At 42.3% G+C, this 57,671-nt stretch carries 50 protein-coding genes (1 of these 50 running past the window's edge); 37 read left to right on the forward strand and 13 right to left on the reverse strand.

Features of this window, described 5'->3' with window-relative positions:
- Positions 1-228: 228 nt before the first annotated feature.
- Entirely contained in the window at positions 229-2,058 is a 1,830-nt protein-coding gene (locus AB4160_RS08795) for an ABC transporter ATP-binding protein (protein ID WP_102439673.1), read from the reverse strand.
- 234 nt (positions 2,059-2,292) lie between these two features.
- On the opposite strand from AB4160_RS08795, the gene AB4160_RS08800 reads away from it, so the two are divergent.
- The 7 genes from AB4160_RS08800 (at position 2,293) to sstT (ending at position 10,641) form a co-directional block, all read left to right on the forward strand.
- Positions 2,293-3,852 (forward strand): Ada metal-binding domain-containing protein, encoded by a 1,560-nt coding sequence (locus AB4160_RS08800; RefSeq protein ID WP_102439672.1) that lies wholly within the window; start codon positions 2,293-2,295, stop codon positions 3,850-3,852.
- The gene (locus AB4160_RS08805) at positions 3,842-4,357 is read left to right on the forward strand and encodes a methylated-DNA--[protein]-cysteine S-methyltransferase (RefSeq protein ID WP_102439671.1); all 516 of its coding nucleotides are present in this window, start codon (positions 3,842-3,844) and stop codon (positions 4,355-4,357) included. Before AB4160_RS08800 ends, AB4160_RS08805 begins: the two co-directional genes overlap by 11 nt.
- 227 nt (positions 4,358-4,584) lie before the next feature.
- Entirely contained in the window at positions 4,585-5,847 is a 1,263-nt protein-coding gene (locus AB4160_RS08810; protein ID WP_372004299.1) for a DEAD/DEAH box helicase, read from the forward strand.
- A 60-nt stretch (positions 5,848-5,907) separates the two neighbouring features.
- Complete coding sequence (locus AB4160_RS08815) at positions 5,908-6,378, forward strand: dual specificity protein phosphatase family protein (RefSeq protein WP_372004248.1); 471 nt, start codon at positions 5,908-5,910, stop codon at positions 6,376-6,378.
- 136 nt (positions 6,379-6,514) lie between these two features.
- Positions 6,515-8,176: a phospholipase D family protein gene (locus AB4160_RS08820; protein WP_372004250.1), complete on the forward strand. Its 1,662-nt coding sequence runs from the start codon at positions 6,515-6,517 to the stop codon at positions 8,174-8,176.
- A 113-nt stretch (positions 8,177-8,289) separates the two neighbouring features.
- Positions 8,290-9,168, forward strand: coding sequence for a chemotaxis protein CheV (locus AB4160_RS08825; RefSeq protein ID WP_372004252.1), 879 nt, complete (start codon positions 8,290-8,292; stop codon positions 9,166-9,168).
- 249 nt (positions 9,169-9,417) lie between these two features.
- A complete protein-coding gene (sstT, locus tag AB4160_RS08830) occupies positions 9,418-10,641 on the forward strand; it encodes a serine/threonine transporter SstT (RefSeq protein ID WP_372004254.1) in 1,224 nt (407 codons plus the stop codon).
- Positions 10,642-10,748: 107 nt separating this feature from the next.
- On the opposite strand, the gene AB4160_RS08835 is transcribed toward sstT, so the two are convergent.
- Positions 10,749-11,405 (reverse strand): RluA family pseudouridine synthase, encoded by a 657-nt coding sequence (locus tag AB4160_RS08835; protein WP_102439665.1) that lies wholly within the window; start codon positions 11,403-11,405, stop codon positions 10,749-10,751.
- 124 nt (positions 11,406-11,529) lie between these two features.
- The gene (locus tag AB4160_RS08840) at positions 11,530-12,126 is read right to left on the reverse strand and encodes an ACP phosphodiesterase (protein WP_102439664.1); all 597 of its coding nucleotides are present in this window, start codon (positions 12,124-12,126) and stop codon (positions 11,530-11,532) included.
- Positions 12,127-12,310: 184 nt separating this feature from the next.
- Between AB4160_RS08840 and AB4160_RS08845 the strand changes: the two genes are divergently transcribed.
- From AB4160_RS08845 to secF, 6 genes are all read left to right on the forward strand, one after another.
- Positions 12,311-12,508, forward strand: coding sequence for a hypothetical protein (locus AB4160_RS08845; protein WP_102476182.1), 198 nt, complete (start codon positions 12,311-12,313; stop codon positions 12,506-12,508).
- Positions 12,509-12,691: 183 nt separating this feature from the next.
- On the forward strand, positions 12,692-13,732 hold the full coding sequence (gene queA / locus AB4160_RS08850; protein ID WP_102476181.1) for a tRNA preQ1(34) S-adenosylmethionine ribosyltransferase-isomerase QueA: 1,041 nt from the start codon (positions 12,692-12,694) through the stop codon (positions 13,730-13,732).
- Between the two features lie 145 nt (positions 13,733-13,877).
- Entirely contained in the window at positions 13,878-14,996 is a 1,119-nt protein-coding gene (gene tgt, locus AB4160_RS08855) for a tRNA guanosine(34) transglycosylase Tgt (RefSeq protein WP_102439661.1), read from the forward strand.
- 37 nt (positions 14,997-15,033) lie between these two features.
- On the forward strand, positions 15,034-15,366 hold the full coding sequence (gene yajC / locus AB4160_RS08860; protein ID WP_076542918.1) for a preprotein translocase subunit YajC: 333 nt from the start codon (positions 15,034-15,036) through the stop codon (positions 15,364-15,366).
- 17 nt (positions 15,367-15,383) lie between these two features.
- Positions 15,384-17,237: a protein translocase subunit SecD gene (gene secD, locus AB4160_RS08865; protein ID WP_102439660.1), complete on the forward strand. Its 1,854-nt coding sequence runs from the start codon at positions 15,384-15,386 to the stop codon at positions 17,235-17,237.
- Between the two features lie 10 nt (positions 17,238-17,247).
- Positions 17,248-18,195 carry a protein translocase subunit SecF gene (secF, locus tag AB4160_RS08870; protein ID WP_076542916.1) on the forward strand — a complete coding sequence of 316 codons (948 nt, stop codon included), beginning with the start codon at positions 17,248-17,250 and terminating at the stop codon, positions 18,193-18,195.
- A gap of 67 nt (positions 18,196-18,262) precedes the next feature.
- On the opposite strand, the gene AB4160_RS08875 is transcribed toward secF, so the two are convergent.
- Positions 18,263-18,514, reverse strand: a complete 252-nt coding sequence (locus AB4160_RS08875) for a hypothetical protein (protein WP_102476179.1) — start codon at positions 18,512-18,514, stop codon at positions 18,263-18,265.
- Positions 18,511-18,909 (reverse strand): DUF3224 domain-containing protein, encoded by a 399-nt coding sequence (locus tag AB4160_RS08880; RefSeq protein ID WP_102439658.1) that lies wholly within the window; start codon positions 18,907-18,909, stop codon positions 18,511-18,513. The genes AB4160_RS08875 and AB4160_RS08880 overlap by 4 nt, the downstream gene beginning before the upstream one ends.
- A 129-nt stretch (positions 18,910-19,038) precedes the next feature.
- Here AB4160_RS08880 and AB4160_RS08885 point away from each other — a divergent pair, with 129 nt between their 5' ends.
- The 5 genes from AB4160_RS08885 to AB4160_RS08905 all read left to right on the forward strand — a co-directional run bounded on the left by AB4160_RS08885 (position 19,039) and on the right by AB4160_RS08905 (position 22,542).
- Complete coding sequence (locus AB4160_RS08885; RefSeq protein WP_102439657.1) at positions 19,039-19,356, forward strand: DUF2007 domain-containing protein; 318 nt, start codon at positions 19,039-19,041, stop codon at positions 19,354-19,356.
- Positions 19,357-19,481: 125 nt separating this feature from the next.
- A complete protein-coding gene (locus AB4160_RS08890) occupies positions 19,482-20,408 on the forward strand; it encodes a bifunctional precorrin-2 dehydrogenase/sirohydrochlorin ferrochelatase (RefSeq protein WP_372004256.1) in 927 nt (308 codons plus the stop codon).
- Positions 20,409-20,537: 129 nt separating this feature from the next.
- Positions 20,538-21,074, forward strand: a complete 537-nt coding sequence (locus tag AB4160_RS08895; protein ID WP_102439655.1) for a YaeQ family protein — start codon at positions 20,538-20,540, stop codon at positions 21,072-21,074.
- A 268-nt stretch (positions 21,075-21,342) separates the two neighbouring features.
- Positions 21,343-21,918 (forward strand): CBS domain-containing protein, encoded by a 576-nt coding sequence (locus AB4160_RS08900; protein ID WP_102439654.1) that lies wholly within the window; start codon positions 21,343-21,345, stop codon positions 21,916-21,918.
- Positions 21,919-22,044: 126 nt separating this feature from the next.
- The gene (locus tag AB4160_RS08905) at positions 22,045-22,542 is read left to right on the forward strand and encodes a GNAT family N-acetyltransferase (RefSeq protein ID WP_372004259.1); all 498 of its coding nucleotides are present in this window, start codon (positions 22,045-22,047) and stop codon (positions 22,540-22,542) included.
- 79 nt (positions 22,543-22,621) lie between these two features.
- Here the strand turns inward: AB4160_RS08905 and dapD are convergent, their stop codons facing one another.
- Genes dapD through map form a run of 3 tightly spaced genes read right to left on the reverse strand, consistent with a single transcriptional unit; the run spans position 22,622 to position 26,858 of the window.
- On the reverse strand, positions 22,622-23,446 hold the full coding sequence (dapD, locus tag AB4160_RS08910) for a 2,3,4,5-tetrahydropyridine-2,6-dicarboxylate N-succinyltransferase (RefSeq protein ID WP_076542908.1): 825 nt from the start codon (positions 23,444-23,446) through the stop codon (positions 22,622-22,624).
- Between the two features lie 18 nt (positions 23,447-23,464).
- Positions 23,465-26,044, reverse strand: a complete 2,580-nt coding sequence (gene glnD, locus AB4160_RS08915) for a bifunctional uridylyltransferase/uridylyl-removing protein GlnD (RefSeq protein WP_372004261.1) — start codon at positions 26,042-26,044, stop codon at positions 23,465-23,467.
- A 22-nt stretch (positions 26,045-26,066) separates the two neighbouring features.
- The gene (gene map / locus AB4160_RS08920; protein WP_076542906.1) at positions 26,067-26,858 is read right to left on the reverse strand and encodes a type I methionyl aminopeptidase; all 792 of its coding nucleotides are present in this window, start codon (positions 26,856-26,858) and stop codon (positions 26,067-26,069) included.
- 330 nt (positions 26,859-27,188) lie between these two features.
- Between map and rpsB the strand changes: the two genes are divergently transcribed.
- The 17 genes from rpsB to tilS all read left to right on the forward strand — a co-directional run bounded on the left by rpsB (position 27,189) and on the right by tilS (position 47,040).
- Positions 27,189-27,917: a 30S ribosomal protein S2 gene (gene rpsB, locus AB4160_RS08925; RefSeq protein WP_076542905.1), complete on the forward strand. Its 729-nt coding sequence runs from the start codon at positions 27,189-27,191 to the stop codon at positions 27,915-27,917.
- 115 nt (positions 27,918-28,032) lie between these two features.
- A complete protein-coding gene (tsf, locus tag AB4160_RS08930) occupies positions 28,033-28,884 on the forward strand; it encodes a translation elongation factor Ts (RefSeq protein WP_372004263.1) in 852 nt (283 codons plus the stop codon).
- A gap of 67 nt (positions 28,885-28,951) precedes the next feature.
- On the forward strand, positions 28,952-29,689 hold the full coding sequence (pyrH, locus tag AB4160_RS08935; RefSeq protein ID WP_076542903.1) for a UMP kinase: 738 nt from the start codon (positions 28,952-28,954) through the stop codon (positions 29,687-29,689).
- Positions 29,690-29,798: 109 nt separating this feature from the next.
- Positions 29,799-30,356 (forward strand): ribosome recycling factor, encoded by a 558-nt coding sequence (gene frr, locus AB4160_RS08940; RefSeq protein WP_076542902.1) that lies wholly within the window; start codon positions 29,799-29,801, stop codon positions 30,354-30,356.
- A gap of 83 nt (positions 30,357-30,439) precedes the next feature.
- Positions 30,440-31,264 (forward strand): isoprenyl transferase, encoded by an 825-nt coding sequence (locus tag AB4160_RS08945; protein WP_102439651.1) that lies wholly within the window; start codon positions 30,440-30,442, stop codon positions 31,262-31,264.
- Between the two features lie 20 nt (positions 31,265-31,284).
- Positions 31,285-32,142 carry a phosphatidate cytidylyltransferase gene (locus tag AB4160_RS08950; protein WP_102439650.1) on the forward strand — a complete coding sequence of 286 codons (858 nt, stop codon included), beginning with the start codon at positions 31,285-31,287 and terminating at the stop codon, positions 32,140-32,142.
- 4 nt (positions 32,143-32,146) lie between these two features.
- Positions 32,147-33,337: a 1-deoxy-D-xylulose-5-phosphate reductoisomerase gene (gene ispC, locus AB4160_RS08955; protein ID WP_102439649.1), complete on the forward strand. Its 1,191-nt coding sequence runs from the start codon at positions 32,147-32,149 to the stop codon at positions 33,335-33,337.
- Positions 33,338-33,351: 14 nt separating this feature from the next.
- Entirely contained in the window at positions 33,352-34,722 is a 1,371-nt protein-coding gene (rseP, locus tag AB4160_RS08960; protein WP_372004265.1) for a sigma E protease regulator RseP, read from the forward strand.
- 30 nt (positions 34,723-34,752) lie between these two features.
- Complete coding sequence (bamA, locus tag AB4160_RS08965) at positions 34,753-37,236, forward strand: outer membrane protein assembly factor BamA (RefSeq protein WP_102439647.1); 2,484 nt, start codon at positions 34,753-34,755, stop codon at positions 37,234-37,236.
- Positions 37,237-37,292: 56 nt separating this feature from the next.
- The gene (locus tag AB4160_RS08970) at positions 37,293-37,790 is read left to right on the forward strand and encodes an OmpH family outer membrane protein (RefSeq protein WP_102439646.1); all 498 of its coding nucleotides are present in this window, start codon (positions 37,293-37,295) and stop codon (positions 37,788-37,790) included.
- Positions 37,790-38,809 (forward strand): UDP-3-O-(3-hydroxymyristoyl)glucosamine N-acyltransferase, encoded by a 1,020-nt coding sequence (gene lpxD, locus AB4160_RS08975; RefSeq protein WP_372004267.1) that lies wholly within the window; start codon positions 37,790-37,792, stop codon positions 38,807-38,809. Before AB4160_RS08970 ends, lpxD begins: the two co-directional genes overlap by 1 nt.
- A 35-nt stretch (positions 38,810-38,844) precedes the next feature.
- On the forward strand, positions 38,845-39,306 hold the full coding sequence (gene fabZ, locus AB4160_RS08980) for a 3-hydroxyacyl-ACP dehydratase FabZ (protein WP_076542894.1): 462 nt from the start codon (positions 38,845-38,847) through the stop codon (positions 39,304-39,306).
- Positions 39,303-40,073 (forward strand): acyl-ACP--UDP-N-acetylglucosamine O-acyltransferase, encoded by a 771-nt coding sequence (lpxA, locus tag AB4160_RS08985; protein WP_102439644.1) that lies wholly within the window; start codon positions 39,303-39,305, stop codon positions 40,071-40,073. Before fabZ ends, lpxA begins: the two co-directional genes overlap by 4 nt.
- A gap of 8 nt (positions 40,074-40,081) precedes the next feature.
- Positions 40,082-41,224, forward strand: a complete 1,143-nt coding sequence (gene lpxB / locus AB4160_RS08990) for a lipid-A-disaccharide synthase (protein WP_102476172.1) — start codon at positions 40,082-40,084, stop codon at positions 41,222-41,224.
- 88 nt (positions 41,225-41,312) lie between these two features.
- A complete protein-coding gene (rnhB, locus tag AB4160_RS08995) occupies positions 41,313-41,939 on the forward strand; it encodes a ribonuclease HII (protein ID WP_241900949.1) in 627 nt (208 codons plus the stop codon).
- A 186-nt stretch (positions 41,940-42,125) separates the two neighbouring features.
- On the forward strand, positions 42,126-45,602 hold the full coding sequence (dnaE, locus tag AB4160_RS09000; RefSeq protein ID WP_372004269.1) for a DNA polymerase III subunit alpha: 3,477 nt from the start codon (positions 42,126-42,128) through the stop codon (positions 45,600-45,602).
- Positions 45,603-45,666: 64 nt separating this feature from the next.
- Positions 45,667-47,040 (forward strand): tRNA lysidine(34) synthetase TilS, encoded by a 1,374-nt coding sequence (gene tilS, locus AB4160_RS09005; RefSeq protein WP_102476169.1) that lies wholly within the window; start codon positions 45,667-45,669, stop codon positions 47,038-47,040.
- Here the strand turns inward: tilS and AB4160_RS09010 are convergent.
- A complete protein-coding gene (locus AB4160_RS09010) occupies positions 47,017-47,913 on the reverse strand; it encodes a GGDEF domain-containing protein (RefSeq protein ID WP_102476168.1) in 897 nt (298 codons plus the stop codon). The two genes, tilS and AB4160_RS09010, sit on opposite strands and share 24 nt — an antisense overlap.
- A gap of 180 nt (positions 47,914-48,093) precedes the next feature.
- On the opposite strand from AB4160_RS09010, the gene AB4160_RS09015 reads away from it, so the two are divergent.
- Positions 48,094-50,046, forward strand: a complete 1,953-nt coding sequence (locus tag AB4160_RS09015) for a monovalent cation:proton antiporter-2 (CPA2) family protein (RefSeq protein WP_102439639.1) — start codon at positions 48,094-48,096, stop codon at positions 50,044-50,046.
- Between the two features lie 165 nt (positions 50,047-50,211).
- Positions 50,212-53,442, forward strand: a complete 3,231-nt coding sequence (locus AB4160_RS09020) for an SNF2-related protein (RefSeq protein WP_372004272.1) — start codon at positions 50,212-50,214, stop codon at positions 53,440-53,442.
- Positions 53,443-53,492: 50 nt separating this feature from the next.
- On the opposite strand, the gene AB4160_RS09025 is transcribed toward AB4160_RS09020, so the two are convergent.
- From AB4160_RS09025 to AB4160_RS09040, 4 genes are all read right to left on the reverse strand, one after another.
- A complete protein-coding gene (locus AB4160_RS09025; RefSeq protein ID WP_372004274.1) occupies positions 53,493-54,710 on the reverse strand; it encodes a CDP-glycerol glycerophosphotransferase family protein in 1,218 nt (405 codons plus the stop codon).
- A gap of 63 nt (positions 54,711-54,773) precedes the next feature.
- Positions 54,774-55,178: a glycerol-3-phosphate cytidylyltransferase gene (gene tagD / locus AB4160_RS09030; protein WP_102439637.1), complete on the reverse strand. Its 405-nt coding sequence runs from the start codon at positions 55,176-55,178 to the stop codon at positions 54,774-54,776.
- Between the two features lie 54 nt (positions 55,179-55,232).
- Complete coding sequence (locus tag AB4160_RS09035; protein ID WP_102439636.1) at positions 55,233-56,627, reverse strand: sugar phosphate nucleotidyltransferase; 1,395 nt, start codon at positions 56,625-56,627, stop codon at positions 55,233-55,235.
- Positions 56,628-56,635: 8 nt separating this feature from the next.
- A protein-coding gene (locus AB4160_RS09040; RefSeq protein ID WP_372004276.1) for a WecB/TagA/CpsF family glycosyltransferase crosses the window boundary here: on the reverse strand, positions 56,636-57,671 show its 3' portion. The gene runs 893 nt beyond the window's last position; the window shows 1,036 of its 1,929 coding nt (coding positions 894-1,929); the start codon falls outside the window, past its right edge; its stop codon occupies positions 56,636-56,638.

Raw genomic sequence — 57,671 nt, forward strand, 5'->3', positions numbered from 1 at the left:
GCCCAGTATCGACCACCATTTTCTTCGATTTATCCTCTTCAAGTCATAATATTTTACTCTCAATGAACACTCATTCATCAGTTATAAATTTATTTAATATTTCTTGTGTTTTCTTAGCTTAACCGCTGCAGATAAAGTAACTCTTGCCGCTTAATGACATAAAAAACGCCCAGTTTCGATAGAAGTCAAAAGTGAGCGTCATAAAAGTGTGTTATTTATTGTGGAATGTTAATCAACGCCTAAAAAGCCGCCAGTTTGATGGGACCAAAGTTGGGCATAAATACCCTCAGACTTGATCAACTCTTGGTGAGTTCCTTGCTCAACGATCTGGCCTTTATCAATGACAATTAGTCTGTCCATAGCCGCGATGGTTGATAGTCGGTGAGCAATGGCAATCACGGTTTTACCTTCCATTAATTCATATAAACTTTCCTGAATTGCCGCCTCAACTTCGGAATCTAATGCTGAAGTGGCTTCATCTAGTAGTAAAATCGGGGCATTTTTCAATAATACTCGGGCAATTGCAATACGTTGGCGTTGACCGCCAGAGAGTTTTACCCCACGTTCACCCACTTGTGCATCTAAGCCTGTATTACCAAAGGGATCTGATAAATCATCAATAAACTCGGCTGCTTGAGCCTGCGCAATGGCTGCTTGAAGCTGTTGCTCCGAAGCATTAGGATCGCCATAGAGGATGTTTTCTCGAATTGAGCGATGCAGTAGTGAGGTATCTTGAGTTACCATGCCGATTTTAGCCCGCAGCGAATCTTGAGTAACATCGGTAATCGGTTGATCGTCAATACTCACTTGACCTTTTTCAACATCGTGAAAGCGCATTAGCAAGTTAACGAGCGTTGATTTACCAGCGCCAGAACGACCTACTAAACCGACCTTTTCACCGGCTTTAATGTTTAAATTCAGATTGCTAATCACCCCTGATTTTTCGCCGTAATGAAAACTAACATCGTTAAAGTCAATTTTACCTTTGCTAACAACAATATCTTTAGCGCCAGGTTTATCTTCAATTTCAATGGGTTTTGATAAGGTATTCATCCCATCAGTGACAGTACCGATATTTTCAAACAGTGAGCTTATTTCCCACATGATCCATTGAGACATGCCGTTTAAACGCAGTGCTAAGCTAACAGCAATAGCAATCGCACCCACAGTAATCGCATTATCTGCCCAAAGCCAAATTGAAACCGCCGCAATGGTAAATGCTAAAAGGTAATTTATGATCTGCACTAAAACGTTAATGATGGTCACAAGGCGCATTTGGCCGTAGACGGTTTTAAGAAAGCCCATCATGCTGTCTTGGGCGTATTCAGCCTCTTGCTTGGTATGAGAAAACAGCTTCACGGTGGAAATATTGGTATAACTATCAACGATCCTGCCAGTCATGGTCGAGCGGGCATCTGCTTGCTTGGCTGAAATGGCTTTTAGCTTTGGCACTAACTTCCACTGAATAGCAATATACGCAAATAGCCACACCAGCATTGGCAGCATTAAGCGCACGTCAGCACTGGCGATCATCACCAGCATTGAAGTGAAATAGATGATGATATACATCAATACATCTAACAGTTTCATGACGGTTTCACGCACTGCTAATGAGGTTTGCATTACTTTAGTGGCAATGCGGCCGGCAAAGTCATCCTGATAAAATGAAACGCTTTGTTTTAGTAAGTATCGATGTGCTTGCCACCTGATGGCCATAGGGTAATTACCCAGCAAGGTTTGATGCACGATAGCCGCATGCAAAGCCACTAATAACGGAATAATCACCAGTACTACCACAGACATCAATATTAAGGTGCTACCTTCATCTTGCATTAAGGTCTGTGGGTTTTTAGTGACTAACCAGTCAACTAATTTGCCCATAAAGCCAAATAATGACACTTCTAAAATCGCCAAAGTCGCTGTCAAAATTGACATGATGATTAAGTGTTTTTCAAAACCGCGGGTGTAATGACGGCAAAAGGCATAAACGCCTTTTGGGGCTTGGCTGGGTTCTTCTGAAGGTAATGGGTTGGTAAGGGATTCAAAGAATTTAAACATCTATTTCTCAATATTTGAAACGGGAACAGCAATATATACAGAGGATACCTTAACTTGGTGCTGACTTGTTAGCTAAGTGTTAGTTAGATTGTTTCGATACTTGTAGGCTAGCATTAAATGGGGTCAGTGGTTGAGTTCCGTTTTCCGCTAGTGACTAGCGTCATTATTCGCTAAAGTGACGCTAATAATCTTCAAGCTGCTATTAACCAGCTTACATAAACGGGTAACGATAACATGTCTCCTAAAGCAGTGCTAAACAGCGAGAAGTCTTTAGCACCTATAGCCAGCAGTCAGGCGTGCAGTTTAGCTGCTAATGTTTGCCGTCAAGCAAGGCTAAGCCGTGATGCGCGTTTTGATGGGCATTTTTTTACTGGGGTTTTAACCACAGGGATTTATTGCCGCTCAATTTGCCCTGCGACGGCACCTAAAGAGCAAAACGTGCGTTACTTTGACTCTGCGATTAAAGCTGCTCAGGCGGGGCTTAGGCCTTGTTTACGTTGCCGCCCTGATAGTGCGCCACAATCCAATGCATGGAAGGGCACTCAAACCAGTTTGCAGCGAGCGATAGCCCTGATTGATGGCGGTTGTTTAAGTGGCGAACAGGGTCAAACACTTGCATCATTATCACAACGGCTGGGTATTAGTAGCCGCTATTTAAGCCAACTCTTTAATAAGCAGCTAGGCACCTCGCCAAAAAAATATGCTATTTATCGACAACTGATGTTTGCTAAACAGCTGTTACATCAAACCAGCTTGCCAATAACGGACGTGGCATTAGCTGCAGGTTTTAATAGTATCAGACGCTTTAATGAAGTTTTTAAGGAGCAGTTGCAATTGACCCCATCCCAATTAAGGCGTGATAGCGCCAAGGCAAATGTTGCTACCAAAGCTGACGGTATTAGCCTGTTATTAGATTACCGCCCGCCGTTTAATTGGTCGAAACAGTGGTCGTTTTACCAGTTAAGAAGCGTTGAAAACATGGAGTGGCTTGATGAGGCATCAAAGGCTTATGGCCGCAGTTTTTGTTTAAATGTTAATCATCGGCAGGTTAGCGGCACCATTGATGTATTACCGCTAAAAGATAAACACCAATTGTCACTTACGGTGAAATTTGAACGTGCTGACGACTTAGACTATTTACATCATGTGGTGCTGTTTGTGCGTAAGTTATTGGATTTAGATGCGGATATGGCGGTTATCCATCAATCATTTAAGTCACTTGTCGACATGGGGTTAACCCCTACAGAGGGTTTACGGATCCCTGCCACAGCCTCGGTGTTTGAAGCCGGATGCCGGGCAGTATTAGGTCAGCAAGTGAGTGTGGTACAGGCAAGTAAGCTACTGAATATCTTGGTGAGGAGTTATGGTAAAAAGCTCGTAATTTCAGATCGTGAGCTTATCTTATTTCCAACCCCGCAAGCGATAGCAGCGGCAAGTTTAACTGAATTTAACATGCCAGCATCACGCAAAGCCGCGCTTAATTTGTTAGGTCAGTTTGTCGCTGAGCACCCAGACGCAAGCCCTGATGATTGGCTCAGCGTTAAAGGTATTGGCCCATGGACTATTGCCTATGCCAAAATGCGCGGTCAAGGCGATCCGGATATCTTTTTAAGTGGCGATTTAGTGATAAAAAACCGCTTGAAAGTTCTGCGCTGCCAGCATGGGAAGGTTGATGGGCAGACAGAAGCGCTTACCGGTAAAGCCTATCGACAATTTTGCGACAAGATTGCCAAGGATGTCAGCCCATGGGGCAGCTATGTCACTTTTCAATTATGGAATAGTAATGAAAGTTAATAATCAACCGCCGATTTACCTGCAAATTGAGCTAAGCCCTGTGGGTTACTTGAAGCTGCGAGCCTCAGAATTAGGCCTTACCCATTTGCAAGTGGTCAGTGAGGCTGACGCTGTCGATAGTGGCGATATTATCGATGCAAGTGCTGACTCAATTGAGCAAGCTCAAAAACATGTGCAGCAAGCCATCACAGAACTTAATGAATATTTTGCCGGTAAGCGCAGTGAATTTGACGTCACGCTTGCAGCCACTGGTACTGTGTTTCAGCATGAGGTTTGGCAAGCGCTGCGAGAGCTGCCGTTTGGGCAGGTATGCAGTTATGGCGATATCGCCAATAAAATTAATCGACCTAAAGCAGTTAGGGCGGTGGGCGCTGCCAATGGTGCTAATCCCATAGCGATAATCGTGCCGTGTCATCGAGTGATTGGTAAAAATGGTACCTTAACCGGTTATGCCTATGGCCTTAAAATGAAACAAGCTTTGTTGTCATTAGAATCAGCTGATTAATCGAATGCGGCTTGTTTCATCATCTATGAGCAGTAATTCATCATTGCTTGATCTATTTCGCTAACTTAAGCGGCATAAATACGCTAAAATAGCTGGCTATACCTTATTTTGAGCACTTGAAATTAATGACCTCTGCTACTGATCGCAAAGATGATACCCAAACGAGCCTAAATGCTGACACCCTTTTAGCGACGCAATCTGAAACTAATACCGTTAGTTTCACCGAAATGGGCTTAATCTCGCCATTATTAGCGCGGTTAACTGAACTTGAGTACCTCACTCCAACGCCGATCCAAGCGCAGGCCATTCCTCACGTATTAGCGGGTAAAGATTTACTGGCTGGTGCTAATACTGGCTCTGGTAAAACCGCAGCATTCGCTTTACCGATTTTGCAGCTGTTAAGTCAGTCTGCTGGGGCGTCAAAAAATAAAGGTAACTTTGTTTCAGCGTTGATTTTAGTGCCGACTCGCGAGCTTGCAAAGCAAGTCGCCGATAGCGTTAAATCCTATGCGGTGCATTTTAATGGCGCCATTAAAACCGTTGCCGTGTTTGGCGGCGTGTCAGTGAATACTCAAATGCTGGCCCTTCGCGGCGGCGCAGATGTACTTGTGGCAACTCCTGGGCGATTATTAGATTTAATCTCAAGTAACGCCATTAAGCTTGATAAGGTAAAAACCTTAGTGCTTGATGAAGCCGATCGTATGTTAAGCCTTGGTTTTACTGACGAGCTGGCTTCAATATTAAAATTAATGCCTGAGAAAAAGCAAAAACTGTTGTTTTCAGCAACTTTCCCAGAGGAAGTTCGCACCCTTACGGCGAGTTTACTGGTTGAGCCAGTAGACATTCAGTTGCAAAGCGCCGAAGAAAGCACCTTAGTGCAACGGGCATTTACCGTAAACCGTGAAAGTAAAACCGCATTATTAGCCCATTTGATCAAAGAGCATAAATGGCGCCAAGCATTGATTTTCGTTAATGCTAAAAATAGCTGTAAGCACTTGGCTGAAAAACTATCAAAACGGGGTATTAGCGCTGAAGTTTTCCATGGCGACAAAGCCCAAGGCGCCCGTAATCGTGTGCTAGATGGATTTAAGTCAGGTGAGATTGAGGTGTTAATTGCCACCGATATCGCCGCACGTGGTTTAGACATTGATAAGCTCCCAGTGGTTATCAATTTCGATTTACCAAGAAGTCCTGCTGATTACATGCATCGTATTGGCAGAAGTGGTCGTGCCGGTGAAGTTGGTTTAGCGATATCATTATTAGCCCATGCGGATTACCATCATTTTAAAGTGATTGAGAAAAAAAATGCCCTGCGTTTAGAGCGTGAGCAAGTTGCTGGCTTTGAAGCCGATGAGCAAATGCCTGATGACTTGTTAGAGCTTGATAAGCCAATGGCAAAACCTGAAGGCACAGGTAAGAAAAAGCGTAAAAAGAAAGCCGAAGTCAATGTCGATTTTTGGGCTCATATTAAAAAACCTGAACAAGACTAATTCAGCCTTAGTCCCGAGAGAACGCCCCATTTCATAGTTAACAAGAGTATTAACGTTTTTATGAAGCAGTTATTTTGGTTAGTAGAGGGGGTCATTGCAGGTCGCAGTGGCCCTAATAAACACCCTTGGGATTTAGCGGAATTAAAAGCGGCAGGTATTGGCGCTATTTTATCGGTCAATGATGGTGACGAGGTCGCAGCTGCCGCCATAGAAGCGTTAGGGCTAAAATATTGCTGCACTCCTTTTTCAAATAATATTCCGCCGCAAGAGGGGGATGAGGCTATTTGCGTTGCGCAAATGCCAACAGCGTTGGCCTTTATCAGAGAGTGTGAAGCGCAAAATATTGCGGTACTTATCCATTGCCGCTCCGGTAAAGACCGCACGGGCATCATGATGGCGTATTACTTAATGGATAATGGCGCAGCGCCGGTTCACGCCGTGAGCCAAGTAAGGTGCGTAAGGGATATTGCTTTTAGTTCAGAAGGTTGGGATCAATTCGTGTTTGATGTCTTGTATGCGCTGCAAGATTAAATCATAGTTATACTGTTCACAATGTGATGGGCTATGACAGCGGCCGTATTTGCAATACGGCTTGAACTATTGCGTAAACGACTGCGTGACAATAGAGCTCCAGTAAAGTGTTAGCTAAATCGAAAGGAAGCAATCAATGCCCAAAAACAATTATGTCATATTCGTTTGTTGTTTATTGTGCTTAACGCTTATTGGATGTGCTAATCGCGTTGAGTTCGCGCCGCTTCCTCTGCAATATAAATTGGCTCCTGCCACTGAGTCATCTTTAGCGCAATATATTAACGCTAAAATTCAGCATTCTCGAAGTCACCACTTACAAATTGACCAAGTCCAGCATCTGCATCCTGAAAACTCATTAATAGCCAAGGCTAATAAACCGCAAACGACAGCCACCAATGAGGCAAGTTTAACGGGAGTTAACCCCCTTAGTGATGGCATTGATGCTTTTATTGCTCGTTTAGCCATGATTGAAGCAGCCACTGAAAGCATCGACTTGCAATACTACATTTATCGCAATGATGAAACCGGGAAAATCCTCAGTTTATTTCTCTATAAAGCCGCTCAGCGCGGGGTGCGAGTTAGGGTGTTGCTGGATGATTTAACCACAGCAAATGGCGACGATGGCTTAATGGCCATTGCAACTCACCCTAATATTTCAGTGCGTTTGTTTAATCCATCCTATGAACGTCAGTATCGTGGACTGGCATTTTTATGGAACTTTAGCCGCCTCAATCATCGTATGCATAACAAATCACTGACCATTGATAATTTAGTGACAGTGGTTGGGGGGAGAAATATTGGCGCTGAATACTTTTCAGCAGATGAGAATGTCGATTTTGGTGATTTTGATTTACTGGCCATTGGCGACGCTGTTGATAAGGTATCAACCCAATTTGATACTTATTGGAACTCGGCCCAAGTTAATAGCATTGAGCAATTGGTAAAGGCCGCTGAGCCATATCAAGGCAATAATACAAATCCTGAGCAAGATAACGCGCTAGCGAAACTGGATGCCAGAGCAAGCATTCTTGAGAAGAGCTTAATGACCGATGAATATGTTACTCGTTTAGAAAAAAATACCTTATTAGATCGCCTGCAAAATCAAGGGTTACAGTGGTATTGGGGCGAAGCCCAAGTGGTGTATGATCCGCCAAATAAACTTGAAAGAAACCCTAATGACAGCATTTTATTAGATGACTTAAGTTATTTTTTTGAGCAAGCGCAGCATCAATTACTGATTGTCTCGCCTTACTTTGTCCCAGGCGATGCGGCAACCCATGCATTAATCAATGAAGTAAAACGGGGTAAAGAGGTCACCATAGTGACTAACAGTTTAGCTGCAACGGATGTATTAGCGGTTCATGCAGGGTATCAGCAGTACCGCCAAAAACTCATTGAAGGCGGGGTTAAGATTTATGAAGTAAAAGGCAATGCCAAGGGCCAAGAATCTAAAAAAACCAGTTGGAAAGGTAGCAGTCGCACGAGTTTACATGCCAAAACCTTTATTATTGATGAGCAAACACTCTTTGTTGGTTCGTTTAATTTTGATCCCCGCTCAGCACTGATCAACACCGAAATGGGCTTAATTATTGATAATGAGATGCTGGCTAAAGAGATCCTTGCAGGGCTTGCGCTGTCAGCAAATGATAAAGCTTATGAAGTGGTGTTAAAAAATGGCGAGCTGGTGTGGCTTGACCATCAGCATCATAAAATTATTTATGCAGAGCCCGGTGCTGGCTTTTGGCGTAAGTTTTTAGCTGATTTTTTAGCATTGTTGCCAATAGAGTCCCAGCTGTAGTTTTCTAATTGATAAAGCAAATTAGCGACTTAACCCCCGAAATTCAGATTTGAATTTGATATGACGAAAAGGCTGTGGTTAACTTTAAATAATCAGTTTTAATCGGCAATATTATGAAAAGTAAAGCAAGCCAGTCACAAGGATTGTTGCTGTTTCACCTTTCCCATACTCAGCAGTTTGCTTTGGGCACCTTAAAAGTTCGCGAAATTGTCCCGTACACGCGTTTGTCGGTTATTCCGAAATCCCATCCGTCAATATTAGGTGCAGCAACCATACGCAGTAAAACCATTGCGGTGATTGATATGGCTGCATCGATTGGTTTTAAGCCGATAGATCCAAGCGACTATGATAAATGCAATATTATCATCACTGATTGCCAGCGAATGGTGATAGGCTTTTTGGTTAGAGGAATTGACAAAATAATTGAGTGTAACTGGCGAGATATTGAGGCGCCGGCAGCGAACTTAGGTCATCAGGTTTTTCTTACTGGGGTTGCTCGCCTTGATGGCAAATTAGTGCAATTGTTGGATGTCGAGTTATTAATGGCAAAATTATTCCCCTATGATCCCGCCGCTAATAGAGCTATTTTGACAGATATTCAACGAGAGAAATTAAAGCCACTGAATATCTTATTAGTGGATGATTCTAAAGTCGCCCGAAAGCAACTTTCAGATGCACTCGATTCTATCAATATCCCTTATTCTGTCACCGCAGATGGCCATGATGCATTACAGATCATGCAGCGGGCTGCAGATAACCAAAAACCTATAGATTTGTTAGTGAGTGATATTGAAATGCCAGGGCTTGATGGTTATGAGCTTGCATTTGAAGTCAAAAATAACCCGCAACTTGCCAATGCCTATATTATTTTACATACCTCTTTATCCAGTGAAATTAGTGTCAGCCAGGCTACACAAGTTGGCGCCGATGAAGCGTTAACAAAATTTGATGCCCATGAATTAATTGATGCTATTCTCCGAGGGGCAAAATAACAATTTTCATCTAATACAATAATTTGCCAATAATGAAACGCGCTAAATTTCATCACATGTTGGCTAAATGTGGTTTGTTTGGGAATGTACGGTAATATTAGTGCATCATTTTGCAGCGACACTAGACTTTAGCCATCCCATCCGATATATACCTATCAGAGCTTATTAAAATCCCGTTATTCGATTTTTAAAAAGTCACAAATATTAGAGCTTAATAAAAGCCATAAATATAAAAATATAGGTCAAGCAATGAATCAAAATCCATCACTGTTAGCGCGATTAGCTAATGGCAGTTTAGTGTTACAAATTCTCGCCGGTATTGTACTGGGTGTTCTTCTCGCCACATTTTCAACTTCAGCAGCAGGGCAGGTTTCCTTCCTTGGTGATTTATTTGTTGGAGCATTAAAAGCAGTCGCACCGATCTTAGTGTTTGTACTGGTGGCATCATCAATTGCAAATCAAAAGAAAAATGCCCATACCAATATGCGTCCTATTATTGGTTTGTATTTAGCGGGCACATTTGCTGCCGCGTTAACTGCAGTACTGTTTAGTTTTGCCTTTCCGACAACATTAGTACTTGTTGGCGGCGTTGAGGGGACTAATCCTCCTCAAGGTATCGCAGAAGTGTTAAATACCTTGTTATTTAAAATTGTTGATAATCCAGTGAATGCACTGCTTACCGGTAACTATATTGGTATTTTAGCCTGGAGTATTGGTTTAGGTATTGCTTTACACCACGCCAATGAGTCGACAAAAAAAGTTATTTCAGACTTAAGCGATGGCGTAACCACAATCGTACGCTTTGTGATCCGCTTTGCGCCTATTGGTATCTTTGGCTTAGTGTCGGGCACCATTGCGGCAACAGGCTTTGATGCATTAGCAGGCTATGCGCAATTACTTGCAGTATTGGTAGGCGCTATGGCCTTTATTGCTTTAGTGGTTAACCCGATTATGGTTTACGTAAAAATCAAACGTAACCCTTATCCATTAGTGTTTAAGTGTTTACGTGAAAGTGGCGTAACGGCGTTTTTCACCCGTTCAAGTGCTGCCAACATTCCAGTGAATATGGCTTTATGTGAAGAGTTAAAGCTGCATAAAGATACTTACTCAGTGTCAATCCCATTAGGCGCAACCATTAATATGGGCGGCGCGGCAATTACTATTACCGTACTGACTCTTGCAGCTGCTCATACCTTAGGTATTCAAGTTGACTTCTTAACAGCAGTGTTATTAAGTGTGGTTGCTGCAGTATCGGCATGTGGCGCTTCAGGCGTTGCTGGTGGCTCATTACTGCTTATTCCGCTTGCGTGTAGCTTGTTTGGGATCTCTAATGATGTGGCGATGCAAGTTGTTGCTGTAGGCTTTATTATTGGCGTTATTCAAGATTCTGCGGAAACTGCGCTAAATAGCTCAACGGATGTGGTATTCACCGCTGCAGCTTGTGAAGCGGCTGAGAATAAAGCAAACGGTTAAGGGTTAAGCTTAAAAAGCTTCAACCTCTAATGTGAGATAATAAAAAACCGACAACTTGTCGGTTTTTTTGTATCTGCATACTTATTTTAGCGCCAGTTAAATTGTTTTTAGCAAAAAGGGTGTTTGCTAAAAAAAGTGCGTTGCTTTTGAGTGTACGGGTGAATAATTGTCAGCATTTGCGCATGCAAGCTAAGGCGCTTTTTGGCTTTAGCTGTAATGTCATCACCGTAAAAGTTATCACCAAGTATCACATGGTTAAGTGCTAGCATATGAACACGTAACTGATGAGTACGGCCTGTTTCTGGCATCAACTTAACCAAGGTATGATTTGCAAAACGCTCGATGACTTCATAGTGAGTAATCGCTGATTTACCTTGATCTGATACCACTTGAAATGGTGGGTTTTCTTTGTCGCCAGCTAACGATAAATCAATCGTGCCACTGTCAGCGCCCATAACACCATCTACTTCAGCGATATAAACTTTCTTGGTTTTTCTATCTTGAAACTGAGTTTTAAGATGAGACTCGGCTTTTTTATTGCGGGCAAATACCATGATGCCAGAGGTGTCGCAGTCTAAGCGATGTACCAAAATGGCTTCAGGGTAGAGTTTTTGTAAACGAGTAATAGCACAATCATGGGTATTGGCAGCTTTGCCAGGATTTGCTAATAAGCCGGCAGGTTTATTAATAACAATGATATCTCGGTCTTTATAACGGATATCAAGCCATGGAATACTAGGTGGTTGGTAGTCAAAAATTTGCATTTAGTCGCATCGGTTTACAAAAATAGGTGACTATTTTAGCAAATAAACGGCGCTGCAGTAATGGATATCAACCGCTAAAGTAAAATAGCCTCAATTAATCGGCTATTTGATTGCGGCAAATCAGTTATGGCAGGTATTGTTCAGGTGTCTTACGGCTATAGATACGGCTATAGGCCATTAACTGTGGATAGAAAGTACGAAAAGCAATCTCAATTTCAACATATAACTTGTCAACGTCGCTGATGGCCGTCTTAAAAAGCTCAGGTTTTGAAATACGTTGACTCACACCTTCAATTGCTTTGTTTAGCCCAGCTCTTGTTTGGTAGCTCATTAACCAATCTTGTTCGATGACTTTTGGGATGATCAATTGCAGCTTTTCCGGCAGTTCGGCGGTATGTTGCAGGCTATGGTATGCCTTTTGAGTAAACTCAGATAACGATTGCTGATGATACTCATCCCAGTAGAAAGCAAGGTAATGATCAAACACTAAATCAATTAAAATTGGCGCCACACGGCGTGAACTTTTTGGAAATAATTTGATTAAATCGGTGATTAATTCATGGCTGTCAGTAATTTGATCGATTTGTCGATGTAGCCATAAACCTTGTTGCAAATGCTTTGGGAAGTGTTTTATATCGCCCTTGGCAAAGTCTCCAGCAAGATTGGCTGCTAAGTGGCTGTCGCTAATATCAGCTAAATGTAGGTGCGCTAGAAAGTTCATATTTTGTACTTTTATTTTTGAAAATTTACAGTATGATACTAAACAACAAAATTGGAAATATAGTAACAACTGACTGTAAGATTCATCATATAGATTTCTCTTTAAAAGTCATGGCTATTATTTACAATTTGTACTTATGGAAGATATTTTATGCCTGTTGAAATTTGGGCTGTAGGGATCATGGATGATGAAAAACTGGATAAAATCAGTATTAAGGCAGCAGTCTGCTAAAAAACGTAAAAAAGTTGACATAGACCTCAAGATTGAAAGCCATTCTTTTAAACCTGACAGTTTATGTAATTCTGCCGATAAAAATTTGTTTTCATCAGTATCTGAAGTTGATGATAACTTAGCAAATGTACAATCAGCGAATTCAAAATAACCCTATTTCGTGGTTTTTTAAACGCCGCGCTTAAGCCAGATCCCCAACTGATTTTAATGTTGGCGTTAGCCATTAGCCGCTGGCGTGCATTAATCGATCACTATTTCATACCCTTTGCTTGATATTAGCAGTTACTAGTCCTAGACTAGCGCGGTTTTTATTGTCTATAAAAGAGTATCGAAAATGCGCGTAGCAGACTTTTCTTTTGAATTACCAGATGAGCTTATTGCTCGATATCCAATGGCTGAGCGAAATGCTTCGCGTTTATTGACCTTAGATGGCAATTCAGGTGAGTTGGCCGATAAGCAATTTACCGATGTCCTGTCGAAAGTGAATAGCGGTGACTTGATGGTATTTAATAATACCCGTGTTATTCCAGCACGTTTGTTTGGTCAAAAAGCAAGCGGTGGTAAATTGGAAATGTTGGTGGAGAGAATGCTTGATGATAAGCGTATTCTTGCCCATGTTCGTTGCTCTAAGTCTCCTAAAGTTGACTCTATGATTATTGTTGACGGTGGCTACAAAATGAAAATGCTAGCCCGTCATGACGCTTTATTTGAGTTAGCCCTTGAAGATGATAAAACCATTTTAGAAGTACTTGAAGAAGTTGGTCATATGCCTTTGCCGCCGTATATCGATCGTCCCGATGAGGATGCTGATAAAGAGCGCTATCAAACGGTTTATAACCAAACCCCCGGCGCTGTGGCAGCACCTACAGCAGGTTTGCACTTTGATGATGCCATGCTTGAGGCGCTAAAAAACAAAGGCGTTAATATCGCTTTTGTAACCTTGCATGTAGGCGCGGGTACTTTTCAGCCAGTGCGAGTGGATACCATCGATGAACATGTGATGCATTCTGAGTGGGCTGAAGTTAGCCAAGAGGTTGTCGACTTAATTGCTCAAACTAAAGCGGCGGGCAAACGCGTTGTTGCTGTAGGCACTACATCAGTGCGTTCATTAGAAAGCGCTGCGAAAGCCTGTGGTGATGACCCGTTGACGGAATTTAAAGGCGATACCGATATTTTTATTTATCCAGGATATCAGTTCAAAGTTATTGATGCCATGGTGACTAATTTTCATTTACCAGAGTCAACCTTGATTATGTTAATCAGCGCATTTTCGGGTTATGAAAATGTGATGAAGGCTTATCAGCATGCGATTGAGCACAAATACCGCTTTTTTAGCTATGGCGATGCCATGTTTTTAACGAAAAAAGCCCCGTAACGATTGATTTTGATCTAAAATACCCGCCCACAGAGGTGGGTATTTTTTTGGGTTTATTTTGTAGCCTCACTTGAAGTTGCAACATTTGCCCTCATGTCTTAATGAAACAACAGCGAGTCAGACTGTTTATCTGGCAAGGTGATTTATGAAATTTGAATTAGATACAACTGATGGTCGCGCACGTCGTGGTCGTCTGATTTTTGAGCGCGGCACCGTTGAAACTCCAGCATTTATGCCAGTAGGTACTTACGGTACTGTGAAAGGGATGACGCCTGAAGAAGTTAGAGCCACAGGCGCTGATATTCTGTTAGGTAACACCTTCCATTTATGGCTTCGCCCAGGTGAAGAAATCATGCGTAAGCATGGCGATCTTCATGATTTTATGAATTGGCAGCGTCCAATTTTGACTGACTCTGGCGGGTTCCAGGTATTTAGCTTGGGTGATATTCGTAAAATCACTGAAGAAGGGGTGCATTTCCGTTCGCCTATCAATGGTGAGAAGATTTTCTTAGACCCTGAAAAGTCGATGCAAATTCAAGACTCATTAGGCAGCGATGTGGTGATGATTTTTGACGAATGTACGCCATATCCTGCAACACATGATGAAGCGCGTAAGTCGATGCAAATGTCATTACGTTGGGCACAGCGTTCACGTGACGAATTTAACCGTTTAGAAAATCCGAACTCGTTATTCGGTATTATCCAAGGCGGTGTGTACGAAGATTTGCGTGATGAAAGTATTAAGGGCTTAACTGAAATCGGATTTGATGGCTACGCCGTAGGTGGTTTAGCTGTTGGAGAGCCCAAAGAAGATATGCACCGTATTTTAGAGCATGTTTGTCCTCAGATCCCTGAAGATAAGCCTCGCTACTTAATGGGCGTTGGTAAGCCAGAAGATTTAGTTGAAGGCGTCCGTCGTGGTGTGGATATGTTTGATTGTGTTATGCCAACCCGTAACGCACGTAATGGTCACTTATTTACTTCTGAAGGCGTGATTAAAATTCGTAATGCTCGTCATCGCGATGATACTTCTACCCTTGATGAAAATTGTGATTGTTATACCTGTAAAAACTACACCCGCGCGTATTTATATCACTTAGATCGCTGCAATGAGATCTTAGGTGCGCGTTTAAACACCATTCACAACCTACGTTACTATCAAATGTTGATGGAAGGTTTGCGTGGCGCAATTCAGACAGGTACATTAGACGCCTTCGTGACAGAGTTTTACACCAAACTGGGTCGTGAAGTACCAGAACTATAGTTGACTGATTTTTTTTAGAAAATAAGAAGAGAGTAATATGTTAATTTCAAATGCATACGCAAACGCAGCAGGCGCTCCTCAAGGTGGCGGCACCATGGAACTGATTTTCATGCTAGTTATTTTTGGCTTGATCTTCTACTTCATGATCTTCCGTCCGCAGTCTAAGCGTGTAAAAGAGCACAAAAACTTAATGTCTGCATTAAGTAAAGGTGATGAAGTGCTTACAAGCGGTGGCATTTTAGGCAAGATTGCTAAAATCAGCGATGATAGTGATTATGTTTTATTAAGCATTAATGAAACCAGTCAGATCACCATTAAAAAGGACTATATTGCAGCGGTATTGCCAAAAGGCTCTATCCAGTCGTTGTAAGCCAAGAGGGCTCAGGTGTGTTAAATAAATACCCAATGTGGAAGAACATCATGGTGATGCTAGTCATCGCCATTGGTGCTTTTTACGCAACTCCAAACCTATTTGGTGAGGATCATGCAGTACAAGTCGTAGCGACTCGTGGTGCAGAAGTGACAACTTCAACTCTATCGACAGTAAACGGATTACTTGAAAGTAAAGGCATTGCGGTAAAGCGCTCTGAGCTCGAAGATGGGCAATTACTTGTCCGTGTTCAAAATTCTGAGCAGCAATTGCTTGCTAAAGAAGCCATTGCTGATTCATTAGGTGATAAATATACCGTTGCATTAAACCTAGCGCCGGCGACACCTGAGTGGCTTGAAGCCCTTGGTGGATCACCAATGAAGTTTGGTTTGGATTTACGCGGCGGTGTTCACTTCTTAATGGAAGTGGATATGGGCGAAGCCATTCGTAAGATGGAAGAAGCCAAAATTGCTGATTTTAGAAGCCAATTGCGTGAAGAGAAAATTCGTTACGCAGGTGTTCGTAAAACTGCAAAAGGCCTTGAGATTAAATTCCGTGATGCTGAAAACTTAGCCAAAGCAGAACGCTTCTTAAAGTCTCGCAATAATAATGAAATGGTATTTAATGATGGTAGCAGCGGTGAAAACTTTGCCCTGTATGCCACCATGAGTGATAGCTACCTTAGTCAAATTAAGGAAGAAGCACTACAGCAAAACATGACGACTATTCGTAATCGTGTTAACGAACTGGGTGTTGCTGAGCCGGTAGTACAGCGTCAAGGCGCTGAACGTATTATTGTTGAACTGCCAGGTGTACAAGACACTGCGCGTGCAAAAGAAATTTTAGGTGCTACAGCATCAATTGAATTTCGCATGGTTGATCAAAACACTGATCAAAGCGCAGCAGCAAATGGCCGCGTACCTGCGACCTCAGAGGTATTTCCTCGTCGTTCAGGTGGCATTGCGGTGCTGAAAAAAGAAGTGATGTTAACTGGTGATCATATTACCGGTGCCCAACCTTCTTTTGATGAATATAGTCGCCCACAAGTATCGATTAACTTAGATGCTAAAGGTGGCAACATCTTCTCTAACGTCACTAAAGACAACATTGGTAACCCAATGGCGACTTTATTTATTGAGTATAAGGATAGCGGTATTCGCAATCCTGATGGCTCAGTGAAAATGACTAAAATTGAAGAAGTTATTTCAGTTGCTACCATTCAAGCTCGTCTAGGCCGAAATTTCGTTATTAACGGTCTTGATCATTCTGAAGCACAAAGCTTAGCGTTATTACTTCGTGCAGGTGCGCTTATTGCGCCAGTGACGATTGTAGAAGAACGTACTATTGGTCCAAGCCTTGGTGCACAAAATGTTGAAAATGGTATCCAAGCAATGATTTGGGGCTTGGCAGTTGTTTTAGTCTTTATGCTTATCTATTACCGTGCATTTGGTGTTATCGCAAACTTAGCACTTACCGCTAACTTAGTGATGGTTGTTGGCGTGATGTCAATGATCCCAGGTGCCGTATTAACCCTGCCTGGTATTGCCGGTATGGTATTGACCGTTGGTATGGCAGTAGATGGTAACGTGCTGATTTACGAACGTATCCGTGAAGAGTTACTTGCTGGACGCAGTGTTCAACAAGCGATTCATGAAGGTTACGCCAATGCATTTTCAACCATTGCTGATGCAAACATTACCACCTTTATGACGGCATTAATTTTATTTGCTGTGGGTACGGGCGCGGTTAAAGGTTTCGCAATTACTCTGATGATTGGTATTGCAACGTCAATGTTTACTTCTATCGTGGGAACGCGCGTTATCGTGAATCTCATGTGGGGTGGTAAACGCGTTAAGAAACTATCAATTTAAGGAGTTGACCATGTTACAAATATTTTCAGTAAAGAAAACGATCAACTTTCTAAAACATGCAATGCCAATCAGTGTTTTATCAATGATTTTGGTGGTGGCTTCTTTTGTGTCATTAGGCACAAAAGGCATCAACTGGGGTCTTGATTTTACTGGTGGTACGGTTGTTGAGTTAGAGTTTTCAAAACCAGTAGACTTATTAGAGCTACGTGCTGAATACAGTACTGATGGCGCTGACGGAGCAGTAGTGCAAAATTTCGGTTCAAGCCGAGATATCTTAGTACGTTTACCTGTTCGTGATGATCTAAAAAGTGATGATCAAGTCGCTGCGATTGTGCACGGTGCTCAAGTTATTGATGCCAACGTTATTCAAAAGCGTGTTGAATTTGTTGGCCCTCAAGTGGGGAAAGAGTTAGCAGAGCAAGGCGGCTTAGCCGTGATTGTGGCGTTAATTTGTATTCTCATTTACGTATCATTCCGCTTCGAATGGCGTTTAGCAATGGGCTCTGTTGCCGCACTTGCTCACGATGTCATCGTCACCTTAGGCATTTTCTCTATTTTACAATTAGAGTTTGATTTAACGGTATTAGCAGGTTTGCTTACGGTAGTGGGTTACTCGTTGAACGATACCATCGTAGTCTATGACCGTATCCGCGAGAACTTCTTGAAGATGCGTAAAGGCGGTCCTGATGAAGTGGTTAATACGTCTATCACGCAGACAATGAGCCGTACTATTATTACTACAGGTACTACCTTAGTGGTGGTGATTGCGCTATTCCTTAAGGGCGGTAGCATGATCCATGGTTTCGCAACGGCGCTACTGTGTGGTATTTTTGTTGGTACTTACTCATCTATTTACGTGGCAAGTTACTTAGCCATTAAATTGGGTATTTGTCGCGAGCATATGATGCCAGTTGAGATTGAGAAAGAAGGTGCTGATCAACCTTCAATGATGCCTTAATCTTAAGCCGCAACACAAAAAAGCCACTCAATCGAGTGGCTTTATTATTGGAATGTATTTCTTAAATTTAATTACTGATGTTTAAGCTGCTTGCAGGGATAACTTGCTGGGATAACAAGTGCCTATAAACTTCAGCTTTAATGGATGCAATGAACTGGCTGTTAGTCGGGTGATGAATATCCAATGCAACCCAGCCATCAGTGGACATTTGTTCTAACTGAGTAAATTTAGTGCCTGAAATAGTGTCAGCATCCCACTGCCCAGTAGCTTTAATTATGCCAACCGAAGAGTGTAAGCGGCTAATAGAAAACCCCATCATATTTGGCTTAATTCCATTTGGTACTCAGCTTGGCCTTTTTCACCAGAAGTAAATGCGCCTTTACCAGCAATGTTAATCAACTCGCCTTGGCCAGAATTTGGCACGATAATGAAGTCACTGCTGGCGACACCACTTTCAAACTTACCATTGTGTTGCAATACAAAGCTGCCGGACTTGCCATTAATGCTGACTTCCACGTTTTCAAAACCACAAAACACTGCTTTGCCATCTGCGGTATAACACATGATATATTTGGGCTGGCTGACACCTTCAAGATCGCCTGAGTACATTTGGCTAATACTTGCTGAGGTTTGCTTAGCACCATCAGGGTGTTCTATATCTGTGGCTTCATCCCAATTTGTAATTTGAAATACACCGGATATTTGCAGATTCATATGATTCTCCTTTAAAGGCTATCAAGAGCATATAATGAGTATAAAGTTTAATCAATGCTCGACAGCAAGAACCATTTACAAGTACGATGATTAAAAATTTGCCATCAGAGCAATGCAGTAGGAATAATAATGGACAATAGAAAAGTACTCTTAACGGGCGGTAATTTACTCCAAGCGCATACTTGGAAAGGGCTGCTTGAAACAAATGGCATATTGGTAGAATTGACCGGTGAAGCTTTACTCGGTGGTGTTGGTGAGTTACCCACTGAAATGCAAACTGTGGATATATGGGTTTGTCAGAATCAACTCGAGCAAGCTAAAACGCTGTTAGAGTCTCATAATATGGACTGTCCGCAATGGCAATGCCTTCAATGTCATGAGATGAATGAAGGCAGTTTTGAACTGTGCTGGCAATGCAGCTCGCCACAAAGTACCACCCACAACTAACATTGACCTTTTACCGCTGTAAAAGTCTTAAGATTGAATCATTATTATTGATACTAAATAAGACGATGACAATGGCACTATTAACTGGTTATAGTTGATTATCTTAATTATTTTGCGAGTGATCGATGCAGTATTTTCCATTATTTGTGGATACCAAAAATTTACAGGTACTAGTTGTTGGTGCCGGAGAAGTGGCCACTAGAAAGCTTGATTTGCTGTCACGCACCGAAGCTGACATTACTGTTATTGCCCCGGATATCGCTCAAGAAATTCAAAGCTATCATCAAAAAGGGCGAATTCGATTACATAGGCGCGTTATTGAAGCAGCTGATATTGCTGATTATGATGTGATCTACATGGCCACAGCCAATGAACAACTCAATAAAGACTATGCCGTTTTAGCCACCCAAAAAGGCATTTGGGTCAATGTGGTTGATAATCCCAGTTTTTGCCGCTTTATAACACCTTCCATCGTCGACAGAGGTCGCTTAGTCGTTGCCATCAGTACCGCTGGCGCCGCGCCAGTGTTTGCTCGCACTATTCGTTCCCGACTTGAAACGCTATTGCCCCAGTCATTGAGCCCTCTATTTGATTTTGTTGCGTCAAAGCGCACTGAAGTGCAGCAAAAAATCAGTTCTGGTAAAGATAGACGTTTATTTTGGGAGCGATTCTTTAAACTAAACAGTGATCGTTTTGATAGTGTGACAGAAGCTCATTATCAAGATGCATTTAGCAGTTTAGCTGCCGATGGCGAAATATTATTGTTAGATGAAAACGATAACGCGGCCTTATTGCCTATTGCCGCTATGCCATTATTGCAGAAAATTGAAGTAATTTATCGGGACAGTCCGCTGACTGAAAATGGCGTTAGTACCGATATTAATGAACTTATAAGACGTGATGCTAGCCGCGAAGCTGTCCTTAATCTCAGTGAAATTGCAGCAAAATATCACCATGGCGAGCGCATGCTATTGTTGCTAGACACTGAAAAGTTAAAAAAATTTAAAGCACATTTCCCCATGGCGAAGCATCTTCAACCTGGGGCTTTATAGTCATTTTTGTGGGGATATTTACTGCCTAGCTTAATGGTAAATTGACTGAGCTAAAAACATATTCTAAACCGAGTTTCATACTTGTGCTAAACAGGTTAGACTCGGTTTTTTTATTTGTATGGAACTCCCATGGCGCCTAAAGCTACCGTCTATAAAGCAACAATTCAAATCGCTGATATGGATAGACATTACTATGCCGATCATCAACTTACCATTGCCCAGCATCCTTCAGAAACGGATAGCCGCATGATGGTGAGAATTTTAGCGTTTATTATGAATGCGTCGGACTCGCTGCAATTTAGCAAAGGGCTTTGTGTTGAAGATGAACCTGAGCTATGGGAAAAAAGCTTATCTGATGAAATCAATTTATGGATTGAATTTGGCCAAGCTGATGAGAAGTGGCTGCGTAAAGCTTGTGGTCGGTCAAAGCAGGTTCAGTTAATCACCTACAGTGGTCGCAGTGTGCCTATTTGGTGGAAGCAAAATGAACAAGCACTGCAACGCTATAAAAACTTAAGTGTATTTAATATAGCTGAAGAAAGTGTTGCAGCAATGGAAGTGTTTGTTAACCGCAACATGAAATTGCAGGTGAGTATTACTGATGGCGAAATTTGGTTGTCTGATGAAGCCAATAGCCTGATGGTTCAACCTGAGCGTTTAAAGTAAGGTCAACCAAAGAGCTTATAATTGTTTTAAACCTTTAAATTATACATTTTGCACTATAATTTACAGGTTAACCTGTCTAAATTAAGCCGTCGTATACCACTATCAAGTTTGCCTATGCCAAAACCTGATAGTGGCAAATTAAACTATGAAGTCATTGCAAGTGATTATAATTTAGAAGCTTTAATTGTAATAAGCTTGATAACTTCCCTCAATTAGACTCGATAACACCCAGAAATATCGGTTGTTTTGTCAAAAAAGGAAGTTTTTAATGAAAACACTAAATTTATATTCAGTTGACAAAGTCGATGAGCTTGCCCGCCCTGAAGTGTCTGAGCATATCAATATTTATTCAGCCGCCGCTGCGGTGTTTACTGATTTTAGCCAGCTAAAACCTTTTGTAATTGAAATGAATACCGCTGCGGTAGACGTTGAACATTTAATGAAACAATCCCATGTCAGGTTAAAAATTGTCATTGATCAACAAGGGCATTTTATGGGGCTGGTGAGTTTACAAATGCTTCATAGCCAAGAAATGCTTAAGCAGGTCGCCGCAGGTTTTTCGCGAGATCAACTTTTATTGAGTGACTTTATGTTGCCAAAAAATAAGCTAAAAGCCATTGATTATGTGGAACTGGTTAAAGCGCGAATTATTGATGTCATTGAAACGCTGAAGCATTCCCAGCATCAGCACTGCTTAGTGGTTGACGAGCGAGCCCACGTTATTCGTGGCTTAATTTCGGCTAATGATATTGTGCGAACCTTAAAACTCCCCATTGATGTGAATTTAAATCCCAGCTTTATGGAGATTGCCGATAATGTCGAAAAACTGAAAGCCGCGAGTTAACCGCACTCAACGTCGATTAATCAAGGTCAATTAATCAAGGTCAATTTATCAAGCTTGATGTGTTGTTTTTATATCAGTAAAACAATAATGTGTAATGATTAAGCATGATATTTACACGGAGCAAGGATGCAGATCAGAAAAGCACAGCGCCATGATGCCACAGTGGCATTTGATATTCGAAACCAAGCAATACTAAGCCAATGCAAAGGGCATTATGATGACGCAATGCTGGTAGCTTGGACGGATGGTGAGCTGCCAATAACATTTGTCGATGCATTTTCGGAGCATGGCTATGTTGCTGTGGTCAATGATGCAGTGGTAGGTGTTAGCATGATTGACGTTAACCATGATGCCGGCAAAAGTCTCGCTGTTGCTACTGGCATGGTCGATGGGATGTTTGTGCACCCCAGTACTTTTGGTCTAGGTGTCGGCAGGGCGATGTTACAACAACTCGAAACCGTCGCAATTGAAGCAGGCTGTAAAAAATTAATATTGGATGCTTCTTTAAATGCAGCTGATTTTTATCGCGCTTGTGGTTTTAAAGGTGACAAGCATTCAATTTACCATTCCCCAAGAGGCCTTGAACTTGCTTGTATACCAATGGAAAAGTTAATCATTAAATGAGCTAATTAATCATCAGTTGGCAGATTTTACCCATTAAAAAGGGCTTCAATAGAAGCCCTTTTAATTGGGTGACTAACGATTAATCTACGATACGCAGTAATTCGTTAATACCCACTTTTCCGCGCGTTTTCGCATCAACCTTTTTAACGATAATAGCAGCATATAAGCTGTAAGTGCCGCACTTAGAAGGTAAGTTACCAGAAACAACAACAGAGCCTGCAGGTACACGCCCGTAATGTACTTCACCTGTTTCACGGTCAAAAATACGTGTGCTTTGGCCTATGTATACGCCCATTGAAATAACACTGCCTTCTTCAACAACTACGCCTTCAACGATTTCGCTGCGCGCGCCAATGAAACAGTTATCTTCAATGATAGTAGGACCTGCTTGTAGTGGCTCTAGAACGCCACCAATGCCCACACCGCCAGATAAATGTACGTTCTTACCAATTTGTGCACAAGAACCCACAGTCGCCCATGTATCGACCATAGTACCTTCGTCAACGAATGCCCCTAGGTTGACATAAGAAGGCATTAATACGGTATTTTTACCTATAAATGAGCCTTTACGAACCGTTGCAGGTGGTACAACACGAATTGCTTCTTCTTTGAAACGTTCAGCTGTGTAGTCAGCAAACTTCTGCGGCACTTTATCAAAGTACTTGGTATCACCACCGTCGATAACTTGATTATCAAAGATACGGAAAGAAAGCAGTACCGCTTTCTTTAACCACTGGTGTACATGCCATTCGCCATCAATCTTTTCTGCTACGCGAGCCTGACCTTTGTCTAGCATGCTAATAACAGTTTCGATATCTGCACGAACACTTGGCTCTACCGTGCTAGGTGTGATGTCCTGACGAGCCTCAAATGCAGCTTCTATGCGTTGGCGTAATGCCTCCATTACTTTCTCCCGATTAGTTTATTGTGGTAAAGGTGTTGAAAGCTCTCCTAAGAGGGCTTCAGATAGTTGCGCTTGTTGCGTTTCATTGAGCTCGCTGCCGGCATTATTTTGTAAGATAAAGAAATCTTCGGCGCGCTCTCCAATGGTGGTTATTTTAGCTGATAATAAGGTGATATCGCAGCGATGCAGCACTTCTCCGACGCTGGCTAATAAGCCCGGGAAGTCTAATGCGATTAATTCCATCATACTTGTATCATGGTTAGTCCCAGGTAGGAAACTTACTTGGGTACGAACATTAAAAGGTTTCATGATCCGTGACAGCTTTCTAAATTTTGACGGTTTAGCTTTTTGTGCTGCTAACGCCTTCTCAAGTGACTTTTTAATCGACTGAATGCGGGAAAGCTGGCTGATTGGTTTGCCATCTTGCTCTAGGATAACGAATGTATCTAAGGCGTAATCATCATTTGATGTCATAACGTTAGCATCATGAACATTAATGTTTTTATTGTCTAACACCGCCATAACAGTGGCAAATAACTTGGGTTTATCTTTGGCGTAAACAAACAGCTCGCTGCCACCACGGGTTGTATGCTTTGAAATAAGCACCAATGGTTTTTGCTTGTCGTGTTTCAACAAGGCTTCTGTATGCCATGAAACCTGATTAGGTTGATGACGTAAAAAGTAATCGTCTTTAAACCTTAGCCATAACGCATCAATATTTTTTTGTTTTACGCCACGTCGTAGCAGCTCTTTTTGCGCTTTTTGTTTGGTTTCTTGGACTCGCTCAGCCACATCAATGGGCTTTTCTTTGCCTCTGGCTAACACGCGCTGAGTTGAAAAATATAAATCCCGCAGTAACGAGCCTTTCCAATTATTCCATGCTTTGTGGTTTGTCGCGCAAATATCGGCCACAGTTAAGCAATATAAATAACTTAAATGCACCGCATCTTGGACTCTATCTGCAAAAACGGCCACCACATCAGGATCTGAAATATCACGGCGCTGTGCGGTGACTGACATCACTAAATGGTTTTCAACCAACCAAGCCACTAAACGGCCGTCATGATCGTTTAATCCATGAAGCTTACAAAAATCCAGCGCGTCTTTAGAGCCTAACTTACTATGATCGCCGCCTCGTCCTTTAGCAATGTCATGGAATATAGCGCCTAAAACTAATAAGCCTTTTTTAGGCAACTGATTAATTAAAATCGCGCCTAAGGGGAATTCATCTATCTGCTCAGTTTGCGAAAAGCGGTCAATGTTGAGCAGTAAGCGGTGAGTGTGCTCATCAACCGTGTACGCATGAAATAAATCAAACTGCATTTGACCTTCGATGTTACGCCATGCGGGTAAGTATGAAGATAATATGCCGTGTTTATGCATCAAGGATAAAGCTGTTATGCCACGAGGGTGCTTTAAAATACTCATTAAGCATTTTCTGCACTCTGGGTTATCTTGTAGTGGCCCCTTAAGGCCACGTCGTGCTTTACGTAAAAGCCGCAGCGTTGGGGCATAAATGCGTTGGATATTAGAATTTTTGGCCACTAACAAAAATAAATTAATAATTTGTTCAGGTTGTTGCTCAAACAGTTGATTATCGAGCACTTCAATGAAGTGACCACGGCGCTGATAGTTTTCATTGATTGGCTGAATGGTTAACGGCGCAGTTTGATGCAAGGTTGCACGCTTAAATAACTGCAGCAACATCTCATTTAATTCCATTACCCGTCTTACTGTGCGGTAATAGCGTTTCATCATTTGCTCGACCGCGAGCTGAGTCCCATCCTCATAACCCATTGCTGCGGCAACTTGTCTTTGTAAGTCAAACAGCAGCCTATTTTCATCTCTGCCAGCAATCATGTGCAGTGAAAAACGCAGTTGCCAGAGAAAATCCTGACATTCCAGTAACTCGGTTAATTCAATGGGCTCAAGAAAGTCGTAGCCGACTAATTCTTGTAATGACGCGGCGTCAAAGTGGCGCATAGCCACCCATGCTATAGTTTGAATATCGCGTAAGCCACCGGGACATGACTTGATATTGGGTTCTAAATCAAAGGCATTGGCTTTAGCATGTCGATATTGCTGTTCTTGTTTTTTTGCAAGAAAGAATGTGTCAGAAGGCCAAAAATCATGTTCACGAATCGCGTCATATAATTGATCAAATAAGCTTTCGTCACCTGATAACAATCTAGCTTCAAGCAGGTTAGTAGCAGTGCTGATATCGCTAAGGCCAAGCTCAAGGGTTTGCTCAATGGTGCGCACACTGTGACCGATCTCTAAGCCAGAATCCCAAAGGTAAGTGATAAATTGGCTGATAAGCTCTTGGGCTTGCAGGTTCTTGGCTTCGGTTTGGGTCAGGATCAGTAAATCAATATCAGAGTGGGGGTGTAATTCACCGCGGCCGTATCCACCCACCGCAATGAGCGCAATCGTCTGATCATTAGTATAAAACGATTGCCAAGCTTGTTTTAATAGCTCATCAACAAATACACATCGCTCTTTGACGAGTTCAGTTATTGGCTGCTTTTGAGCAAATTGCGCCAATAAGCGCTGGTTTAGATCGACTAGGGTGTTTTTAGCTACCAGCGCAGTGTTCATTGACGTCCTTTTTACCTAAAAATTAAAGCGTTCTTGGGAATTCTTCTTCATTACGTAGTGTGAGTACTTCGACTCCGGTTTTAGTCACTAGCAATGTGTGTTCCCATTGTGCTGATTTTTTACCATCTGAAGTGGTCACTGTCCAGTTATCTTCTTTATCTAAAACCGTTGTGTAGCGTCCAGCATTAATCATTGGCTCGATTGTGAAACACATGCCTTCTTTTAAAACCGTTTTGTCGTTGTTTTTATAATGGACCACTTGTGGCTCTTCGTGAAAGCCTTCACCGATGCCGTGACCACAATAATCTTGCACGATTGAGTATTTGTCTAAACCAGATTTACTGGCTTTAATGAACTTTTCGATAGCAGTGCCAATTTCACCTAACTTAGCACCCGGCTTGACTTTCTTAATGGCTAAATAAAGGCTTTCTTGAGCAATACGAACTAGACGTTTGTCTTTAGGGCTAACATCACCAATTAAAAACATTTTAGAGGTGTCGCCATGAAAGCCATCTTTGATCACTGTGATATCGATATTGAGCACGTCACCGTCTTTTAATATGTAAGGGCCAGGAATACCATGACACACGACTTCATTTACCGAAGTACAGATTGATTTTGGAAAGCCGTGATAGTTCAGCGGTGCAGAGATAGCTCCATGTTCTTCAGTGTATTTAGCACAGATTTCATTCAACTCATCTGTCGTTACTCCCACTTTTACATGTGGGGCTATCATTTCTAACACGTCAGCGGCTAATTTACCTGCTACACGCATTTTTTCGATTTGTTCTGCTGTCTTGATAACTATGCTCATGAATTTTCTCTTACCGTTGTCGCTGTCAAAAAAGCGCATTTAAAATGTGGCAAAATTTGTACTTTTTACCCAGTTATGATATAAAGCGCGCCGTTATGTATAAGTCTTAACGAAACATAAAAGTGAACTAAGCATCAAAGCTTTCTTCACTTATTGCTTCACTAAGAGTAAAATATGGCGGCCATTATACATGTTATAGATGGCAATTTAACTAAATACTAAATCACACACGTATCGACACATTCTTCGGGGTGCTCTTAGTCTATTTTAGGCAAGGGTCGAAGGTATGGGATCCGTGGAGGTCTAACCCCCCAAATTAAGGTATATAAAATGACTACTGTTTCAATGCGCGACATGCTTCAAGCTGGTGTTCACTTCGGTCACCAAACTCGTTACTGGAATCCTAAGATGAAACCTTTCATCTTCGGTGCACGTAATGGTGTTCATATCATCAACCTTGAGCACACTGTACCAATGTTCAACGAAGCTTTAGCTTTCATTAGCAATGTTGCTTCTAAGAAAGGTAAAGTTCTTTTTGTTGGTACTAAGCGCGCTGCTGGCGAAGCTATCAAAGAAGCTGCAATCTCTTGTGACCAGTACTACGTTGATCACCGCTGGTTAGGCGGTATGTTGACTAACTGGAAAACTGTTCGTCAGTCAATCAAACGTCTTAAAGAGCTAGAAAGCCAGTCTGTTGACGGTACTTTCGACAAGCTTACTAAGAAAGAAGCGTTAATGCGTACTCGCGAGCTAGAGAAGTTAGAAAAATCTCTTGGTGGTATCAAAAACATGGGCGGCTTACCTGACGTATTATTCGTTATCGGTGCTGACCACGAGCATATCGCTATTAAAGAAGCTAACAACTTAGGTATCCCAGTTGTTGCTGTTGTTGATACTAACTCTGCTCCAGATGGCGTTAACTACATCGTTCCTGGTAACGATGATGCTATGCGTTCTATCCGTTTGTACACTTCTTCTGTTGCTGCAGCTGCTAACTCAGGCCGTGGTCAAGATTTAGCTGTTCAAGCTGAGCAAGACGGTTTCGTAGAAACTGTTTAATAAGGTTGATGGTTACCATCTCCCTTATTTGCCAATAATTAATTGGTGAACAGGGGCCTTTAGGCCCCTGTTTTATAGATGAAATATTAAACGAATCAAATTTGAGGACTTAACAATGGCAATTACTGCTGCCCAAGTTAAAGAACTTCGTGACCGCACTGGCGCTGGCATGATGGACTGTAAAAAAGCATTGACTGAAACTAACGGTGATATCGAGCTAGCGATTGATAACATGCGTAAGAGCGGTGCTGCAAAAGCTGCTAAAAAAGCAGGTAACATTGCTGCTGAAGGTACAATTCTAATCAAGCAAGCTGAAGGCTACACAGCATTATTAGAAGTTAACTGCCAAACAGATTTCGTTGCTAAAGACGGTAACTTCTTAGCATTTGCTAACGAAGTACTTGAAGTTGCTGCTGCATCTAAAGTAACAATCGAAGACCTAAAAGCACAGTTTGAAGAAACTCGTGTTGCTTTAGTAGCTAAAATCGGTGAAAACATCAACGTTCGTCGTATCGAGTACATCGATGGCGCTACTCAAGCGACTTACCGTCACGGCGACCGTATCGGTGTTGTTGTAACGGGTGAAGCTGACGCTGAAACACTTAAGCACATCGCAATGCATGTTGCTGCTTCTAAGCCTGAATTCGTTAATCCAACTGACGTACCTGCTGATGTTGTTGCTCGTGAGCAAGCGCTTCAAGTAGAAATCGCGATGAACGAAGGTAAGCCTCAAGAAATCGCTGAGAAGATGGTTATTGGCCGTATGAAGAAGTTTACTGGTGAGATCTCTCTTACTGGTCAAGCTTACATCATGGAGCCTAAGAAAACTGTTGGCGATATTCTTAAAGAGAAAGGCGCAACAGTATCTAACTTCATTCGTTTAGAAGTGGGTGAAGGTATCGAGAAGAAAGAAGAAGATTTCGCTGCAGAAGTTGCTGCACAAATCGCCGCTACTAAAAAAGCGTAATTCAACATCTCTTCATACCCTAAAGCCGCAGCAACCGCTGCGGTTTTGTTATAATTAGGAAAAAGTTATGAGCACCAATCCAAAACCTGCATTTAGACGCGTTCTTTTAAAATTAAGTGGTGAAGCCTTGATGGGCGAAGAAGGCTTCGGTATTGACCCTAAAGTACTTGATCGTATGGCTCAAGAAGTCAAAGAACTGGTTGAGTTAGGTATTCAAGTTGGGGTTGTAATTGGTGGTGGTAATCTATTCCGTGGTGAAGGCTTAGCGCAAGCTGGTATGAATCGTGTTGTTGGCGATCATATGGGCATGTTAGCAACCGTAATGAACGGCCTTGCAATGCGTGATGCACTGCACCGTGCCTATGTAAATGCACGTTTGATGTCAGCCATTCCTTTAAAAGGTGTGTGTGATGACTACAACTGGGCTGAAGCAATCAGTTTATTAAAATCGGGTCGTGTTGTGATTTTTGCAGCGGGTACCGGTAATCCATTCTGTACAACCGATTCAGCAGCCTGCTTACGCGGCATTGAAATTGAAGCTGAAGTTGTACTTAAAGGCACTAAAGTTGATGGTGTTTATTCAGCTGATCCAATGAAGGATCCAGAAGCGGTTAAATACGACACCCTGTGCTTCAACGAAGTGTTAGAAAACGAATTTAAGGTAATGGACTTAGCAGCATTTACGCTAGCCCGTGACCACAACATGCCAATATTAGTATTCAACATGAATAAGCCAGGTGCATTGCGCCGTGTTATCATGGGTGAAGAAGAAGGCACGTATATTAGCGCTAAAAAATCAAGCTAAATCAGGCTTAGAAATTTAACTTGAACGGGTATCGACATAGGGCAACCCGTGTACCATTATCAAGGTGCCGTTCAGGTATTAAGTGTTTGTGACCAAAAGGATATTTAACGTGATTAATACAATTAAAGAAGATGCTCAAGAACGTATGAGCAAATGTGTTGAAGCAACTAAAAACCAAATGGCCAAAGTGCGTACCGGCCGTGCTCACCCAAGTTTACTTGATTCAATTCAGGTTTCTTACTACGGTTCTATGACACCACTTAAGCAAGTTGCTAATATTGGTATCGAAGACTCACGTACGCTAAATGTAACTGTATTTGATGCTACTATGGTGCAAGCTGTAGAAAAAGCGATTATGAGCTCTGATTTAGGCTTAAATCCAATGACTGCCGGCAACTCAATGCGTATTCCATTACCAGCATTGACTGAAGAGCGTCGTAAAGATTTCATCAAAGTGGTTCGTGGTGAAGCTGAAAATGGCCGTGTTGCAGTCCGTAACGTTCGCCGTGATGCTATCAGCGAAATTAAAAAGCTTGAGAAAGCAAAAGAGTGTACTGAAGATGATGTTCGCCGTAGCGAAGATGAAATTCAGAAGTTCACCGATGCTAGCATCAAGAATATTGATGGAATTTTAGCTGTTAAAGAAAAAGAATTGATGGAAGTCTAATTCTCCTCATAGCAAAGCTAGAGTTGAAGCGCCGTGTAAGGTTATACTACACGGCGTTTGTCTATTTGAAAGGGTTGTAATAGATGTCATCCACTGTTGGATTTGAGCCAGAAACACAATTAGATACCGATATTGATTCATCAGAGCAATTGCCTGGGCAATTATCTGATGTGGTTAAACAGTCGTTGCCTAAACATGTTGCCATCATTATGGATGGCAATGGCCGCTGGGCTCAGCAACAAGGTAAACCAAGAGTGTTCGGCCACAAGGCCGGTGTAAAGGCCGTGCGTCGGGCTGTCAGTGTGGCGAGCCAGTTACAAATCGAGTCGTTAACCTTGTTTGCTTTTTCCAGTGAAAATTGGCGTCGTCCTGATAAAGAAGTCAGTTTGCTGATGGAATTGTTTTTCACTGTATTACAGCGCGAAATCAAACTACTGCATAATAATCAAGTGCGTTTAAATATTATCGGTGATATCAGCCGCTTTTCTGCACGTTTACAAAAACAGATCCATGAAGCACAACAAAAAACGGCAGGCAATACTGGTTTAGTGCTTAATGTTGCTGCTAACTATGGTGGCCGCTGGGATATTTTACAAGCGACACAAAAGTTAGCGGATAAAGTCGCCCAAGGTGATTTAGCATCCGATGAGTTAACTGAAGATTTATTAAATCAACAACTGTGCATGCACGGACAAAATGAAGTTGATTTGATGATCCGGACAGGCGGTGATTACCGCATCAGTAATTTTATTTTATGGCAGGCTGCATATGCGGAGTTAGTCTTTACTGACACCTTATGGCCAGATTTCAATGAGCAAGCGTTTAAAGATGCCCTTGCTGTATTTGCCAGTAGACAGCGCCGCTTTGGTTTGACAGGCAGTCAAATCGAAGAAATTCGCGCTATATAAAGAATTAAGAGGCTAAACTTTTGTTAAAACAAAGAATTATAACAGTATTATGGTTACTTCCTCTCGTTATAGGGGCCATTTTCTTTCTGCCTGCAGAGTATTTTGCTTGGGTTTTGGTGCCGGTATTCATGATCGGCGCAAAAGAGTGGGGCAGCTTTATTGACCCTGAGTGTAAAGTGACCCAGTGGACATTTACCGTCACAGTCACCGTTATTTTATTAGCGTTAAACTTTATCGTACCTGTGGATGCAATGTGGCTTAAAGGCCAATTACACCCTATTTTTGTCTCTATTATTGCTATTGGTGCTTTTTGGTGGTTTTTAAGCGCACTTTTAGTTATTTCATTTCCTAAAACTGACAGCATATGGAAAAACAGCCCAATGCTGAAGTCGATGTTTGGTCAGCTAACACTTATTCCCTGTTTTGTTGCCCTCATTACGCTCAAATCAATCAGCAGTAATGTTGACCCTTATTTTGGCGGCACCTTAGTCTTTTTAGTCATGTTAGTTGTTTGGGCCGCTGATACAGGTGCTTATTTTGCTGGTCGCGCATTTGGTAAGCATAAATTGATGCCCAATGTTAGCCCTAATAAAACCCTTGAAGGTTTGATTGGTGGCTTATTAGCAACCTTGGTCGTCGCATGTGGGGTGATGTATTACTCACCAGAACAAGAATTAGCTTTAGTGATTACCGTTACGCTGATAACCGCTTTAGCTTCAGCCTTTGGTGATTTATCTGAAAGCATGTTTAAACGTGCTGCTGATATAAAAGATTCAGGTACTATTTTACCAGGCCATGGTGGAGTACTCGATAGAATGGACAGTTTAACGGCTGCACTACCGATCTTCACTCTTATCTACATCGCATTCTGGATTTAATACAATGCAAAATATGGTCATTTTAGGCGCTACTGGCTCCATTGGGTCAAGTACGTTAAGTGTTATTAGCCAAAACCCACAGCAATATGCGGTTTATGGTCTCGTTGCCAATGCCAGCGTCGATAAAATGTTGTCATTATGTATCGAGCATAAACCAGTATATGCACATATGGTCGATGAATCTGCAGCTAAGGCGCTGCAGCAGCGTATACCTGCTAATATTGCCACTAAGGTGACAACAGGTGAGGATGCGTTATTAGGTCTTGTCACGGCTTCTGAAGTTGATACGGTTATGGCCGCGATTGTCGGCGCAGCAGGTCTTGTTTCAACCTTTGCCGCAGTTAAAGCGGGCAAACGGGTATTGCTGGCAAATAAAGAAGCCTTAGTCATGTCTGGCGAATTGTTTATGCAGGCTACAGTGCAAAGTGGCGCGACCCTACTGCCGGTCGATAGTGAGCATAATGCTATTTTTCAGTGCTTACCTGCCGATATTCAAGCCAACCTTGGGCACTGTGATTTAACCGCATCTGGTATTTCGCATATTTTACTGACAGGCTCTGGTGGCCCATTTTTAACCGCCGATTTAGCCGCGCTTCAATCCATGACGCCAGCACAAGCGTGTAATCACCCTAATTGGTCAATGGGACCTAAAATTTCAGTCGATTCAGCCACCATGATGAACAAGGGTCTTGAGTTTATTGAAGCGCGCTGGTTATTCAATACTAAGGCTGAGCAATTGAAAGTGGTTATTCACCCGCAAAGTGTGATTCACTCTATGGTGCAATATCGAGATGGTTCAGTGCTCGCACAAATGGGTAACCCAGATATGCGTACACCTATTGCCCATTGTATGTCTTTTCCTGAAAGAATTAACGCTGGAGTTGAACCTTTGGACTTTTTCAAAGTCCGAGAATTGAGCTTCTGTGAACCTGACTTCAATCGTTTCCCATGTTTAGGCTTAGCAATGCAGGCTTGTGAGCAAGGGCAAGAGGCGACAACAGTACTTAACGCCGCTAACGAAATTGCCGTAGCAGCCTTTTTAGCTGAACAAATCAAGTTCACTGACATCGCTAAAGTTAATGAAGCGTGTTTATTAAAAGTGCCGCAGTCGTCGTTATCGACGATTGAAGATATTGTACAGTTAGATGCACAAGCACGTGCAATTGCTCATGAAGCAATTAAATCAATTAACTAGTTCTTAGGAGAACAATGTTAGATTTTTTATGGAACCTAGGGTCATTTATTGTCGCATTAGGTATTTTGATTACAGTTCATGAATACGGACATTTTTGGGTTGCACGCCGTTGCGGCATAAAAGTCGAACGTTTTTCTATTGGCTTTGGTAAAGCCATTTGGCGCAAGGTTGGTAAAGACGGCACTGAGTACGTTGTGGCGATGATCCCGCTTGGCGGTTATGTCAAAATGCTTGATGAGCGAGTAGAAGAAGTCCCAGAGGAATTACTCGACCAAGCTTTTAATCGAAAAACCGTTTGGCAGCGTATTGTGGTTGTGGCAGCCGGGCCCATGGCCAACTTTTTGTTCGCCATTGTTGCCTTATACCTTATGTACATCATTGGCGTACCTTCTTTCAAGCCTGTTATTGATACCACCAAAGCCAATACTCCTGCGGCGCAGATAAGCATTAAAGAGCCAATGCAAATTTTATCGGTATCTGGTCAAAAAGTCAGAAACTGGGAAGAAGTTAATTTAGCGTTAGTGAGTCATATTGGCGGCGATTCGTTAGAGATCAGTCTTACACCGCTTAATGCGGCCGTCACAGATGCCCAGATTGGTCAATCCCATACGCTTGATATTAGCCAATGGACATTTGACCCCGATAAAGAATCGCCAATTAGTGCAATTGGTTTAGGTATTTATCGCCCAGCCATTGAACCTATAATAGCCTTGATCACCAAAGGTAGCGCGGCAGAATATGCTGGTATGCAGGTTGGCGATGAAATTACTGCCATCAATGGTAAACCATACCGCGATTGGAATGCGTTTGTAGATGTGATACAAAAGTCTGCCGATAAAACGGTGCAGCTAAAAATATTACGTGATAATCAAGCATTAACCCTTAATGTCACCCCGCAAGCACAAACCAATGCTGCAGGCCAAGTGATTGGCATGGTCGGGGTAAGTCCTACTCAAATTGATTGGCCGGAAAGTATGCGCTTCCAGCTTGAGTATGGCATAGTAGATTCCTTCACAGCAGCCGCTGATAAAACATGGCAACTGGTGGTTGTCAGCTTTAAGATGATTGGAAAACTGTTTACCGGCGATGTGTCGGTGAAAAACTTAAGTGGTCCTATTTCTATAGCTCAAGGTGCTGGTACCAGTGCAGACTATGGATTTGTGTACTTTCTTGGGTTTATCGCACTCATCAGTGTGAACTTAGGCATCATTAATTTAATGCCTTTGCCAGTGCTCGATGGGGGACACTTGCTGTATTACTTTATCGAAGTGATTACGGGTAAGCCTGTACCGGAGAAGGTACAGGACATAGGATTCAGGTTTGGCGCAGCGATGCTGTTATTGTTGATGAGTGTTGCACTCTTTAATGATTTTTCCAGACTCTGAGCAGGGAACACAAATAATTAGAAGTGCTCTATGAGATTGAATAAACTTTTTGCCTCGATGATTTTAGTCGGCGCGTCATTTTCAGGCAATGGTATGGCGGAAACTTTCCAACCATTTGAAGTGACCGACATCCAGATTGATGGTTTACAGCGAGTCGCACTTGGTGCTGCCTTGCTAAACCTGCCCGTTAAAGTGGGCGATACGGTAGACCAAGTAAAATTACAGCAAGCCATTAAAAGCTTGTATGCCTCAACCAACTTCGAAACCATCAGTGTTAGCCATGAAGATGGCGTATTGCTTGTTTCCGTTAAAGAGCGTGCCACTATCAGTGCTGTTACCTTTGAAGGTAACAAAGATATTAAAGATGAGCAGTTACAAGAAAGCTTAGACGGCTCTGGTATTAAAATCGGTGAGTCACTTGATAGAACCATGTTGTCAGGCATCGAAAAAGGCCTGCAAGATTTCTATTACGGTGTGGGTAAATACGGCGCGAAAGTTGAAGCAGAAGTCATTAACTTACCTCGTAACCGTGTTGAACTTAAATTTAACTTCACTGAAGGCTTAGCGGCTGAAATTCGCCAAATTAACGTAGTGGGTAATACCGTTTTTTCAGATTCTGAATTAATTGGTTTACTTGAGCTTAAAGATTACGTTGCTTGGTGGGACTTATTTGGTGAGCGCCGTTATCAAAAGCAAAAGCTTGAAGCTGATTTAGAAACGGTAAAAACCTACTATCACAACCAAGGTTATATTCGCTTTGCGGTAACATCAACCCAAGTGGCAATGACCCCTGATAGAAAAGGCTTGTACATCACCATCAATGTTGATGAAGGTGATAAGTACGAGGTCTCTGAAGTTAACTTAACCGGTGATTTAATGGGCCGTGAAGAGTTGATGAAGGCTATCTTGCCGATCAAAGAAGGCGATATGTACAACGGTGGTGATGTTACCTTCACCGAAGAAATGTACAGCAAGTATTTAGGCCGTTTTGGTTATGCTTATCCTGAAGTAAAAACCTATCCAGAAATTAATGACGAAACCAAAGAGGTTGCATTAAACATTAATGTTAACCCTGGTAAACGTGTTTACGTGCGCTCAATTAACTTCAGCGGTAACACAGTTACTAAAGATGAAGTAATGCGTCGTGAACTACGTCAAATGGAAGGTGCGTGGTTAAACTCAGCTCAAGTTGAGCAGTCAAAAGTATTGTTAAACCGTTTAGGTTACTTTGAAACAGTTGATACTGAAACCGTACAAGTACCTGGCAGTGATGACTTAGTGGATGTGGCTTTCAATGTGAAAGAACAGCCATCTGGTTCATTTAACGCCGGTGTGGGTTATGGTACTGAATCAGGCTTAAGTCTGCAGTTTGGTGTACAGCAAAGTAACTTCTTAGGTACGGGTAACCAAGCGGGTATTAACTTAAATACCAATAAGTATTCTAAGAACGTTAACTTCTCTTACACTGACCCGTACTTTACTAAAGATGGTGTGAGCTTAGGCGGCAGTATCTTCTGGAACGAGTTTGATGCAAACGAGGCTAACCTTGAGCGTTATAAGAATAAATCTTATGGCATCGCGGTAAACTCAGGCTTCCCGATAAACGAAAATAACCGTTTAAATGGTGGTATCGGCTATCGTCATAACGCGATTTCAGAAATCTCTGCTTACGAACAAGCATTACGTTTCTATAATGTTTACCGTGAGTCTGATGACCCGAATTCTGATTTAGCCTTTGATAACTTTGAGATAAATGGTGGTTGGTATCGCAGTACATTAAACCGCGGCACCTTCCCAACAGATGGTTCATCGCAGCGCCTAAGTGCGAAAGCAACCATTCCAGGGTCGGATCTGCAGTATTTTAAAACTGACTTTGATACCAACTTTTACTTACCATTAACCCGTAACCACAGCTTTGTGTTACTAACGCGAGCGCGCTTAGGTTATGCCAATGGTTATGGTAAGTTTAATGATAATGATCAAATTTTGCCTTTCTGGGAAAACTATTACTCAGGTGGTAGTAGCTCATTACGTGGCTTTAAGTCTAATTCTGTCGGCCCTCGTTCGTTCTATTTATATCGTGGTAGTGAGCCATGTGCGCCAGATCCATCAGGTGACGGCTGTACACTGCCAGGTGATCCTAACCGAATTCAAGTGAGTTCTGGTCGTTCTATTGGTGGTAATGCCATTGCGACTGCCAGTGTGGAAATGATTGTTCCAACGCCTTTCTTGGATGAGGCTTATTCTAATTCAGTACGTACTAGTTTCTTTGTTGATGCTGGTAACGTATGGGATACCGAGTTTGATTATGACTCGTATAGATACCTTCCAGCGGATGAGTTTGACAAACTGGAAGATTATAGCGACCCAGGTCGGATCCGTGCCTCTTGGGGTATGAGCGTCCAATGGTTATCACCAATGGGACCTATGGTGTTTAGCTTGGCTTGGCCGATTAAAGAGTACGAAGATGATGAAACAGAGATATTTTCGTTCAACATTGGCAAAACGTTCTAAAACAAATACACTCAGCAAGTTTTGCTGATAATAACAAGGAGTCTATTTTGAAAAAGATGTTAAATCGCGCGTTAGTAACAATGGCATTTTTAAGTGCACCTATGATGGCACATGCTGAAAAAATTGCTGTGGTTGATATGGGCGAAGTATTTGAGCAACTGCCTCAACGTGAACAAATTTCACAGTCACTAAAAACTGAGTTTGGTGATCGAGTTGCTGACGTACAAAAAATGCAAGAACAAATGCGTACATTAGTTGAAAAGCAACAACGTGATGGCGCGTTAATGAGCGAAAGTCAAAAAACTGAGCTTGGACGTGAAATGGAATCACTAAAGTCTGATTTCCAATTAAAAGGCAAAGCACTTGATGAAGATATGCGTCGTCGTCAAGGTGAAGAGCAAAACAAGCTTTTAGTTAAAGTACAAGAAGCGATTAATACTATTGCTGCAAAAGAGTCTTATGACATCGTATTGCAACGTGGTGCAGTTATCTACGTTAAGCCAGATGCTGATATCAGTGATAAAGTTGTTCAAGCGTTAAGTAAAGGCAACTAATGAAAACCGTGACTTTAAAAGAGCTTGGTCAGCTATTAGGCGCATCTGTTAAAGGCGACGACACTTTGGTGATCACCAGTGTTGCGACCCTAGAAGATGCCGCCTCAGATCAACTTTCTTTTTTAGCCAATAGTAAATATCGTGCCCAGCTTGAGACCTCTCAAGCGGGTGCGGTGTTATTGAGTGAAAAAGATGCCGAAGATTACAGCGGCAATGCTTTAGTGTTAAAAGACCCATACGTGGGCTTTGCACGGGTAGCACAACTTTTAGATACCACCCCAAAAGTTACCAAAGGTATCCACCCCTCGGCACAAATCGATGCCTCAGCGCAACTGGGCGAGAATGTCGCTATAGGGGCTAATGTTGTCATCGATGCCAATGTCATTATTGGTAATGACGTACAAATTGCTGCAGGTAGTGTTATTGGCGAGCAATCTATCATAGGTTCTGGCTGTATTTTAAAAGCCAATGTGACTTTTTATCATGATGTGATTGTTGGTCTGCAATGTATTTTTCATTCTGGTTGCGTGATTGGTTCTGATGGCTTTGGCTATGCGAACGAGCGCGGTAACTGGATCAAAATCCCACAAACTGGTGGTGTAAGAATTGGCGATAATGTAGAAATTGGCGCCAATACCACAGTAGATCGTGGTGCTTTATCTCATACAGAAATTCATGATGGCGTTATCATCGATAACCAAGTTCAAATTGCCCATAATTGTGTTGTCGGCCAAAATACCGCTATTGCAGGAACCTCATTCCTAGCCGGTAGTGCGACTCTTGGTAAGTACTGTATTATTGGTGGCGGTAGCGGTATCGCAGGCCATTTGAAGGTTGCAGACGGCACCCATGTCTCTGGCAGCACCAATGTGACAAGCGAAATTCGTAAACCAGGTTTGTATTCATCTGCTACAATTGCAATGGATAACAAATCATGGCGTCGCAATACTGTTCGTTTCCGTCATTTAGATGAATTATTTAATCGCGTCAAAGTGATTGAAAAGAAAATACAAGATTAGAAGTCATGGCATGATTGCCATTGCGAGGAATTAGCGTGTCAAACCAATTAAATACCATGGATATTGAAGAGATCCTTCAGTATCTTCCTCATAGATACCCTTTTTTGTTAGTTGACCGTGTTCTAGATTACACCGTAGGTGAGTCTTTACATGCGATTAAAAATGTCACCTTTAATGAGCCTTTTTTCCAAGGTCACTTCCCAGTTAAACCAGTAATGCCTGGTGTATTAATCATTGAAGCGATGGCCCAAGCAACAGGTTTGCTTGCATTTAAAACCATGAGTCCAGATCCATCACCAGATGTCTTATATTTACTTGCTGGTATTGATAAAGCACGTTTTAAGCGGGTGGTATCTCCAGGTGATCAGATTCATTTCCACGTTAAAATGATTAAAGAGCGCCGAGGAATTGGTGTATTTGAAGGACAAGCATTCGTCGATGGCGAGCTAGCCTGTTCAGCCGAAATCATGTGTGCACGCAGAGAGATCAACAAGTGATTGATAAGTTAGCATTCGTTCACCCAGACGCAAAAATTGGTAACAATGTCACGATTGGCCCTTGGAGTTATATTGGCGCTGACGTTGAAATTGGCGACGATACTTGGGTTAGTTCACATGTCGTTATCAAAGGCCCAAGTGTCATTGGTAAAGGCAATCGTTTCTTCCAGTTTTCTTCAATTGGCGAAGAATGCCAAGATAAGAAATATGCTGGTGAGCCAACAACTTTAATCATGGGTGATAATAATATCATTCGTGAAAACGTGACTATTCACCGTGGTACCATTCAAGATAATAGTGAAACCCGTATAGGTTCAAATAACCTACTTATGGCTTATGTGCATATCGCTCATGACTGTGTGTTAGGTGACAATATTATCATGGCAAATAATGCTTCTATTGCAGGCCATGTACATGTTGGTGATTGGGCTATTTTAGGTGGCATGACTGGTGTACATCAGTTTGTACATATTGGTGCCCATGCGTTTACTGCAGGCTCTTCAACCATCTTTCAAGATGTGCCGCCATTTGTGATGGCAGCCGGTAGCCCAGCTATCCCAAGAGGTCTGAACGTTGAAGGTTTGAAGCGCCGAGGTTTCACTAAAGAAACCCAACATGCTATTCGTCGTACCTATAAATCGCTATATCGTAAAAATTTAACGATTGAAGAAGCATTAGCTGAAATTACTGAAGACGCTGAAGCCGATGAATACGTTAAAGGCATGGTTGAATTCATTAATGGTTCATCTCGCGGGATCATTCGATAGTATTGATAATGACAAATAATACCCCTCGTATATTTGCTATGGTCGCCGGAGAAATCTCCGGCGATATTTTAGGCGCAGGCTTAATTAAGTCGCTACAAAATCACTACCCAGATGCGCGCTTTATTGGCATTGGTGGTCCTCAAATGGAGGCTCTTGGTTTCGAGAGCTTTTTTTCGTTTGAAGAGCTTGCCGTTATGGGGATTGTTGAAGTGTTAGCAAGGCTGCCGCGTTTACTTAAAGTGCGCGCCAGTTTGATTGAGCAAATTTGTGCAGCAAAACCTGATTGCTTTATTGGTATTGATGCGCCAGATTTTAACCTTGGGGTTGAACTCAAGTTAAAAAATAAAGGCATAAAAACGGTCCATTATGTGAGTCCGTCGGTCTGGGCTTGGCGTCCAAAACGTATTTTCAAAATCGAAAAAGCCACCAATATGGTGTTGTCGTTATTACCTTTTGAAAAAGCGTTTTATGACAAACATCAGGTGCCATGTACCTTTGTCGGTCATACTTTAGCGGATGATATTCCGCTTGAAAGCGATAAGTTAGCTGCCCGTAAACTGCTGGGTTTAGACCCTAATGCAGAATATTTAGCCATTTTGCCTGGATCTCGCGGTGGTGAGCTAAAACAGTTAGCTGAACCTTTTATTAAAGCGGCGCTGATTGTTAAGCAAGCTTATCCAGATATTAAGTTTGTCACGCCACTGGTTAATAAGGCCCGTAAGGAGCAGTTTATTGCCGCCCTTGAGCTGTATGCACCAGATTTGGTTATCGATTTAATTGAAGGGCAATCAAGGGAAGTCATGGCCGCAGCTGACGCTATTTTACTAGCATCAGGCACTGCAGCACTTGAAGCCATGCTGGTTAAAAGGCCTATGGTGATGTCTTATCGGGTTAATGCGCTGACTTACAAAATTGCTAAACGCATGATGTTAGTTGAGCATTACTCTTTGCCAAACTTGCTCGCGGGCAAAAAGCTTATTCCTGAAATTGTTCAAGATGAGTGTAATCCTGAGAATATTTCAGCTGCAGTGATTGAGCAGTTAAATGCAGATTTTACGCCGCTTAAGCAAGAGTTTGAGCAAATTCATCGCAGTTTACGCTGCAATGCCAGCGATAGAGCTGCTGACGCGGTAATTAACTTACTCGATTAATATCAGTAATTTTTAAAGCCTGATTGAGTGATGTTATTCGCTCAAGCAGGTTTTTTTATGGCAATTTTAGAGGTGATTTGTGAGTCGTATTCCTGCAGTAATAAAGGGTATTACCCCCGAACAAGTTGAATACATTAGCCGCGGCGTGGTCGCGGGTGTTGATGAAGTTGGCCGAGGCCCATTAGTGGGTGATGTGGTTACCGCAGCAGTTATTTTAGACCCTAATAATCCGATATCAGGCTTAAATGACTCAAAAAAATTAACTGAAAAACGCCGTGAATTGCTATTTACTGAAATCAGTGAAAAAGCCTTATGCATTAGTGTCGGCCGTGCATCCCCATTAGAGATTGATGAACTTAACATTCTCCATGCCACCATGCTGGCTATGCAGCGGGCAGTGCAAGGCTTAACTATTACCCCAGAGCGAGTGTTGGTGGATGGGAATCGTAGTCCAGAGTTTGGAATTGTTAGTCATGCCATTATCAAAGGTGATGGCTTGGTGGCAGCAATAAGCGCCGCATCGATTATTGCCAAGGTAACCCGCGACAGGGAAATGGCTGAGCTTGATGCCAGATATCCACAATATGGGTTTGCCAATCATAAAGGTTACCCAACTAAAGCCCATTTTGAAGCATTAGCACAACATGGGGTATTAGCTGAACACCGCAAAAGTTTTAAACCAGTCATGGCAGTACTGGCAAAATCTGAATCTTAAACCGCTTTGGTTATAACAATATAGCATTAGACAGCATCGCCAAGTATTGCCTACGGCATTGGCGCTGTTTAATCGGCTTATTTAGCGATGATAGCCCTAATCTGTTCTATTAAATTTGGGGTTAGTTTGTTAATCTGGCTAGCAGTTTTTTCCTTTTAATCACGCATTTCAAAGATACTATAATCTATGTCCGATCCTCGTTTTGTTCATCTTCGCGTTCACAGTGATTTTTCCATGTCAGATGGCGTGGCAAAAGTTAAACCTATTATTGCCAAAGCCGAAGAGCTTGGAATGGGGGCGCTAGCGATAACAGATCAAAATAACTTTTGTGGTCTGGTAAAGTTTTATGGTGGCTGTCATGGGGCAGGGATCAAGCCGATTGTTGGCGCTGATTTTTGGATGAAAGTCCCAGGTTTTGAAAAAGAGTTTTGCGCCTTAACTATCATCGCCTTAGATAACGACGGTTATCAAAATTTAACCCAGCTCATCAGTGAGGCCTATTTACGTGGCCAAATAGATGGGCGAGTGGTTATCGATCAAGAGTGGCTGATTAAGTTTAATAAAGGCATTTTGATTATTTCTGGGGCGAAAGAAGGCGATGTTGGTAAGGCATTATTAAAAGGTAACCAAACCCAAGTTGATCAGCTGATAAATTTCTATCAAACCCATTTTGAAGATCGTTACTTTTTAGAGCTTTTGCGAACTGGCAGAGCTGATGAAGAACGCTATCTGCACATGGCGGTAAAATTAGCTTCTGATCGCAATCTACCTGTTGTGGCGACCAATCAGGTGGTCTTTTTAAAGGCCGATGATTTTGAATCCCATGAAATACGGGTGGCGATCCATGACGGTTTTACTTTAGCTGATCCTCGCAGACCGAAAAAATACAGTAAAGAACAATACTTACGCACAGAAGAAGAAATGTGTGAGTTATTTGCTGATATTCCATCAGCACTGGCAAACAGTGTGGAAATCGCCAAACGCTGTAATGTGACTATACGTTTACACGAATATTTCTTGCCTAACTTCCCAACGGGCGATTTGACCATTGAAGACTTTCTCGTCGAAGTGTCGGAAAAAGGCCTAGAAGAGCGGCTGGAATTTTTATTCCCTGATGAACAGGTACGTTTAGAAAAGCGTCCCGAGTATGATGAACGCCTAGATATTGAGCTAAAAGTGATTAACCAAATGGGCTTCCCTGGTTACTTCCTTATTGTAATGGAGTTTATTCAATGGGGTAAGGATAACGATATTCCTGTTGGACCGGGTCGTGGATCTGGTGCGGGCTCATTAGTGGCATATGCACTAAAAATTACCGATCTTGACCCACTAGAGTACGACTTACTGTTTGAACGTTTCTTAAACCCAGAACGTGTCTCTATGCCTGATTTCGATGTCGATTTCTGTATGGATAGACGTGATGAAGTTATCGATCACGTTGCTGAATTGTATGGCCGAGATGCGGTATCACAAATTATTACCTTTGGTACCATGGCGGCAAAAGCTGTGGTACGGGACGTTGGCCGTGCACTCGGTCACCCCTATGGTTTTGTTGAACGGTTAACAAAAATGATCCCTGCAGAGCCCGGGATGACTCTGACCAAAGCCTTTGAAGTGGAGCCATCATTACCAGAAGCGTATAACGCTGATGAAGATGTCCGTGAGCTGATTGACATGTGTCGACGACTTGAAGGTGTTACTCGTAATGCCGGTAAGCATGCTGGTGGCGTGGTTATCTCACCGACAGTTATCACTGATTTCTCGCCCCTTTATTGTGATGCTGAAGGCTTAAACCCAGTAACGCAATTCGATAAAAATGATGTAGAAACCGCAGGGCTAGTTAAGTTTGATTTCTTAGGCTTAAGAACCCTGACCATTATTGATTGGGCGCTGCAAATGATTAACCCGCGCCTAGCAAAGCAGGGCAAAGAGCCCGTCAGGATTGAGGCCATTGACTTAACCGATCCTAAGTCGTTTAGATTACTTCAGCGCTATGAAACCACAGCGGTATTCCAGTTAGAATCCCGTGGTATGAAAGATTTGATTAAACGTCTGCAACCCGATTGTTTTGAAGACATGATTGCACTTGTGGCACTGTTTCGCCCAGGCCCATTGCAATCAGGCATGGTAGATAACTTTATTGAGCGTAAGCATGGCCGTGAAGCGGTCTCTTACCCTGATGCAGAATATCAACATGAGTCATTAAAAGAGCTGTTAGAGCCAACCTACGGCATTATTTTGTATCAAGAACAAGTGATGCAAATTGCCCAGGTTCTTGCCGGTTATACCCTAGGTGGCGCGGATATGTTACGCCGTGCAATGGGTAAGAAAAAACCAGAAGAAATGGCAAAGCAGCGCGGCACCTTTAAAGAGGGGGCTATCAATAACGGTGTTGATGGCGACCTGTCGATGAAGATCTTCGACTTGGTTGAAAAATTCGCCGGTTATGGTTTTAACAAATCTCACTCAGCTGCCTATGCACTGGTTTCCTATCAGACCCTATGGCTTAAAACCCATTACCCTGCCGAGTTTATGGCGGCGGTAATGTCAGCAGATATGGATAACACAGATAAAATCGTTATCTTAGTCGATGAATGTGAACGCATGGGCATACCGCTTATTCCACCGGATGTGAATAAAGGCTTATTCAAATTTACCGTTGATGACGAGCTTAACATTGTCTACGGGATCGGTGCGATTAAAGGGGTTGGTGATGGCCCAGTGGAATCGATTCTCAATGCCCGAAAAGACGGACCATTTATTGATTTATTTGATTTCTGCGCCCGAATTGATCTTAAAAAGCTCAATAAACGCGTCATCGAAAAACTGATTTGCGCCGGTGCATTAGACAGTTTAGGTCCGCACCGCGCGGCGATGATTGCCACCTTACCAGAAGCGATTTTGGCCGCGGCCCAGCATGCCAAAGCTGAAGCTATTGGCCAAAACGATATGTTTGGCCTACTTAACTCTGAACCAGAAGACAATAAACAAAACTTTGTTGAATGTACTCCTTGGCCTGATAAAGTTTGGCTTGAAGGTGAGCGTGATACTTTAGGTTTATACCTTACAGGTCATCCGATAAATCAATACTTAAAAGAGCTGAAGCATTACACTTCAGGGCGTTTAAAAGACGTGCATCCGACAGATCGCGGCAAAACCATGAAGGCCGCGGGGCTAGTTATTGCCACTCGAGTGATGGTAACCAAACGTGGCTCAAAAATGGGGCTGGTGACGTTAGATGATAAAAGCTCACGCTTAGAGGTGATGCTATTTACTGAAGCGTTTGAAAAGTTTAATCACTTGCTTGAAAAAGATAAAATTTTGATCTGTGAAGGTGAGGTCAGCTTTGATGATTTTGCTGGTGGCAATCGCATGACTGCCCGCAACATCATTGAAATTGGCGAGGCTCGTAGCCACTTTGCCAATGCAGTGGAAATAAACATTACTGCTGATGACATCAATCAAACTTGGCTTGAGCAATTTGAGCAAGCATTAACGCCATGGAAAAACGGCAGTGTGCCGGTTATCATTAATTATCAGCAGCAACAAGCAGCAGGCCAATTACGCCTTGGTGATGAATGGCGGGTGAATCCAACCGATGAACTGATGCTGGCAATTGAAAGTCTAGTGGGCTCTAAAAACGTCAAAATCGTGTTTAATTAATTTAGCAAACTGGCTTTGGTTTCGGGCTCACATTGCTGAGCCATTTGGGCAATAGAGGCATCCATTGAGCGTAGATATTTGCAAAGCGATACAAGCGCATGCGCTAGTGCTATTAAACGCACAGCCTCAGGCTAAGTTAGTATTAGCTTACAGCGGCGGGGTTGATTCTGAATGCCTTGCCTATGGTTTAAGCCAGTTTGCCCAGCAGCACCCTAATATCCCTTGCTTATTAGTCCATGTTCATCATGGACTTAGTGACAATGCAGAGCATTGGGTCAATCATTGTCTCACTCAGGCTAAGCACTATCAGTTACCCATACAGATAGAACGTGTAGCGATTAATAAAGCTGCGCGGCAAAGTTTAGAGGCGCTCGCCAGAGATGCCCGCTATAACGTCTTCAAAAAATACCTTAACCAAGGCGATATATTACTCACCGCCCATCATCAAGATGATCAACTGGAAACCTTACTGTTAGCCCTCAAACGTGGTCAAGGGCCCAAGGGCTTAGCGGCCATGGGCGCCATGCAGCCATTTAATCATCAAAGTTGGATTGTTAGGCCGTTACTTGATGTTACTCGCCAGCAAATTGAAGCTTTTGCCAGTGATAACCAACTTAAGCACATTGAAGATGAAAGTAATCAAGATGAGCAATTTGACCGTAACTTTCTGCGCCATGACATCATTCCGAGATTAAAAGCTCGCTGGCCAAGTATTGCCACCACCGCATCACGCAGTGCTAAATTATGCGCTGAGCAGCAGCAAGTGATTGAAGATGAAGTTGATACGCGCTTACCCGCATGGCTTGATACAGCAACACCATTTGAGTTGCCCGCTTTTAAATTACAGCAATTGTCAGACCAAACACCTCAATGGCAAGCCCTGTTGTTGCGGGGCTTTATTCAATCTTTAGGGTTTAATTTGCCGTCTCAATCGCAGCTGGAACAAATTTTACAGCAGCTGATCTATGCCGCTGATGATGCCAAGGTGGATATTTTTTGTGGTGATTACTCAATAAAGCGTTTTGCTGGCAAGGCATTTGTGGTGCCTGTTAGTAATGAAAAGCCAGATGATGTTGAGTTGATTGGCAATATTCAGTCATTGTGTACTGGCAAGCAATTGAGTTTAACCGTGCAGATGAATCAGCTAGCTGACTGCGCTATTGGTTTAACGCAAACGGGAGTAAGACTAAGGTTAGCGACAACGGAGCAAGTGACTATCTCATTTGGCGCCAAAGGCAGTATTCGCTGTCAGCCGCATTTTCGTGATAAAGGCCGTGAGCTTAAAAAAGTTTGGCAGGAGCTAGCCGTGCCACCTTGGCAAAGGCATAAAATACCGCTTATTTTTTACAATGACACCTTAGTTGCCGCCATTGGTTTTTGGGTTGATAAACGCTATCTTGCCAGCCATAACGAGTTAGGCGTTTGTTTGCATACTTAATTTAAAGCCGTTTTTACCCGCGGCTTTTGCTGCATACAACGCCATATCTGCAGTTTCATAAAGTTTGTCTTGGGTTTGTGGTGGTAAAAACTCAGCCACCCCAATACTGCATTGCACCTTAAATGCACTGGTTAATGGGTGGCTATTTATTGCCGCAATAATACGTTCACACAATGGTGTCATCGTATGTTCTTTTCCTTGGGCTATAATTATAAATTCATCACCACCAATTCGAAATGCTTGGTCAGTATTGCGGATAGCATCATTTAATAAATCAGCAAACTCTTTTAATACCGTATCCCCCAGTTTATGACCATGTTGATCATTGAGGTTTTTAAAGTTATCTAAGTCCAGCACAATCAGAGAAATATCAGCTTGTTTTCGGTTAGCTCTTGCCAGTGCACTCTTAATACTTTGCCGATAATAATAGCGATTACCTAGCCCAGTCAGGGCATCAAACATCGCTTGGTTCGACATCTGCGCATATTGGTAGGCATTATGTAATGGCTGATTGAACAGTTCTTCTAAGGTGTTTAACAATCTTGTTTGACTTGGTGTCAGTGGCGTAGATAAGTAATATTTAATGCTATAGGGCTCACCAAAACCGGTGATCACTCGCTGAATACTGAGTCCCTGGCAACGACCCCAATTCAGTTTTAATTGGTGATTAAGCTGGATGCCGCGGATCGGCAAAACTTGTCCGATGCTTTTGCCATAGCGGGCAAAAACGCTTTCAGGGTCTAAATTTGAGTGTAATTGCTGTAACACTGCCAGTAAATTAAGCCTAGGTTCTTCATCGGTTATTTTATAATAAGCTTCTGATTTACTTATAGTTAACTTCGGGTATGGTTGTGACGTTACTGCGTAGTCCATAGCTATTATCCCAATGATGATTTCAAGTTTCTAATTGTTATTCGTTTGATAAATTTATTAAGCAATAACTATGCCTGTTATTTTTTGTTTACCATTTTCATAAGGTTATTGTTAATTTGCCACTTTGTTAATAGACTGTTTATCTAATCGTTATTTTATTGACTCGGAGAACATGCCTTTATGGAGCACAGTATTTTCATCCATATTCTCTCAATGCTAGTCATTGCGATTGTGGCAATTTCTTTGTTACGCCGAGTTGGGTTACCGCCAATCTTAGCTTATCTGCTAACCGGGGTTTTCAGCGGGCCTAGTGGCTTTCATTGGTTTACTCAAGCGCAAATGCATTCAGTGGCAGAATTGGGTGTGGTGCTGCTGATGTTTAGCCTAGGGTTAGAGTTTTCGGTTCCTAAGCTCTGGTCTATGCGCCGCACAGTATTCGGTTTAGGCAGTGCTCAGGTGACATTCACCGCATTAATTGCCGGTTTAGTCGCCTACTTATTCGGTCAAAATATGGTTGCTGCGGTGGTGATTGGCTCTGCTGTGGCGCTATCATCAACGGCGATTGTGCTAAAACTGGTTAATGATCAAGGCTGGATGCGTCGCCGACATGGCGAGCTCTCTGTCAGTGTGCTGTTATTTCAAGATATTGCCGTGGTACCGCTACTGATTGTATTACCTTTGTTATCTCCTAGCAGTGAAGCCATGGGCGCTGTTGAAATCGCTTGGGGGCTGTTCACTGGTATTTTGGCCTTTTTAGCATTGATGTCATTTGGTAAATGGATTTTACCGCGTATTTTTGATGAAGTAGCCCGCTCTCGCTCTAACGAATTGTTTGTATTATCAACCTTAGTGGTGGTGTTAGTTACTGGGGCGTTTACCCAGTGGCTGGGATTATCCATGGCGTTAGGTGCCTTTATAGCGGGGATGCTGTTAGGGGAAAGTCAGTATCGACGTCAGTTAGAAGCGGATATTAGACCATTTAGAGATTTACTGATGGGACTGTTTTTTATCTCCATTGGTATGCTATTAAATTTTGCTATTGTTGTTGAGTTTTGGTGGCAAATTTTATTAATCCTCATTGCAGTGTTAATGACCAAAATCTTAGTGGTGTTTGGTTTATTAAAGCTTGGGGGCGAGCAATTTAAAGTGGCATTAAGTACGGCTATCAGTTTGGCTCAAGTGGGCGAATTCAGTTTTGTGGTATTAGCCTTGGCGGTTAATTATCAGCTATTAGAAACTCAAATGAGTACCATTTTAGTGATGGTGGCGGTGTTATCCATGTCCATCGCACCTTGGTTAGTCAGGCATTGTGTTGATATTGCGGCAAAAATTGAGGGTAAAACCAATAGTAAAGATCAAATGGATGAAGAATTCATTTTACCCAGCCCTGATGATGGCGACTTGGTATTAATATTAGGTTATGGCCGTGTAGGGCAAACCATTGCGCGTTTTTTAAAAACCGAAGCGGTGCCATTTGTGGTGCTGGACTTAGATCCCAAACGTGTTTCTGAAGCCCGCGCTGCAGGCGAGCCGGTCTATTTTGGTGATGCCTGTAAAATGGGCTTGTTAAAGCAAATTGGTATTCGCCGAGCCAGCATGGTGGTGATCACCTTTGGTGAGTCAAGGCAAGTTGAAGACTGCTTAGCATTATCACGTAAATTAGCCCCTGAAACTAAAATTATTGTTCGCACTACAGATGATGCTGAATTAGAAAATTTAACAGAAGCTGGCGCCACTCAAGTTATTCCAGAAAAGCTCGAAGGCAGTTTAATGCTGGTGTCGCAAGTGCTGTATAAATGTGGCGTGCCGCTACCAAGAATTATTAAACGTTTAGAGTCTGAGCGCCGTAATCACTACCAATATTTACATGGTTTTTTCACTGGCGCCGAAACCGACTTTACCTTGGAACTGCTGCATGCTGTGGCGTTAGATACAGGTGCAGATGCTATCGGCAAGAAACTCACCGATATTGACTGGTCGCAGTTTAGTGTTGAAGCACGAGCTGTTAGACGTAAAGGTGAGGAGATAAGTCCACCGCCGGATGATTGGGTGTTTGAGCGCCGTGACATTGTGATGGTGGTAGGAAAACCCCGTGCAATTGAAGCCATTGAAGAGCACTTATTACAAGGCTAGTTGCAAGGCTAGCATCAATTAGCTTACGCACTCTATGATATTAGCCTTAAAAAAAATAATTAAAGCGCATGTCACGGTAGAATTTTACAGGCATCTTCCATAGAATGGATGGTTACGCTCGTTGTTGTGTAGCCATCTTTTGCTACTGCTCGTATGGAATAATGCATGTCTGCCAAATTGTTTAATCTTCCAATAAAAATTACCTTAGAACTTGTTGCTAAGCTATTTTCATCTACTCAACTGCAAAAGGCGCAGAATTATTTGATTGAAGGGCGGGTACTCGACGTTCACGCCAGTCAAGATAACCACAATGTTGAATCCTATGTGGTAGGAACCGCCACCGAGCCTTATCGTCAAGACATCAGCTTGGTCAATGTCAATCATAAAATCGTGATGAAATCTCATTGTACTTGCCCTGTTGCTAGCAATTGTAAGCACGTTGCCGCAGCGTTACTGGCGTTAGTGGATAAAAAGCCAGTTGAAGAGCAGCGTCTTAGCCAATGGATTTTACAATTAGATAAGCAAGATACCCTCACACAGACCGAAGATGATGAAGATAAAGAACGGATAATCTTTGTGTTATCAAGCGATCATCATGGTATTTTTGTTGAGTTTAAACGCAGTAAATTAAACAAAAAACTGCAGTATAACAAAGGCAGTAAAGTTGCGTTAAATGATGTGAAGTATCATCTGCCATGGTGGATTAACGCTGAAGATAGCCAAATCATCAGCTTATTATTATCGTCTTCAAAAAGTGCCTCAAAAATCTATCTTGAAGGTGAAATTTGCGCACTGGCATTAAATAAGATGATCCAACTTGGCAGTTGCTTTTGGGAAGAAAGCCGCACCCCAATTCAGATGACCCGCGCATTAACCCCAGACTTTATTTGGCAAGAAACTGATACCCGTCATACGCAAATCAGTATGACCATGCCTGAGCTTGAAAACTGGGAGTTTATTGCCACCAATCCACCGATGTTTATGGATTTAGACTATCTAAAGATTGGTCATTTGGATACTGACTTAAGCGTTGAAAAATTAAAGCTATTGCAACAAATGCCGCCAGTGCCATTAGATAAAGTCGACGATATCAGCGATAAAATGTTGCGTCACTTTTCCCCTAAAAGTGTCCCTGTACCCAGTGAAATTGAATTTTATGAAATTGAGCAGCCATTAGTCGCAAAGCTGACTTTTACCATGGTGCAATTAAGCGACAGCGCAGTTATGCAGCCGGTATTACAGCTGCAGTATGGCTATGGCGATATGCTGTTGTCAGGCAAATTAGCTCGCGAAAAAATCACCTTGATTAAGCAAGGTAAAGTCCAGTATCAAATTCATCGTGATCCTGAGCAAGAAGCGCAAGTGGTGCAGATACTACAAAGCTTGCAATTGCAACTTATTGATAACAGCCTGCTGACTTATAATCATGCCAGTAGCTTTTACAGTTTAGGCTTAATGCCTGATATGGTGAATGAGTGGGCCCAGCTCACCACCTTTGGGGTGATGACCTTAGAAGACTTAGGCTATAACGTAGAGTTTGCCCCAGAGTTTGACCTTAATATTGTTGAAGCCGACATTGAAGTTGACCTTGACGATGATGAAGACAGCGGCTGGTTCTCACTGTCACTTAATGCTGATATTGATGGCCAAAGTGTACCTTTATTAAGTTTAGTTGCCCGTTGGCTGCAGCAAAATGGCGAGCCAGATGACGAGCAGGAGCTCATTCTGCCAGGGCCTAATGGCCGCTTTGTGAAGATTAAAGCCAAAACCATTAAACCGCTTATTTCGGTTATCCAAGAGTTATTCCAGCGTGGTGGTGGCGACCAACTAGAAGTCCCTCGCAATCGGGCTGACTTATTGAATGAGTTATCAGAAAGCGATATTCGGTTACTTAATGGTGAGCGCGTTAGACAGTTAGCCAATAAACTTACCGAGTTTAAAGGCATAGAGTCAGCGCCGCTGCCAGAAGGGCTTAATGCCACCTTACGTGACTATCAAAAGCAAGGTTATGACTGGCTGTGTTTCTTAAAAGAATACCAATTAGGCGGTATTCTTGCAGATGATATGGGGCTAGGTAAAACCCTGCAAACGCTCGCTTTTTTACTTAAAGCGAAACAATCAAAGCAACAAAGCAGCGCAGTTAATCCACGGGCATTTAGGCCCAGTTTAATTGTTTGTCCCACCAGTTTAGTGGGCAACTGGTTTAAAGAAGCACAAAAGTTTACCCCAAGTTTAAAAGTGCTGGTGGTACACGGCAGTAAACGTCAGGCATTACTTGAGCAGATTGCAGATTACGATGTGATTGTGACCACTTATCCTTTGATCTTGCGTGATGAATTGTTCTATAGCGAATACAGCTTTGAGCATATTATTTTAGATGAAGCACAGCAGATTAAAAATGCCCAAGCAAAAGTCACTCAAGCGCTTAAAACCTTCAAAGGCCAATTTAGATTATGCTTATCAGGTACGCCACTTGAAAACCATTTAGGCGAGTTAAAATCACTAATGGATTTTTGTTTACCGGGATTATTAGGTCAGCATAATTACTTTAATAAAGAATTTAGAGGCCCGATTGAAAAGCAAGCTGATACTGAAAAATCGGCGATATTGCTCAATCGTATTGCGCCGTTTTTACTGCGCCGCACCAAAAGCGAAGTAATGTCGGAGCTACCAGAAAAAACCATAATCATTCAAACCTTAGAGTTAGAAAAAGATCAGCGTAATTTATATGAAAGTATCCGTTTAGTGATGGAGAAAAAATTACGTGAATTGTTTGCTAAACAAGGTGTATCAAGCAGTCACATTGAGTTTTTAGATGCATTGCTTAAACTACGCCAAGCCTGTTGTGATCCACGCTTAGTGAAGCTAGAGCAAGCGCAGTACGTCAAAGATAACGCCAAACTCACTTGGTTGACTGAAAATGTACCCGAGATGGTTGAAGAGGGCCGTAAAATCCTTATTTTCAGCCAGTTTACCGGTATGTTGGCGCTAATTGAGCAAGAGTTGATTGATTTAGGCATAAGCTATAGCAAGCTTACAGGGCAAACCCGTAACCGTCAGGTTGAAATTGACGCCTTCCAAGAAGGTGAAATTCCGGTGTTTTTGATTAGCCTAAAAGCGGGCGGCACAGGGCTTAATTTAACCGCCGCCGATACCGTGATCCATTTTGACCCATGGTGGAACCCGGCTGCCGAAAAGCAAGCCACAGATAGGGCGCACCGTATCGGTCAGCTCAACCCTGTATTTGTGTATAAACTGATTGCCCAAGGGACGGTAGAAGAAAAAATTCAAGAGATGCAGCAGCACAAACAAAGCCTAGCTGATAGCATTCTTGCAGGCAGCGCTAAAAGCCAGTGGACAGGTAATGCAGATGATTTACTGTCACTGCTTCGCTAGTCGCTAGTCGCTAGTCGCTAGTCGCTTGTTAGTAAGTCATTGATGGGGTTTTATTTAGCCTTAACAAATTCATCCAAACAATCAAACACATTGATATGTTGATATTGCCAATAGAGCTGAGATAACTCAGCTCTATTTTTTTTATGCTCAGCTTGCTGACTAGCATCGTTTTTATCCAACGACGTAGCAAGGTAAGCCATAAGTTGGCTAAATTCAGTTATCACCCTACCCGCAGCAGGAATAGACGCTGCATAGTCATAGCATTGGCGGCTGTCAGTACTATATTGCTGCTGATCAAATTGATAAAACACAATATCCGCTTGGCTTTGCAGCATATCGATATACAAAGACGAATAATCGGTAATTAATAGATCAACCTCATTAATAATTTCATAGGTATCTTGCCAATCACTGATATTAATAATGTTAGGGTAATTGGATATATCATTGCCAAGTTGGGCTTCATTAGGGTGAAGCCGTAATAAAAATAGCTGCTTATTAGCAACTAAATAAGCCGATAACAACTCAAAATCAAATGCTTGCAAATAAGGATTCGATTGTTTTTCAGCAAGGGCAGAGGCGTCACGCCATGACGGGGCATAAAGAATAATACTGTCAGCGTGATTAATTTGCTTAAGTTCATCAGCTAAGGAATTTGATTCGGGGTAGTGGCTGTAATAATCAGTGCGCGGATTACCGCAATTGAGCATTTGGTTAAGGTTGATGTTAAAGGCGCTGGCAAAAAGGTTGGCCACTAAATCACTGGGGGCAATCATATGATCAGGCTTTACTTTTTGCTGGTGGTATAAACTTGCAGAGTTAAGCTTTTCGCTCAGGCTTTTAGGGTGATAAATCGTTAATAAGGGGCCGTTGTTAATATCATACTCAATACGTTTTAGCGGCGAGCCATGCCATAAATTAACCTTGGTGGCACCTTTAGCAAAATACTGATTAATATCACCAATATAACTAGTATAGAAATAAAACTCAGTGGTTAACGCATGATAAATCCCTTTGGCGCTCCAGCGGTGATACGCCTCATAGCCTTGTTGGTTTAATGCGCTGATAACATCGCCATCGCCACTTATCCAAATCGCGCGGATCGTTTTTGTGCGCTGCCAATGTAAAAACAGGTATTTGCTATTATCGGCAAATTTATTTTTATAACACCCCATCACTGCTTTGCGCGTTCTTGGCGTTAAGCCAGATAAAAAATATACGCTTTGAGTCATGACATATTTGATGCTATTGGCAATAAATTGGCTCATGCAATGTCTCCTTGACTGTAAATTCCTTTAAATACAAAGTTTAGCACTAAACTGCTAATAAGCTTAGGCCGCATTAACAGATTTAACCGCGAGGTTATTTTTAATCTCAGTGGTTGAAATATCGTCGGTACGGGTGAGGTACATGACTTCGCACTGGCTTTTTAAGAAATCAAATTCACCTTGCCAATCATCGCCGATGGCAAAAATATCAACATCAAAACGGCTAACATCAGCTGATTTTTGCTGCCAGTTATGCTCAGGAATGACCTTTGATACATATTTACAAGCCGCCACAATTTCTACCCGTTGCTGGTAGCTAAAGAAAGCTGCCTTGCCTTTTAGGGCATTAAATTCATCGGTAGAAACCCCAACAATCAGTTGATCGCACATTTTGCTTAGGCGCTGAAATAATCTCACATGGCCAAAGTGGAATAAATCAAATGTACCGTATGTAATGATGGTTTTCATAATGAATATCCTTTTTAATCAGTAATTAGCTGCAATCTCTAATTTAAAATCAATTTAGCTTTTAATGATGATGTCAGCTTGTTTGCTGTGAAACTTTTGCTGCAATATGTTTGCTAGGTAAAGTGGCTTTTGCGCTTGGGCAAATTCCATTTCAACCATTTGTATTTCTTCATCAGGGGTGTGCTGGTCAAAGTTCAATTGCACCGGACCATAGACGCCATAAGTGGTGTTGCTGTCATGCAAATGCTTATGTTTACTGGATGCGCCAAATAGGGCTAAATCGCCTTTGGCTGCTAACCAAAGTTGTGGCAGTAGTGAAAAAAACTTGTTGTTAAAATTAAACTTGTGCGCTTTAACGGCTTTATTGTGGTTGTTAATCACGGTTTCAGTCAGCAGTGGTTTATTGGGCTTGATGATCAATGCGCCCACAAATAAGGTCAGTAATAGTGGTGACAGTAAGATATAAAACATCATCATTAGTCCACGCTGCATTAGCGTGTGGTAATTACTGGCGCTTTGGGTCGATGTGGCGATTAAACTTTGATCTTCAATTTTGCTCCAACTGCTGGTTTGTGGGTCTATCATCAAGTCTTGGGAAATGATTTTATTGTTAACCGATAATTGCGGCCCAACATAGGTATTAGGCAAAATAATACTGTTTTGGATCTGGCTATCTTCAATAAAGCAGTATTTTCCCACCACCACCGCATCAGTTAATTGAGCTTTATGAGACACTTTGGTGTATTCACCAATTGCGCCATACACCTCGGCGCTATCTAATTGCGGCAGCTCGCATTGGGCTTCAACCATAAGGCTTTGGTTGCTTGAGCCTGTTTGGTGTTTGCGACCTTTACTGCTAAATATTTTGCTACAAATCACAAATTCAGTGGCTGCCACATAGCCTGATAAGCTGTCTAAATAAAAGCACTGACCATGAAGCACTTGGGCGATACTATCATCATGATCTACCGCTGTGGTTTGCAGTGGCCAGTTAAGCAATTGATTGTGTTTCCAGCCAGCGGGTAGCATCATCATTCCAGGGTTACGCTGCTCCATTGTTGCGTGAACAAATTTGGTGGGTACCATGCTGGAAAATGCCACAAAACGCTCTAGGCAAGGGCTTCTTAATATATCGCCTCGAACCACTAATGCCTGGGTGGTGTTATCGATATGCATTCTGGCAAGCACGCTATTAACTGCTTCTTGTGGCTTACTTAAAAAATACTCAATATTCAAACCCCATTGCTGGCCATTACCAATTTGGGCTTCCAGTTGTTCTGCATCAGCGCAAATCACCATTTTGACTTGGCTTATGCCTGCATCCGCTAAATCTTCTAGGGTGTACTCCACTAGAGGCTTGTTTGCTAGCGGTAATAGCGCTGGGCAATATTGCTGGTTTAGCGGCGCTAATTCATTTCCATTGCGGTTGGCAAATACGATAGCTTGCATAAGGTCTCCTAGTAGGCGCCACGCGCCAAAAGTACAGCTGGAATAGTTTTTAATAACAGTGTGATATCTTCTTTAAGCGATTGTTTGTAGATGTAATCAATGTCCAGTTCTACTTGCTTATCAAAAGGAATATCTGAGCGTCCGCTAACTTGCCAAATGCAGGTGATGCCAGGTTTTACCCCTAATCTGCGACGGTCGCTTAACTGATATTGGCTTACTTCATTAGGTAGTGCAGGTCTTGGGCCAACTAGTGACATATCACCAATTAACACGTTCCAAAGTTGTGGTAACTCATCGATTGAAGCTTTGCGGATAAGTTTTCCTATGGTGGTAATACGCGGATCTTGCTTCATTTTGAAAATGACGCCACCTTGCATTTCATTGTTTTGTTTGATTTTTTCTAACCTTTGCTCGGCATCAATATACATTGAGCGAAACTTCCACATGGTGAATGCTTGGTTATTTTTGCCACTGCGTGTTTGTGAAAAAAAGATCGCCCCTTTCGACTCAATTCGGATACTTAATGCGGTTAACGCAAATAATGGCGCTAATAAAATTAGCAAAATGCTAGCAGCAACAATATCGAATGTGCGTTTTGCAAATTGGCCACATTTGATTTTAAAGAAGTACCAATGACGGTTGTGATTTGAAATAGCTGATAGCGGCTGAGCCTTAGCTTGGCTGGTCGCTGAGGCCAAATTTAGCTGTTGTTTTTGCTTTAACACTCGCGCTAAAAATAGCGGGTTACCCACCACGTAGCGTTTCCACATGCGTTGTGGCTCTTGTGCTAAGCGCCATATCCATTCCATTCCTACTTGTCTGACAGCAATAGGTGCACGAGAAACATTATTGGCGAAGTAATCAAACAGTCCACCAACCCCAACGGCTGCGCCCACCTTTAATTGATATTTATGTTGCTCAATCCAATGTTCTTGCTTTGACGCCCCCATGCCGACGAGTAGTAGCTGCGCCCCTGATTGATTGATTTGCTCAATCACCTCTTGTTGGTTGCTTTCATTTAAATAACCATTATGACAGCCCACT

Origin of the sequence: Shewanella sp. 10N.286.51.B8 (genome assembly GCF_041469325.1) — a bacterium.
In the GTDB taxonomy this organism is placed as follows: domain Bacteria; phylum Pseudomonadota; class Gammaproteobacteria; order Enterobacterales; family Shewanellaceae; genus Shewanella.

Coding starts and splice junctions, on each gene's coding strand:
- AB4160_RS08795 (WP_102439673.1), bottom strand. CDS start 2,058: ATGTTTAAATTCTTTGAATCCCTTACCAACCCATTACCTTCAGAAGAA.
- AB4160_RS08800 (WP_102439672.1), top strand. CDS start 2,293: ATGTCTCCTAAAGCAGTGCTAAACAGCGAGAAGTCTTTAGCACCTATA.
- AB4160_RS08805 (WP_102439671.1), top strand. CDS start 3,842: ATGAAAGTTAATAATCAACCGCCGATTTACCTGCAAATTGAGCTAAGC.
- AB4160_RS08810 (WP_372004299.1), top strand. CDS start 4,585: ATGGGCTTAATCTCGCCATTATTAGCGCGGTTAACTGAACTTGAGTAC.
- AB4160_RS08815 (WP_372004248.1), top strand. CDS start 5,908: ATGAAGCAGTTATTTTGGTTAGTAGAGGGGGTCATTGCAGGTCGCAGT.
- AB4160_RS08820 (WP_372004250.1), top strand. CDS start 6,515: ATGCCCAAAAACAATTATGTCATATTCGTTTGTTGTTTATTGTGCTTA.
- AB4160_RS08825 (WP_372004252.1), top strand. CDS start 8,290: ATGAAAAGTAAAGCAAGCCAGTCACAAGGATTGTTGCTGTTTCACCTT.
- sstT (WP_372004254.1), top strand. CDS start 9,418: ATGAATCAAAATCCATCACTGTTAGCGCGATTAGCTAATGGCAGTTTA.
- AB4160_RS08835 (WP_102439665.1), bottom strand. CDS start 11,405: ATGCAAATTTTTGACTACCAACCACCTAGTATTCCATGGCTTGATATC.
- AB4160_RS08840 (WP_102439664.1), bottom strand. CDS start 12,126: ATGAACTTTCTAGCGCACCTACATTTAGCTGATATTAGCGACAGCCAC.
- AB4160_RS08845 (WP_102476182.1), top strand. CDS start 12,311: ATGATGAAAAACTGGATAAAATCAGTATTAAGGCAGCAGTCTGCTAAA.
- queA (WP_102476181.1), top strand. CDS start 12,692: ATGCGCGTAGCAGACTTTTCTTTTGAATTACCAGATGAGCTTATTGCT.
- tgt (WP_102439661.1), top strand. CDS start 13,878: ATGAAATTTGAATTAGATACAACTGATGGTCGCGCACGTCGTGGTCGT.
- yajC (WP_076542918.1), top strand. CDS start 15,034: ATGTTAATTTCAAATGCATACGCAAACGCAGCAGGCGCTCCTCAAGGT.
- secF (WP_076542916.1), top strand. CDS start 17,248: ATGTTACAAATATTTTCAGTAAAGAAAACGATCAACTTTCTAAAACAT.
- AB4160_RS08875 (WP_102476179.1), bottom strand. CDS start 18,514: ATGATGGGGTTTTCTATTAGCCGCTTACACTCTTCGGTTGGCATAATT.
- AB4160_RS08880 (WP_102439658.1), bottom strand. CDS start 18,909: ATGAATCTGCAAATATCCGGTGTATTTCAAATTACAAATTGGGATGAA.
- AB4160_RS08885 (WP_102439657.1), top strand. CDS start 19,039: ATGGACAATAGAAAAGTACTCTTAACGGGCGGTAATTTACTCCAAGCG.
- AB4160_RS08890 (WP_372004256.1), top strand. CDS start 19,482: ATGCAGTATTTTCCATTATTTGTGGATACCAAAAATTTACAGGTACTA.
- AB4160_RS08895 (WP_102439655.1), top strand. CDS start 20,538: ATGGCGCCTAAAGCTACCGTCTATAAAGCAACAATTCAAATCGCTGAT.
- AB4160_RS08900 (WP_102439654.1), top strand. CDS start 21,343: ATGAAAACACTAAATTTATATTCAGTTGACAAAGTCGATGAGCTTGCC.
- AB4160_RS08905 (WP_372004259.1), top strand. CDS start 22,045: ATGCAGATCAGAAAAGCACAGCGCCATGATGCCACAGTGGCATTTGAT.
- dapD (WP_076542908.1), bottom strand. CDS start 23,446: ATGGAGGCATTACGCCAACGCATAGAAGCTGCATTTGAGGCTCGTCAG.
- glnD (WP_372004261.1), bottom strand. CDS start 26,044: ATGAACACTGCGCTGGTAGCTAAAAACACCCTAGTCGATCTAAACCAG.
- map (WP_076542906.1), bottom strand. CDS start 26,858: ATGAGCATAGTTATCAAGACAGCAGAACAAATCGAAAAAATGCGTGTA.
- rpsB (WP_076542905.1), top strand. CDS start 27,189: ATGACTACTGTTTCAATGCGCGACATGCTTCAAGCTGGTGTTCACTTC.
- tsf (WP_372004263.1), top strand. CDS start 28,033: ATGGCAATTACTGCTGCCCAAGTTAAAGAACTTCGTGACCGCACTGGC.
- pyrH (WP_076542903.1), top strand. CDS start 28,952: ATGAGCACCAATCCAAAACCTGCATTTAGACGCGTTCTTTTAAAATTA.
- AB4160_RS08945 (WP_102439651.1), top strand. CDS start 30,440: ATGTCATCCACTGTTGGATTTGAGCCAGAAACACAATTAGATACCGAT.
- ispC (WP_102439649.1), top strand. CDS start 32,147: ATGCAAAATATGGTCATTTTAGGCGCTACTGGCTCCATTGGGTCAAGT.
- rseP (WP_372004265.1), top strand. CDS start 33,352: ATGTTAGATTTTTTATGGAACCTAGGGTCATTTATTGTCGCATTAGGT.
- bamA (WP_102439647.1), top strand. CDS start 34,753: ATGAGATTGAATAAACTTTTTGCCTCGATGATTTTAGTCGGCGCGTCA.
- AB4160_RS08970 (WP_102439646.1), top strand. CDS start 37,293: ATGTTAAATCGCGCGTTAGTAACAATGGCATTTTTAAGTGCACCTATG.
- lpxD (WP_372004267.1), top strand. CDS start 37,790: ATGAAAACCGTGACTTTAAAAGAGCTTGGTCAGCTATTAGGCGCATCT.
- lpxB (WP_102476172.1), top strand. CDS start 40,082: ATGACAAATAATACCCCTCGTATATTTGCTATGGTCGCCGGAGAAATC.
- dnaE (WP_372004269.1), top strand. CDS start 42,126: ATGTCCGATCCTCGTTTTGTTCATCTTCGCGTTCACAGTGATTTTTCC.
- AB4160_RS09010 (WP_102476168.1), bottom strand. CDS start 47,913: ATGGACTACGCAGTAACGTCACAACCATACCCGAAGTTAACTATAAGT.
- AB4160_RS09015 (WP_102439639.1), top strand. CDS start 48,094: ATGGAGCACAGTATTTTCATCCATATTCTCTCAATGCTAGTCATTGCG.
- AB4160_RS09020 (WP_372004272.1), top strand. CDS start 50,212: ATGTCTGCCAAATTGTTTAATCTTCCAATAAAAATTACCTTAGAACTT.
- AB4160_RS09025 (WP_372004274.1), bottom strand. CDS start 54,710: ATGAGCCAATTTATTGCCAATAGCATCAAATATGTCATGACTCAAAGC.
- tagD (WP_102439637.1), bottom strand. CDS start 55,178: ATGAAAACCATCATTACATACGGTACATTTGATTTATTCCACTTTGGC.
- AB4160_RS09035 (WP_102439636.1), bottom strand. CDS start 56,627: ATGCAAGCTATCGTATTTGCCAACCGCAATGGAAATGAATTAGCGCCG.